The sequence below is a fragment of the Pseudomonas sp. GL-R-19 genome, from assembly GCF_019956375.1.
Taxonomy (GTDB): domain Bacteria; phylum Pseudomonadota; class Gammaproteobacteria; order Pseudomonadales; family Pseudomonadaceae; genus Aquipseudomonas.
In genome coordinates this window covers 1-56179 of record NZ_JAHBDJ010000034.1, presented here as the reverse complement: position 1 = coordinate 56179, position 56179 = coordinate 1, and the positions used below count along the sequence as shown (strand labels likewise).

The following is a 56179-nucleotide window of genomic DNA, read 5'->3' as shown; positions in this document are numbered from 1 at the left end:
CCGGTGACCTGGTGCGCCGTCGAGAGGATGGCGTGTTCGACTACGTCGGGCGCATCGACCATCAGGTCAAGGTGCGGGGCTTCCGCATCGAACTGGGCGAAATTGAAGCCCGCTTGCGCGAGCAGGCTCGCTCCTACAGGTACATCGGTGTTCTGGAGATTGTGATCAGGGCGGATCAAGCCGATCCAGCGCCCGATTCACCGCCAGCTCCCCCAGCATGATCACCTGCGCAATCCCCAACAGCGCATTACGGCTCGTCCCCTGCAGATGATCCACCAGATCGTTGGCCATGACATTGGCCGACGCCAGCGATTCACAGGCGTGCACCAGCAGGGTTTCGGTACTGAGTTCGGGGTTGACGATGAACATGGTGCTGGGTGCGCGCGGGGTAGCCATGATGTGGGCGCCCGAGTTGAGGTCGAGGGCGCGCTCGGCGGCTTCGTGGAATTGTTTGGAGTCGGTGCTTTCGTACGGCGAGGCCGGGTCGGAGTCCGGCGGATTTGGAGTAACTTTGAACATGATTTGGGTCCTGTAAGTATGAGCTACCACCGCTTCTCTACTAATAAGAAGGGTGGTAACTGTGCGCAGGTTAGTAGACCGGGGACCCAAGGAGCCGGCGCGCCCTAGGGCGCCCTGCACACAGCCACCATAAAGTGCAGGGATGGGATACCTGACTGTTTGATGGGCTATGCGCCTTGAGTAACCACGGGCTACTAAACCCGATCACTGACAATCAGTGACCCGAATCAAGTTACCGACACCCCCCAAGGCGCACAAGCCGGCGGATTCTGGCGTACCTGTAGGCAACGGCGCAAGGCGTTGTGGCTTTCACGAAGTAACCTACAGACGGCTTAAACAGGCGCCATCATTTTCTGTTTGATAGAAAAGCTATGCATCATCTGCGCGATGGAGGTACTGAAAAGTCGAGGAAATTTCCTACTGACTTTTAGGGTTGGTAGTCAGACGCCCAAGGTATAGCGTGGGAGAGTTGCTTCCATTTTTTTCCGCTAATTGCTTCCTTCCGACGGAGCTTTTGGAGGTTTTGTAAATGGACTGAACTGCTAGCGCACTGGGTGACTCGACGGATTTCCGGTAATGTGCCTGATCAAGACTTGATGGGGCCCCATCTTGCGAAAATGGGACTAATAGAATGCTTCGTAAATTAGGCGTTTACGGATTTAAATCGGTTCACGAGCAAAGCATAGAGCTAGGCCGTGTGAATTGTTTTATAGGTGCCAATGGCGTTGGAAAGAGCAATGTTCTGGAAGCGCTAGGCGTGCTTAGTGCTGCGGCGAATGGTGTTGTTGACGATGAGAGCCTGCTTCGTCGCGGCGTTCGCGCGGGGCTGCCTCGACTTTACAAGAGCTCGTTTGCTTCTGAACGAACACCTGCACATATTGGTGTAGGTATCGTTGGAGATGACAACGAGGCTTACCGCGTCTCTTTGCTGAATCCGCTCGATTCGCCTGAACCTGCTTGGACTTACAAAACCGAGGTCCTGTCAGACGGCCATTTCGAGATTCTTTCCGATGGGGTTCGTAACAAGAAGAATCTGAATCCACAGTCGGGTCTGGCTGCACTGAAATTGGTTGAGTTAGAACCAGAAAATCCTGCTGCCAGGTTGATGCAGAGCCTGCAAGAGTATGCGATCTACTGTCCCAATACACCTTCCCTGCGCGGGATCATTCCTGATGTGCAAGCCAGACGACCTGTAGGACTGAGTGGTGGACAGCTAGCCGAAAGTTTTGAAGCCTTGCGCAAGCATCTGGAAAGTCAGGGTGAAGACGGTGAAGAGGTACTGGACCAGATTTTGGAGCTGATCGACTGGGTTGCCGATGTCCAAGCCACTAGTCATGGCGGGTCATTGATTTCAAGCAAAGTGCCCAGAACCAAACTTATGCTGAAGTTCACAGACCGATTCATGAATAAGTCACGCAATGAACTGACCGCCTATGATGCCAGCGAAGGGGCATTGTATGTTTTGTTTTGCGCGGCACTCTGTCTATCTCCATTGGCACCAAGAATTCTGGCGATAGACAACCTGGATCAGGCACTGAATCCACGACTACTGTCAAAGCTGACAGCCTGTCTCAGCCATTGGCTCAGACATAACGACCCTGATCGCCAATTGCTGTTCACTGCTCACAACCCCGCGGTACTGGATGGATTGGACTTATCTGATCCCGACACCCGTTTGTTTGCGGTGGAGCGAAATAGCAACGGTCTGACGGTAGTTCGGCGAGTTGTATTGACGGCGGAGCAGGAGAAACAGCATGAGCAATATCCATTGTCCAGACTGTGGATGATGGGGAGTTTGGGGGCGGTACCAAATGTCTGAATTGCGTATTGCCTTGGTTGTAGAGGGTGACACCGACCTTGTAATTATTGAAGCTGCATTAAAAGCCATTATTGAAAGACCTTTCATCCTGACCAAGCTTCAACCTGAAGCGACTGCACCCAAGATGGGGACCGGCTGGAGTGGTGTATTGAAATGGTGCGATGCCTCAAGTCAAAGACATTCAGCATCTTTGGATACCGACCCCACGCTGGAGCAGTTTGATCTGTTAATCATCCATTTAGATGTGGATGTTTCGACTGAGTTTTATGCAAATGCAGGCCCAACGGTTCATGACATGGCAGTACAAAAGGGCTGGGGGATTTTACCTTGCGCACGACCTTGCCCTCCGGTCGCTCATAGCATTGCACCATTGACGGCTACTTTAGATAGCTGGCTTCATCCATCTAGCCGCGGAACCAAGACTGTATTGTGTCTTCCTGCACAAGCATCAGGAACCTGGCTCGCGGCTGCATCGCTTTCTGCTGACCACGCGCTTTTGCGCGGAGCAGAGTGCAATGTCAATTTGGAGTCTCGTCTTTCTCTGTTACCACTGGATCAGAGGATCCGAAAGAAAGTTCGCGAGTATCGTCAACATGCAAACAAGGTGACAGACAATTGGCCGGCTATCAAAGCCGTTTGTTCGCAAGCAGAAGCTTTTGAGACAGCGGTTCTCGCTGCCGTTTAATTTTCTAGACCCTCCAATGAGTAAAGTTCTAAAGGGGGAATGTTGTAAACCCAGTTTTGCTCCTGCGTCCGCGAGTGAATACTCCAGCCATCCAGTGTTTTCACCAGAGTGTCGCGGTACCTCAGCCCAATAAACAGAACATCATTTGTGCCGTCGTCATTGCCGGAAATCATCATTGCCGGGGCGACTGTTTGAGCCGTCGCAGTGTGGCCATCAATTTCCAGCAAAAAGGTGGAAATTATGTGCTGGGTACCGCGCATTTCCGAGACCGCGTCGTTGAGATAAGACGACATGGTACGGACACCACAACAAGAGCGCCATTCTGAAAAACCAAGGACGATTCAATGATGGATCTCAAGAAAAGCCTCATCAGTTGCCTGATATTCCCTATCGCCCCGGTGGCAGTCATTTATCTGACCTTCGCCCTGTGCAGCGAAATCTGGAAAGAAAGCTTCTACACGCCCGGCGAGGACGGCGGAGAGGTCGAACCCACGCTGGCTCTCTTTATCATTCCGATCCTGCTGGTGATTGCTGCGCCATTGCTGGCGGGGCTGACAGGGTTGAGTCGATGGGTTACGCGGCGCTTTGAACCCGGTGTCTGGTGGCGGTGGGTAATGGCGATTCCACGCGTCATTCTGGCGGCCATTTCATTGTTTATGTTTCTGCTTTCGACCGGTTTCCTGATGGGGGATGTTCTCGGTCTATTCAGACATTGGCAGGTGGCTTGCGCATGGGCAGCCTGCGCGGTCACCGTCGGGGCATTTGTGGTCCAGCAATTTTCACGCCTGAAGGAATAGTCCTCAAGCCACGGACAGGGGGTTGCCGAGCCATCTTCCGCATCCCGTATCGGCTATGTAATATCGACAGCGGCCCGATGCTGCCCGCCGCTCGCTCCCGCTGGGAAAGGTGAAAGCATCTCCTCCTCATACGAACCCTGTCGCCTCTCTTGATGGTCGAGGTTTGGCAATGCGAGCACCAAGGCATCTCGGCTACAGGAGCAGCCATGTTTTCAATCGAGCAAGCCAAGCAAATGGCCAAACAGTTGCGCGCCTCGCTGGAGGAACGCAATCAAGTGGTGACCCATTCCACCGCGCTGGAACTGGTCGCGCAGCAACTGGGCTACAAGGACTGGAACACCGCGTCGGCGATGCTTACCCAGGCCAATACCCCGCCAGCGCCAAGCATTACCTTTGATAGACCCATCCCGATTTTGCGCAGTTTCGACGAAGCCAAGGCGCGCGAGTTCTATCTGGATTTCATGGGGTTCAGCGTCGAGTTCGAACATCGCTTCGAGGCTGATCTGCCGCTGTACCTGGGCATCAGTCGCGACGGGTTGCAACTGCATCTTTCCGAACATCACGGCGATGCCAGCCCTGGCTCGACGGTATTCGTGCCCATGCAAAACATCGAGCTGCTCAGGGATGAGTTGCAGGGCAAGCGCTACGGCTACGGACGCCCTGATATTGTTCAGCAAGGCTGGGGCAAGGAGCTGCAAGTCTACGACCCGTTCGGTAATCGTATTCGCTTCTGCCAATATTGATCAGGCGGTGCGAACCGGGGTGACCCGGTTCGCTTTCAACCACGACGATTAAGGATCAACACGGCATGACCACGCAGGACACTTCGCTTCAAGACATCGCCGCGCCTGAAGGCGTTTGTTATGGCTGCGGCAGCCAGAACCCGCATGGGCTGCACATCAAGAGTTTCTGGCATGAAGACGGGGTGCATGTCATGGCGCAGCATTTGCCCGATGACAAGTATTGCGGCTGGCCGGATCTGGTTTACGGCGGTTTGATCGCGATGCTGGTCGATTGTCATTCCAACTGGGCGGCGATGGCTTATCACTACCGGGCAGAACAGCGCGAAGCGGGCAGCTTGCCCCACATCACCTGCGTCACCGGTAACCTGGGCATCAAGTTCATCAAGCCCACCCCGATGGGCGTACCCCTGACACTGCGTGCCAAAGTCGAGGGCGATGTCGGGCGCAAAAGCCGGGTCATTTGCGAGGTCTTCGCCGGGGATGTCCTGACCGCTGTCGGGGATTCCGTTTTTGTGCGCGTCGATACAGGGCAACTCAGGGCCGAAGCGCACAGCCATACGTCGCAAGCAGAAAACGGAACCGGGCCGCTGTAGGAGCGAGCTTGCTCGCGATGGTCGTTAACGATAACGCGTGTTTACTGACTAAACGCAGCGCTCTTGAATCCATCGCGAGCAAGCTCGCTCCTACAGCAGTGGCCCGGTTTTTTGTTGCGGATGATGCTTTCAGCCATCAGTACTGCGCGCGCAGGCTCAGGGTCAGGGTGCGCGGGTCGCCGTAGAAGTTGGTGCCCCAGGAGGCATCGACGCGGTCGTAGTACTTGCGGTCGAACAGGTTGTTGGCAGTCAGCGTCGACGACAGGTGTTGGTTGAACTTGTAGCCGACCTGCGCCGTGGCGACGGCAAAGCCGCCTTGCTGGAACTTCACGTCACGCTGGAAGTAAGTGTCGCTGACCACACGCACGCCACCGCCGACGCTGAAGTCCTTGAGCGCACCGTCGGTGAACTCGTACTTGGTCCACAGGTTGTAGTTGTGCTTGGGCGTAATGGTGCTGAAGGTCTTGCCTTTGTTGGCCGCATCGCCGTCCAGGAACTTGGTGGAAGTGAAGGCGTAACCGGTGACGATGCTCCAGTTCTCGGTCAGGTTGCCGCTCAACTCGGTTTCCCAACCCTGGCTGCGGGCCTTGCCTTCGGTCATGTAGGCGCCGGAGGTGTTGTCGTATTCGGCGCGGTTTTCATCATAGATGCGAAAGGCGGCGAGGCTGGCGTTCAGGCGTCCGTCGTAGAATTCGCGCTTGAGGCCGATCTCGTACTGCTTGCCTTCGCGCGGGCCGACCGGCTGGCCGTCCGTGCCGATTTCGCTCTGCGGCTTGAACACGCCGGTGTAGCTGAAGTAGGTCGACAGTTGCGGAGTGATCTTGCCGATGATGGCGCCGTACGGCACGACCTTGCGGTTGATGCTGGTGTGGGCTTCGCCGAAGTTGTCGAAGAAGGCGTTGGCGTTCTTCGCGTCGCTTTCGAACCAGGTCACACGGCTGCCACCGATGACATCGAGCCAGTCGGTGACGTTGAACTTGGCGCGGGTGTAGACGCCGTACTGGTCAGACTTGGACCAGTTGCCGTTGACGTGCGCATAGTCGTTGCGGGGAATGTCGATGCTGCCCGGATCGAACACGTTGATCGGGAAGTACTCGCCGCCGCCGTAGGTGAAGTCCCTGTCCAGGTGCTGGTACTCGGCGCCCAGAGTGAACTCGTGCCGGCGATTGGCGAACTCGAACGGCGTGGTGACGAAACTGTCGACGCCGATGGTCTTGATGTGGGTGTAGTAGTCGTACGCCACGGCCCAGCTGTCACCGGTGGCCGGGTCGACCGCGCCGTCGGCCCAGGTGAAGTTACGCTGCGGGGTTTCGGCGTCGCGGTAGGTCAGGGTGGTCTTGAACTGACCGCCGTTGTCCAGTTCGTGGTCGAGTTCGGCGAAGGTTTCCCAGACTTTTTCGTCGAGGGTGTTCCATTTGGCATCGATGAAGGTCGAGCGCGGTACGTCGAGCAATCTGCCGTCGGCGTAGGCCGGCAGGCCGAAGGCCGGGGTGGAGTGGTTCTGCTGGTAGGCACCACCGACCGACAGGGTGGTGGCCGGGTCGAGGTCGAATTCCAGGCGACCGTAGACCATCGGGCGTTCGTTCTGCGCGTAGTTGACGAAAGACTTGTTGTTCTCGTAGGCGGTGATGAAGCGACCGCGCACGGTGCCCTGGTCGTTCAACGGGCCAGTGACGTCCACCGAAGAACGGTAGCGATCGTAGGAGCCGGCGGCCAGTTCGCCACCGAGGGCGAATTGGCTCAGGGCACGCTTGCGCACCACGTTGATCGTACCGCCGGGTTCACCCGCACCCTGGTACAGGCCGGACGGGCCGCGCAACACTTCGATGCGGTCGTACATCGCCAGGTCGAAACTGGTGGCCATGTCGCCCTGGCCGGTGGGTTGCGAGACGCCGTCGACCTGCACCTGATCGACGAGGAAGCCGCGCATGAAGATGTCATTGAGGCTGGAGCCGGAGTTGTAGGTCTTGACGGTCACGCCGGTGACCTGACGCAGGGCGTCCTGCAGGCTGTTCAGGTTCTGGTCGTCCATGCGCTGGCGCGTGACGACGGACACTGACTGCGGGATGTCCTTGACCTTGATGTTGCCTTTACCGATGGTCACTTCATCGCTGGTGTAGGAGTGCGTGCCTTCAGTGGTCGGCCCCAGCGCCACGCCGGTGATGGACGTCGCACCCAGCTGCAACGCACTGGAATCACCGGCCGTTGGCACCAGCGACACGGTGTTGCCATTCAACTGAAAATTGATGCCGCTCCCCAGCAGCAAGGTTTTCAGTGCCTGTTCCGGTTCCATGTTGCCGGACACCGCCGTGGACTTGATGCCGTCGACCATGTCCTGGCTATAGAGAATCTGCAGGTTGGTCTGCTGGCCCAGTTGGCGCAATGCACTGGCCAGCGATTGAGCCGGCACATTGACGCTGACCGGGGCTGCCTCGACCTGGGACGTGCCCAGCAGCAACAGGGTCAGCAGCGCGCCCGGCACGACCGTTCGGTATTTCTTTTGCCGTTCGATGGCTAATGCCAGCGGTGCGCGGGACAGAGTAAGGCTTTGCATTGCTCGAATCGCTCCAGAATGGTGTGTGCAGTGTTTTAGTTAATGATAATTATTATTAGACGTACCACTGTGGCTAAACCGGAAAACAGACTCCAAAAAACAATGATCTGCACGCGGCAACCACCGTCAGGCGGTCGCGCGCTCGGTGACGACCCGGCCCGATTCCATGCGCACCAGTTGATCGGCCATGTCGAAATAGCGGTCGTCGTGGGAGATGACGATGATGGTCTTGCCCAGGCGTTTGAGGTCCGGCAGCAGCTCGGTGTAGAAGATGCGGCGGAAGGTCGGGTCCTGGTCGGCGGCCCATTCGTCGAACACCAGCACCGGGCGTTCTTCCAGCCAGGCATTGACCAGCGCCAGGCGCTTGCGCTGGCCGGTGGACAGCTCGGTGGTGGTGAAACTGCCGTCCCGAACGCTGACCTTGTGCGCGATCTCCAGCCGTTGCAGGTATTTGTTGGCATCTTCGGGGATGTGCTGGTCGCCCTGGACCACGTCATCGAACAGGTAGTAGTCGGCAAAAATCGTGGTGAACAATTGGCGGTAGTCGTCGCGATTGTGCGCATCGATGCCCTGGCCGTTGAGCAGGATCGAACCCTGTTGCGGCGCGTAGAGGCCCAGCAGCAACTTGATCAGGGTGGTCTTGCCGCAGCCGTTTTCGCCGACGATGAACATGATGTCGCCTTGCTCGATGGTCAGGTTCACCGGGCCCAGGCGAAACGCGTCGCTGCCCGGTACGGCGGGAAAGGCGTAGCTGACGTTGTCCAGTTGCAGGCGGTTGACCACTGTCGGCTGGATGCCTTTGTCGTTGAGCAACAGGTGCGGTTCGGGGGAGGAAAACTGGCTGGACAGTTCGGCGATGCGGCGAAAGGCAATGCGCGCGCGACTGACGATCGGCAAGGTGCTGACCAGATGCTCGATCGGGCCTTTCATGTACAGCAGCACCAGCACGAAACCGCTCATCACTGCCTTGTCGGCACTGGGCCAGAACGATTGCAGGGTCAGTGCCAGGCCGATGACCACGAAGAACAGCATCGAGCCCAGCGTCTTGGCGATCACGAAGGTGTTGATCGAACGCACCTGGGTTTTACAGATGAAATCGGCGGTGCCCTGAATGCCCGATTCGAACATGCGTTGGCGACGCGGGCGGTGGATGCGCAATTCCTTGGCGCCGCCGGCAATGGCGTTGTAGTGCTTTTGCAAATCGTCCTCGGCGTCGCGGGCAGCCATGAAACCCTGGATGCCCTTGCCCTGGGCGTAGAACTGAATGCCGGTGCCGATGGCAATCGCCAGCACCATCATCAGGAACATCGGCCACGACAACATCGCCAGGTAACCCATGCAGCCGAGGGTCACGGTCAGGGAAATCGCCAGCGGCGCGAAAGCGAAAGCGAAGTCGCTGATGGTGTCGACGTCGTGGGTCAGCACCGGGATCAAGCGGTGGCTGCGATAGCGCTCGATCTGCTCGATGGGCGCCGAAAGCACTTTCTCCCCCAGCGTTTTGCGCAGCCTGGCAATGATGTGCTGGCCGACGTAGTTGGTGCCGATGTCCGAGCAGATCGAACTGCCCAGGGCCAGCAGGCACAGGCCGCCGAACAGCGCGACCACGCCTTGGGTCAGGCCTTGCGGCGAATGCAGCACGTTGTTGATGGTGGCCAGCAGCACCGTCACGCTCAGGCCACCCACCATGCCCAGGAGGATCGACAGACTGACGACGAGCCGGAACGGTTTCAGGAGGCTGAACAATTCATGAATTGCACCGCGCGTTGGCTGGGTCATGAGCAGAGGGTTCCTTGGGTCTTGAGGCAGATACCCAGTAGAACGTCTGATGGAGGGCTTAATTTAAAAGGTGGACGATGCAAAACCTGTGGGAGCGACGGTGCGGCGATCCGACTTGCTCGCGATAGCGGTGGATCAGAAAACTTGATGTTGACTGACACGACGCCTTCGCGAGCAGGCTCGCTCCCACAAGGGTTGGGGAGGGATTAAAGAGTGCGCACGACACGGAAACCGATCCAGTCGCCACGGGTTTGCGGGTCGATGTCATTGCGGTTGCCCGAGCGGGAAAACACCGGCGCTTCGCCCCAGTCGTTGCCACGGATGCGCAAGGTGTCGCAGTTCGGTTCGGTCCAGGCGCTGCCGTCGGTGGGCGCGCCGACGTAGTCCGGGTGGTAGCAGTCGGCGATCCATTCGTAGACATTGCCGTGCATGTCGTACATGCCGAAGGCGTTGGGCGGGTAACTGCCGACCGGCGAGCTGTAGCTGTAGCCATCGGTGGGCCCGTAGGTGTTGGCGTGGGTGGCGATGCTGTATTCGGTGCCGGGGTCGAACGGGAAGGGGAACGCTCCCGTTGACCCGGCGCGGGCCGCGTACTCGCGCTGGGCCTCGCTGACGATGTGGTAGTGCTGGCCGGTTTTCAGCGACAGCCAGGCAACGTAGGCGCTGACTTCGGCGAAGTTCATGCACACCGCCGGCTGACGCGGGCCCTGTGGATAACGCGGCTTGCTGTTGATGCACTCGCGGCCGGGGCGGCTGTCGCCATTGGGCAGGGTGGTCCCGGTTTCCTTGAGGTACTGGTCCCATTGCGCGGCGGTGATCTGGTAACGGCTCATGGCGAATGGTTTGTCGAACGTCACCTCATGCATCGGGCCCTCATCAGGCTCGCGGCCGACTTCGCCTTCCGGGGTGCCCATGGTGAAGGTACCGGCGGGCAGTACGACCATTTCCGGGCAATGACGGCAATCCTTGAAGACCTTGCCCGGCAATGGCGCGGTGTAGGCCTGGGCGAGGCCGGGCAAGGCGCTGCCGAGCACGGCCAACAGCGTCAGGGCGCCGAGTTTTTTCAGGGTGCTTTTCATATTGGCTCTCGCTCAGTCAGACCTGGGTGGCCAGCAGTTCCATCAGGCGGTCGATGTGCGCTTCGGTATTGAGCAGCCCCGGCGACACACGAATGACCGGCCCGACATCACGGTCCACGGCGTCACACACCACGCGCTGATCCATCAGGTAATTGGCGACTGCTTCGCAGTCCCGGTGCTTGATACGGAAGAAGGTGAAACCCGCGGAATACTCCGGCGACAGCGGCGTGACCAGCTCCACCGACGGGTGTGCCTGCAAGCGTTTTTTCAGGTAGCTGTTGATGGCGTGAATGCGCGTCGCGACCTCGGCCTTGCCCAGTTCCAGGTGCAATTTGAAGGCTTCGGTCAGCGCCCAGCGGTGTTCGAACGAGTGGTAGCCGCCGTAGGTCATCACCGTAGAGAACCGTGTGGCTTCGGAGAAGGTCGGGATGGTCGGCGTCACGTCCTTGAGCTCGTCAGAGCGGGCGCAGATGATCCCGGTGCCCCGTGGGCCGAACATCCATTTGTGGGTGCCGGCGATGAAGAAGTCGCAGTGCATGTCGGGAAAATCGACGTTCTCCACGCCGAAGCCGTGGACGCCATCGATCACGTAGAGGATGCGGTCCTTGTCGGCGCGACCACGGTTTTTCTCCTCCACCAGTTTGCCGATCTCGCCGATGGGCAGCTTCACGCCGCTGCCGGAATGCACCCAGGTCATGCCCAGTACGCGGGTTTCGGGGCGGATGTTGCGCTCAATCGCGGCCAGCACTTCAGCGGTCGAGACCTTGTACGGGTCTTCGAACAATTTGATCTTGCGAACCTGGGTGCCGTCCTTCTGGGTGCGGTACTCGAACACGCTGTTGGCGGCGTAGTGCTCGTGTTCGCTGGTGAGGATTTCCTGATCCGGGCGCACGTGGATACCGGCGTAGATCATCGCCAGGCCTTCGGTGGTGCTGCCGGTCAGGGCGATCTGCGACGGGTTGGCCTTCAGGTAACGGCCGGCCCATACGCGCACCTCTTCTTCGCGGCGTTCGGTTTCGCCGCGATGCCAGTCCATGGCCAGGCCCGGGTTGCGATCGAGGTTGGCGCGGTGCATCTCGATGGCTTCACGCACCGGACGCGGGTGCGAGGTGACGAGGAAGTTGGCGAAGTGCAGGTAGTTTGGGTCCTGCGTGAACAACTGGCGCAATTGGTCCCATTTGTCCTTGGGCAACGGCGCGGGGCTGGCGGCCAGTGCCGGCAGGTTCACGGCCGAGACCAAGGGGATACCGGCTGCCAGAATGCCGGCCTGCTTGAGGAATGAACGACGGTTGGTCATGGGTTCGGTTCGCTTTGGCAAAAGGAAAAATCAGTTCTGGACCACAGGCCGGGAGGACTTCTGCACCTGGTCCCAGACCCGCAGGAAGTTGCCGCCCCAAAGCTTGGCGATGTCGGCTTCACTGTAGCCGCGGCTGATCAGTTCGGCGGTCACGTTGCGGGCCTCGCTGACGTCTTTCCAGCCGTCCACGCCGCCACCGTCATTGAAGTCGGAACTGATGCCGACGTGATCGATACCGATTTTCTTCACGGCGTAATCGATCGCATCGCCGTAGTCCTTGAGGGTGGCCTTGGGTTCTTCGTCGAGGATCGAATAGAGCTGGCTGGCGTACTCGCCGAAACGTTGCTCGGGCCAGACGGTGATCACCGGGTCGCCCGGCATCAACGCCATTTCCAGGCCTTGCAGCGGTTGCAGGTCGAAGCGCGCGCGCAGGGCGTTGAGTCTGTCCTGGGTGGCTTGGCTCAGTGGACGGATGTAAGTTGGGAAACCGACAATCTGCACCACGCCGCCGCTGTTCTTGATCAGCTGCATTTCCGTGTCGCTGAGGTTGCGCGGGATATCCACCAGGGCGCGTGGTGCCGAGTGGGAGGCAACCATAGGCGTGCGGCTCAGTTGCGCCACTTGCTCTAGGGCCTTGGTCGACATCTGTGACACATCGATGATCACGCCCAGGTCATTGAGGCGCTGCACCGCTTGCTTGCCGATGTCCGACAGCCCGCCAAGGGCGTCCCGCGAATCGTTGAAAAACGGCAGCGGCCGCGACGAATCGGCCCAGGCGTTGTTGCCGACGTAGCTGAAGCCGAACATGCGCATGCCGCGCGCGGCCCACTTGTCCAGGGCGTTGAGGTCATTGCCCAGCGGGTAGGCGTTGAGCATGCTGATGAACACCGCGAACTTGCCTTCGCCGTGCAGGCGGCGGAAGTCGTCGGGGGTGTAGGCAATGGCCACCTGGTTGGGGAAGTCGCGGACCATGGTGCTGATGATCTTGTAGCGGGTTTCCTGCTCAAGGCGGGCCTCGTCGACGAAGCCGGCGGTAGGGCGATGGGGCGCGTTGGGGCCGTTCCAGATTTCCGGCCAGCCGAAGATCGTCAGGGCTGCACCGGACAGGCGCCCGCGCCCGGTCTTGACCAGGTCGAACTGGCCTTCGCCGTCCTTGTCGACTTCGTTGCCGGCGGTGCCGAAGCCCATGGGCACGGTGATGTGGCTGTCGAACGAGAGGATGCGCTCCTGCAATTGCTCGGCCTGTTTCATCACCTTGACCGGGTAGTCGGGGTTGTCCCTGAACCCGTAGTCCCAGGCCGCGAAGCCCACTCCCGCGCTGATCGCCAGGGCCAGCGGCAGGCCGATGAAAAGAGCCTTTTTCGAACGTGGTTTTGTCATTGCCGTCTCAGTCAGGTTCGCCGTCGAGGTGCAGGCGCGGGGGTCTTTGCTATCTGGGGGAACGAGTGGCTGGGCGAAAAAATTAGCGCGGCTAATGGCCTCATCGCGAGCAGGCTCGCTCCTACATGGGAATGCGGTCTCCTGTAGGAGTGAGCCCTGCTCGCGATGCTTTTTAAATTTATGAGGGCAACGAACGTTCTAGCTTGGATAAAGCCTGCTCCATGGCTGACACAGGTAGGGCAATGACGATTTCTCGACGATGGTTCCTCGCGGGGCTGGCGCTGACCGGTGCCGCTGGGCCGGCGGTGTATTACGGGCATCACGAATTGAACAGGCCGGACCCGACCATCACCCCCGGCGAAGCCTCGTTCGAGGTGGCGGATATTGCCGGCCAACGCTTGGCGGATACCTTGCGCGGGGTCTGGCAGATTCGTTTCGAAGGTCGTGACGCCGGTATCGAAGGTTTGCCGCTCGAAGGCCTGGAAGTGTTTCTCGACATTGGCCACAAGGGGCGTGGCGTCGTGGGTTTTCTCGACACCGGCGAGCGATTGCGCTCTGCCGAAGAGCCCCGCTACCGGGTGCTCGGCGATCTGTCCGGGGCCAACCCGAAGCAGTTGGGTTGGCGACTGCTGGGTGCCAGCGGCTGTTGCGATTACGAATTCGACATGACCCTGGACGAGGTCTGGGCCGGTTTCGGTAACGCCGGCAGCGGCAGTCTCAGTGGGCGGGTGCTGGACCTGAATCGACCAATGATGCTCACGGCGCAGGACAATCGATTCATTGCAGTCAAACGGGTATTCCCTGAAGCCCGCGAGCGCACCGGCCTGAATCCGACCTTGCTGGCCTGGCTGGTGTCGCCGCAGCACCGATTGTTCCACCAGCTCTGGCATGCCTCCCGGGACAAGTGGCACAAGCTGTCCGAAGACCAGCGCGGTGCCTTGCGCGGGCTCGGCTGGCAGCCCGGCCCGCGGGACCAGGAGCGCGATGCCCGTGGCGAGCACAAGGATCGCAATGGTTCGGGCGTGGATTTTTTCTTCATGCACCGGCACATGCTCGGCACGGCGCGCTCGATGCAGGACCTGCCGTCCTGGACGCATTTCCCGTTACCGCAACCGGAACTGGCGCGGGACCGGCTCGGCTTTGCGCGTTACTTCGACAACCACGACGGCACTGCGCTGCCGCCGACCTGGCTGGCCGAGGACGATGACGAGTACACGCAATGGGTCAGCGACATCAAGACCGGCGAGACGTACCACAGCAATTTCCAGGTTTGGGAGTCGCGCTACCGTGATCCGCGTTACCTGTCGACGCTGACCCTCGGCCAGTTCGGCTCGGAGGTCGAGCTGGGCCTGCACGACTGGCTGCACATGCGCTGGGCCTCGGTGCCGCGTGATCCGGCCAACGGTCAGCCGGTGCCATTCGCCCGGGATCCGGCGGACTTTTCCGCACGCTGGTTCGCACCGGAAAACGATTTTCTCGGCGACCCGTTTTCTTCCCATGTGAGCCCGGTGTTCTGGCATTTCCACGGATGGATCGACGATCGCCTGGAAGACTGGTTCCGCGCCCACGAGCGTTTTCATCCGGGGCAGGTCAGTCGGCTGCAGGTCAACGGCGTGCAATGGTTCGCGCCGGGACGCTGGGTCGAGATCGATGATCCGTGGCTTGGCCCGAGCACCCATGGCTGCAGCACCACGCCGGGGTTGCAGGTGGGCAAGTCGGTGGAAATGGACCCGGAAACCATGAAGCTGGCGCTGCGTATTACCTTTGGCGAGGACGAGAAGATGCTGGCCGGACTGTTGCGCAAGGTGCCGCAGCGGCCGTGGTATGCGCGCAATCTGAAGGCTAAGCAGAGCCAGGCTTGATACCGAGTTATCGTTCAATCGCGAGCAGGCTCACTCCTACATAGGATCGCCAGTGAGCACAAAATTTGTGTACGACCAATATCAAATGTAGGAGCGAGCCTGCTCGCGATGGCGTCCTGACAGGCGCCACAGCTAAAGAACCTGCCACCCCCCACCCAACGCCTTGTACAGGGCAATACTCGCCTGCATCCGCGACAACCGCAGTTGCACGTTCAAATCCTGCGCCGCATACAACGTGCGCTGGGTTTCGAGCACCGTCAGCAAATCCTCGGCCCCGGCCTGATAACGGCTTTGCGCGATGTTGAACGCGGTTTGCGCCTGGCTCAGTTCTTCACTCTGCCACCCGCGTTGTTCATCCAGCCCGCGAATGCTGTTGAGGGCTTTTTCGACGTCGGCGAAGCCATTGATGATCGCGCCGCGATAAGTTTCCAGAAGTTCTTGCTGGCGCGCCGTGGCCTTGTCGCGCTGGGCGCCGAGGCGGCCGTTGTTGAACACCGGCGCGAGCAGCCCGGCGGTGAGATTGTAGAAGGGGCTGCGCAGCATATCGTCGGCCCGGTCGGCGCCGGAGTCGAGTTCGGTGGTGAGGGTCACGGTCGGTAGCATCGCGGCCCGGGCGACGGTGACGTCGGCCTGGGCGGCAGCCAGTTGCGCCTCGGCCCGGGCAATGTCCGGGCGGCGGCTGAGCAACTGGCTGGGCACTCCGGCGTCGATCGCAGGCCAGGTCAGTTGATCGAAGCGTTCCTGGCCCAACGACAGCGCCTGAAGCGGACGGCCGAGCAGGGCGGCGAGGCTGATTCGCGCATCCTCGGCCTGTTGCTGCACCAGCGGCAGCTGGCGTTGCTGCGCCGCCACCAGGCTTTTTTGCTGCGCCAGTTCAAGGGCCGTGGCCGAGCCCGAATCGAAACGGGTCTGCACCAGTTTCAACACGCTCTGGGCATTGGCCAGATTCAATTCGGCGATGCGGCTCTGCTCCTGCAACGACAAGGCTTGCGCGTAGCCGTTGGCCACGCCGCTGAGCAAGGTCAGCTCCACGGTGGCCTGATCGAACTCGCTGGCTTTCAGACTGAATTGCGCACTGTCGCGGCCAGCCCGTTGGCCACCCCAGAAATCGATTTCGTAGCTGGCAGTCAGGTTCGCCGTGAAATAGTCGACGGCGTCGTTATCGCTGTCGGCGTCGAGCTGACTGTAGCCGCTGCCGCGCAGCAATTTCTGGCGATTGGCATTGGCCGCGGCCTTGACCTCGGGCAATTGCGAGCCGCCGGCAATCACCGTATCGGCCTGGGCCTGGCGTACTCTGGCGATGGCCGCGGCCAGGTCGTAACTGCCGAGCCGCGCCTGTTCGATCAGGCGACCCAGTTGCGGGCTGCCGAAGCGGTTCCACCATTGCTGGTTGTCATAAGTGATGCCGGCGGTGTGCGGCGATTGCCAGGCGGCGGGCGGCTGGATGCCGCTGTCGGGGCGCTGTGTCGGGCTGCCGCAGGCGCTGAGCAACAGGCATAGGGTCAACACACTGAGTGGCGGCTTCATCAATCGATCATTCACTGGTAAGGGCTGTGACCGGGTCGAGTCGGGCAGCCTTGCGGGCCGGCATGTAGCCGAAAACGACACCGGTGACCAGGGCGCAGCCGAAGGCACCCAGCACCGCTATCAGGGAAAAGGCGACAGCGACTTCGCTGAAAATCAGCACGCCGCCGACGATCAGCGCCAGGGCGATCCCGGTGAGGCCGCCCACCACCGAGAGCATCACCGCTTCGGTGAGGAACTGGCGCAGGATGTCGCGCTGGCGGGCACCGGTGGCCATGCGGATGCCGATCTCGCGAGTGCGTTCGCGCACGGTCATGAGCATGATGTTCATCACGCCGATCCCGCCCACCAGCAGCGAAATCGCCGCAATCGAGCCGAGCATCAGCGACAGGGTGTTTTGCGTGCGCGCCTCGGCCTGGATCATCGCCGCGTTGTTGGTCAGCTCGAAATCATGCTTGCCGTCGTGCAGGCGCAGCATCAGTTGCTCGATGGCTTTTTCGGTTTCCTTGACCTTGCGCGCGTCGGCGGCGGCGATGGCGATGTACTCGGGATTGTGGGTACCGAACAGCCGAACGCTGGCGGCGGAGTAGGGGATGGCGATGCGGTCGTCGCTGTCGGAGTCGCCGGAGCTGGCGCCTTTTTCCGCGAGCACGCCGACCACCTGGAAGGGTACGTTTTCGATCAGGATGTACTGGCCGATCGGGTTGGCCACGTCCTTGAGCAGCTTGGTCCGCACCTTGTGCCCGATCACCGCGACCGCCGCGGCGTTCTGCTCATCGGCGTGGGTGAAGTAGCTGCCTTCGACCACCGGCCAGTTGAAAATCGCCGGGAAGTTGGTGTCGTTGCCGCCGACGTAGCTCATGTGATCGAGGTTGCCAAAGCGCACTCCGGCCTCCTGGCCGTTGACCGGCATGATCCGCATCACTTGGGGCAAACTGGCAATCGCCGCGACCTCATCGAGGGTGACGATGCCCATGGGCGTGCGCGGGTTGGGCGCCGAGCCGCTGAGGTAGATGATGTTGGAACCGAACGCGCCCATCTGCGCCATCACCTGGCGCTTGCTGCCTTCGCCGACGGCGAGCATCACCACCACCGAGGCGACGCCGATGATGATCCCGAGCAGGGTCAGCGCGGTGCGGAACTTGTTGATCCACATCACTCGCCACGCCGCGTGCACGGCATCGACCAGCTCGCCTTTCCAGGCGCCGGTGGCTTCGGCGCCTTCGCTCAGGCGCCTGCGCAAATCGACGGCTTGCAGGGCGCCGGGGTTGGCCGAGTTCTGCGCGGCGGGATTGTCCCGGGCGCTGTCACTGATGATCAGGCCGTCGCGGATCTCGATGACGCGTTTGGCCCGGGCCGCCACTTCGCGGTCGTGGGTGATAAGGATTACCACGTGGCCCTGGCTCGCCAATTCGTCGAGCAGGGCCATGACCTCGGCGCCGCTGTGGCTGTCGAGGGCGCCGGTGGGTTCGTCGGCCAGGATGATGTGGCCGCCGTTCATCAGTGCGCGGGCAATCGACACCCGCTGCTGCTGCCCGCCGGAGAGTTGATGGGGGCGGTTGCCGGTGCGCGAGGCCAGACCGAGACGCTCGAGCAGGGCGGTGGCGCGGGCGTGGCGTTCGACGGCCGGGGTGCCGGCATAGATGGCCGGCATTTCGACGTTTTCCTGGGCCGAACCGGATGGAATCAGGTGGTAGCCCTGGAACACAAAGCCAAAGGCTTCACGCCGCAGCCAGGCCAGTTCGTCGCTGTCCAGGGTGGCGACATTTTCCCCGGCGAAGCGGTATTCGCCCGAAGTCGGGCGGTCGAGGCAGCCGAGGATGTTCATCAGCGTCGACTTGCCGGAGCCGGAAGCGCCGACAATCGCCACGAACTCGCCGGCATGGATCGACAGGTCGATGCCACGCAGCACGTGGACTTCAGGCGCGTCGCCACCGCCGTAGGCTTTGCGGATGTGCGAAAGGTCGATCAGGGGCGTGTGCATTCAGCCGCCACTCCCGTCGACCGGGCCGATCAACAGGTGATCGCCTTCTTGCAGGCCTTCGAGGATCTGTACCCGCAGGCGGTCGCTGATGCCGGTCCGCACGTTGCGTTGTTCGATGCTGCCATTGCTGGCGACCACTTGCGCGGTCTGCAGGTCTGTCTGCGGGCCGGCCTGCAGGGCGGCGATGGGCGCGGTGAGCACGTTCTGCGCCTGATTGGCGACGAAAAATACCTGGGTGGTCATTTCCGCCATCAGCGCGTTGTCGGCGTTGTCGACGTCCAGCAGCACGGTGTACAGCACCACGCGGGCACTCCCGCTTTTGCTGGTGCTGGCGGGGCTGCCGCCGCCCTGGCTGGTCTGGTCCAGCGGCTTGGGCGGTACGGGGAGGATTTGCCGCACGGTGCTGGTCCAGCGCCGGGTGCCGCCACTCAGGGTGGTGAACCAGGCGTGCATGCCGGGTTTGACGTGGCCGATGTCGGCCTCCGAGACCTCGGCCCACACGGTCATCGGCGACAGCTTGGCGATGCGCAGGATCAGCGGAGTCTGCTGCTGGGCGTTGAGGGTCTGGCCGACCCGGGCATCCAGCGCCACCACGGTGCCGGCCATCGGTGCATAAATCCGCGTGTAACCGAGCTCCGCCTGATCGCTGCGCAGGCTGGCTTCGGCCTGGCGGATCTGCGCCTGGAACATGTCGACCCGTGCCTGGGTGGCGCGCAGTTCGGCCTGGGCGGTCTGCACGTCTTCTTCACGGGTGGCGCCACCGGCGGCGAGGTTCTGTTGGCGCTGGTATTTCTGCCGGGCCAGGTCGTGCTGCGCCCGCTGTTCCTGCAGCTGTGCCTTGAGGTTTTCGATGGAAAAGCGCCCGGCGTCGAGTTTGGCCTGTTGCGTGGACGGGTCGATTTCCACCAGCAGCTGGCCTTCCTTGACCAGGTCGCCGACTTCCACGTGGATCTTGTGGATCTGCCCGGAGGCCTGGGCGCCGACGTCGACATAGCGCCGCGGTTGCAGGGTGCCCAATGCCGTGACGCTGCTTTCAATGTCGGCGCGGCTGACCTGGACGGTGACGAGCCCGTCGCGTCCCGGCGCAATGAACTGCCAGGCGGCGACGGCCACCACGGGGATCAGACAAAGTGCTGCAAGCAGGGCGCGTCGGGTCTGTCGGGGACGTTTCATGCAGGGTTCCGGCCTGGGAAAATCGGCCCGTCGTTCAGCGACGGGGAGACCGGGACGCAGACGGGGAGCTGTCCTGTAAACGATGGACCGGGCACAGAATTTAGGCGACGACACAAACCACTACTGTAGGAGCGAGCTTGCTCGCGATGGTCGTGAACGATGATGCGTACTTTCTGATTTAACGCGTCGTCCTTGCGACCATCGCGAGCGAGCTCGCTCCTACAGGGGGCGAGACAAATTGCCGGGCAAGTTGAAGCAGCACTTTAAATCTATATGAGAATTACTATAAATTACGCGACTTAAATTGCCACTATCTTGCTACTGCGTAATTCAGCGGTCGCCGGAACGGCTCAAGGACAGAAACCGCACCCCCGTGCGGACGGGAGTCATGTTGGAAAACTACTATCGCGAGCTGGTGTGTTTCCTCAACGCCAGGCTGGGCAACCGTCAGGTGGCCGAAGATGTGGTGCATGACGCTTATCTGCGCGTGCTGGAACGGACCAGCGATGCGCCGATCGAGCAGCCCCGGGCATTCCTCTATCGCACCGCCCTCAACCTGGTCATCGATGACCACCGCCGCAACGCCTTGCGTCGAGCCGAACCGCTGGACGTGCTCGATAGCGAGGAACGCTACTTCACGCCGTCGCCGCACAAGGTCCTCGATCACGGTCAGCGCCTGGACATGCTTCAGCGGGCCCTGGCGGAGTTGCCACGGCTGTGCCGCGAGAGTTTCCTGCTGCGCAAGATCGAAGGCCTGTCCCATCCGCAGATTGCCGAGCAACTGGGCATTTCCCGGGCAATGGTCGAGAAGCACATTGTCAACGCCATGAAGCATTGCCGTGCGCGGATGCGACAGTGGGACGCCCAGTGATCCTGCGCGGTTAAATTTTTTTTCACGGTCCTCGTTCCTACTCAACAGACGACCTGTTGTGCGGCCCAAGGCCTGTCAGGTCACTTAGGTTCAATGCCCCGCGGTTGAGGGGAACATCCAGAGGACACTGGACATGACACAGGCAATTGCAGCGCCCCTCGTTCACGACCTGATCGGCGTCGGTTTCGGCCCGTCGAACCTGGCACTGGCCATCGCGCTGCAAGAGCGCGGGGCGAGCCAGGGCAACCTGGATGTGCTGTTTCTCGACAAGCAGGCCGACTACCGCTGGCACGGCAACACCCTGGTGACCCAGAGCGAGTTGCAGATTTCCTTCCTCAAGGATCTGGTGACCCTGCGCAATCCGACCAGCCCTTACTCGTTCGTCAACTACCTCAAGGCCCACGGACGCCTGGTGGACTTCATCAACCTGGGCACCTTCTATCCGTGCCGTATGGAGTACAACGACTACCTGCGCTGGGTCGCTGGGCAATTCACCGCGCAAAGCCGCTACGGCGAAGAAGTGCTGACCATCGAGCCGGTGCTGCACAACCATCAGGTCGAGGCGTTGCGGGTGATTTCCCGCGATGGTAGCGGGCATCAGCAGGTGCGCACCACCCGTTCGGTGGTGGTCAGCGCCGGTGGCACGCCGCGCATTCCCGAAGTGTTCAAGGCGCTCAAGGATGACGGCCGGGTGTTCCACCATTCCCAGTACCTGGCGCAGATGGCCAAACAGCCGTGCGTGGACAACCGGCCGATGAGCATTGCGATCATCGGTGGCGGGCAGAGCGCGGCGGAGGCCTTCATCGACTTGAACGACAGCTTCCCGTCGGTGCAGGTGGACATGATCCTGCGCGGCTCGGCACTCAAGCCGGCCGACGATAGCCCTTTCGTCAACGAGGTGTTCTCGCCGGAGTTCACCGACCTGGTGTTCCAGCAGCCCGACAGCGAGCGCGAGCGACTGGTGAACGAGTACCACAACACCAACTATTCAGTGGTGGACATCGATTTGATCGAGCGCATCTATGGCATCTTCTACCGGCAGAAAGTCTCGGGCATCGCTCGTCATGCGTTCCGCACCCTGACCACCCTCTCAAAGGCCACCGCCAACGAACGCGGTATCGAACTGGTGTTGCGCAACAACGCCACCGGCGAAGTCTCGGTGCGTCACTACGACGCCGTGGTGCTGGCCACCGGTTATGAGCGGCAGATGCACCGCAAGTTGCTGGCACCGCTTGAAGAGTACCTGGGTGATTTCGAGGTCGATCGCAACTACAAACTGATCACCGATGAACGCTGCAAGGCCGGCCTCTACATGCAGGGCTTCTGCCAGGCCAGCCATGGGCTGAGCGACACCTTGCTGTCGATCCTGCCGATTCGTGCCGATGAGATTGCCGGCTCGCTGTATGAGCATGGCAAGCATCGCGGGCATGGGCGGTCGGTGGTGGATTTGTTGTTGGCGACCGCCAGCTGAGTTTGCTGCGTCTGTAAGGCCGCCATCGCGAGCAGGCTCGCTCCTACAATGGACCGGTGTTCACAGGACCAATGTAGGAGTGAGCCTGCTCGCGATGAGGCCATTGAAATCACCCAAGACCCTCAATCCTGAACCCTTCCTGAAGATCCCCACGATTCCCCCCGGGCAAGCTTTTGTATCGGGTTTACTCGCCAAACATCGGGGCGTAAGCTTCGCGCGTTTTCATCCATTACGGAGACCCACAGTGGGTACTTGTTCGAGTGACAGTTGTCGGCCGGTCCCGGTAACCGGCATTTTCTCGGCAAGATAACGCGCAGTTTCCTGTGCCGTTGTCTCGCCGAAAAGCGAGCAGCGGCATCCTGATCATGGCCAGTCCGGGCCATGTCCCGACGTCCCTCTCATCGACGCTGAACAGTGCGTGGTTTCGACTTTTTGTCGTGGCCGCCGCTCTATCGACACGCCTGTCATTCGTGACCGGCGCGCCAGGCCTTGCTTTGCCGATCGTTCCGGCGGCAGCGGCGTGGACCTGCCTGCTCGACGGTTTCTCGGCTGACCAAAGGGGCACCAGCCATGAAACTTACCCTCAAGGAACTCTTCGCAGGTTTCCTGCGTAACCGCCACATCGCCCGGCACTTCCGTCGCCTGGCGTTGCTGGAAACCTTCACCGACACTACGGTCAGCCGTGAAGTCCCGCCCACCCTGGCGCAAACCCTGGTGGCCGCTGCCGGCAGCGACACCGGTCAGTTGCTCAACACCCTGGGCAGTCACACCGACGGCTTGAGCGAACTCGAAGCCGATGCCCTGCGCGAGCAATACGGCCTCAACGAAGTCGAGCACGAACAGCCGCTGCCCTGGTGGACGCACCTTTGGCACTGCTACAAGAATCCGTTCAACCTGCTGCTGACGTTGCTGGCGGTCATCTCCTGGCTGACCGAAGACATGAAAGCCGCCATCGTGATTTTCTCCATGGTGGTGCTCTCGACCTTGCTGCGTTTCTGGCAGGAAACCAAATCCAACCAGGCCGCCGATGCCCTCAAGGCCATGGTCAGCAACACCGCCACGGTGATGCGCCGGGACCTTGAGGACCGCGGCGCGCAGCGCATCGAACTGCCGATCAGGCAACTGGTGCCGGGCGACCTGATCGTGCTGTCGGCCGGTGACATGATTCCCGCCGATTGCCGGGTGCTCAGCGCCAAGGACCTGTTCGTCAGCCAAGCGGCCATGACCGGCGAATCGATGCCGGTGGAAAAATTTCCCCGCCAGCAGGACCGCGACACGCTCAACCCGCTGGACCTGGACAACATCCTGTTCATGGGCACCAACGTGGTGTCCGGCACGGCCATGGCGGTGATCCTCACCACCGGCAACAGCACCTATTTCGGTGCCCTGGCCCAGCGCGTGGGTGCAACCGACCGGGCGCCGACTTCGTTCCAGACCGGGGTCAACAAAGTCAGCTGGTTGCTGATCCGCTTCATGTTCGTGATGGCGCCACTGGTGTTGTTCATCAACGGTTTCACCAAGGGCGACTGGACCGAAGCGCTGCTGTTCGCGCTGTCGATTGCCGTGGGCCTCACCCCGGAAATGCTGCCGATGATCGTCACCTCGACCCTGGCCAAGGGCGCGGTGTTCCTGTCGCGCAAGAAAGTCATCGTCAAACGCCTCGACGCCATTCAGAACTTCGGCGCCATGGATGTGCTGTGCACCGACAAGACCGGCACCCTGACCCAGGACAAGATCTTCCTGGCGCGCAACGTCGATGTCTGGGGCAACGACTCGGATGACGTGCTGGAAATGGCCTACCTCAACAGCTACTACCAGACCGGCCTGAAAAACCTGCTGGATGTGGCGGTGCTCGAACACGTCGAGATCCACCGTGAGCTGAAAGTCGGCACGGCGTTTCGCAAGGTCGACGAGATCCCGTTCGACTTCACCCGCCGGCGCATGTCGGTGGTGGTCGCCGAGCGCGATCAACCGCACCTGCTGATCTGCAAGGGCGCGGTGGAAGAAGTGCTGGCGGTCTGCTCGCGGGTGCGTCACGGCGAAGTCGATGAAGCCTTGACCGAAGAGTTGCTGGCGCGCATCCGTCAGGTCACGGCTACGTTCAACGCCGAAGGCCTGCGTGTGGTGGCGGTTGCTGCGCGGCCGATGACCGAAGGGCGCGACACCTACAGCCTGGCCGATGAGCAGGCACTGACGCTGATCGGCTACGTGGCGTTCCTCGATCCACCGAAAGAAAGCACGGCGCCCGCCCTCAAGGCGTTGGCAGCCCACGGCGTGGCGGTGAAAGTGCTGACCGGCGACAACGAGCTGGTGACGGCGAAGATCTGCCGCGAAGTCGGCCTGGAACAGCAAGGCCTGCTGATGGGCAACGACATCGAGCGCATGAGCGATACCGAACTGGCGAAAGCCGTGGAGACCACCAACGTCTTCGCCAGGCTGACCCCGTCGCACAAGGAACGCATCGTCCGTCTGCTCAAGGGCAACGGCCATGTGGTCGGTTTCATGGGTGACGGCATCAACGATGCCCCGGCCCTGCGCACCGCCGACATCGGTATTTCCGTGGACAGCGCCGTGGACATCGCCAAGGAAGCGGCCGACATCATCCTGCTGGAAAAGAGCCTGATGGTGCTGGAGGAGGGCGTGCTGGAAGGCCGCCGGACCTTCGCCAATATGCTCAAGTACATCAAGATGACCGCCAGTTCGAACTTCGGCAACGTGTTCTCGGTGCTGGTGGCCAGTGCGTTCATCCCGTTCCTGCCGATGCTGCCGATGCACCTGCTGGTGCAGAACCTGCTCTATGACATTTCGCAGATCGCCATTCCGTTCGATAACGTCGATGACGAAATGCTCAAGCAACCACAGCGCTGGCAACCGGCGGATGTCGGGCGCTTCATGTTGTTTTTCGGGCCCATCAGTTCGATCTTCGACATCAGCACGTTCGCCTTGATGTGGTACGTGTTCGATGCCAACACCCCGGATCACCAGACCCTGTTCCAGTCCGGCTGGTTCGTGGTCGGGCTGCTGACCCAGACCCTGATCGTGCACATGATCCGCACGCCGAAGATCCCGTTCCTGCAAAGCCGCGCGGCCATGCCCTTGCTGGTGATGACCGGCCTGATCATGGCCGTGGGGATTTTCCTGCCGATGGGACCGCTGGCGCATTACTTCAAATTGCAGGCGTTGCCCTCGCTGTACTTCGTGTTCCTGCCGGTGATCCTGCTGGCGTACATGGCGCTGACCCAGGCGGTGAAGGGGTTCTACATTCGCCGGTTTGGCATGTAGGAGCGAGCTTGCTCGCGATGGTCGTTAACGATAACGCGTGTTGACTGGCTAAACGCGGCGCTCTTGAGTCCATCGTCGGAACGCCGCCCGGAGCAAGCTCGCTCCTACAGGAGGGCGTGTGTTTTTCAAGGATTTTCATATGCAAGCCATCAACAACCTCAACCTGACCTCCCAGCTCGACACCCTGGTCAGCCTCAGCGCGGCCTTCATCCTCGGTGGCCTGATCGGTTTCGAGCGCCAGTACCGGCAGCGCACCGCCGGCCTGCGCACCAACGTGCTGGTGGCGGTGGGCGCGGCGATTTTCGTCGACATGGCAAACCGTCTCGCCGGTGCCGAAGGCGCCGTGCGGGTCGTAGCCTACGTGGTTTCCGGCATCGGCTTTCTCGGCGCCGGGGTGATCATGCGCGAAGAGGGCAATGTGCGCGGCCTCAATACCGCCGCCACGCTCTGGACCTCGGCGGCAGTCGGTGCCTGCGCCGGTGCCGACCTGCTGGCCGAAGCCTTGCTTGGCACCTTGTTCGTGCTCGCGGCCAACACCTTGCTGCGGCCGATCGTCAACAACATCAACCGTCAGCCGCTGGATGTGATTTCGGCGGAGGTCACCAACATCGTCTATGTCATTGCCCGGCGTACGCAGCAGAAAACCGTGCTGGCCTTGCTCGAGGCCGAGCTGGAACGCAGCAACTATCCGGCCAGCGATGTCGATGTGCATGCCTTCGGCACGGATGAAATTGAAATCGAAGCCACCCTGGCGACCACCTCGGTCGATGGTGATGAACTGGATGCGCTGGTGGCACGGATTTCGACGTCGAGCCAGGTGGTGCAGGCGTTCTGGAGTCCGAGTACCACGGAGTAACGGCCAAGGTTTCCCGGGCAAGAGTCAGATTAACCGGCATTTATTTAGGAATATTCCTACATAAACCCAGGAAGGTCTTCCGTAGTCTTTGCGACCTCTTGAAACCGACATCCTTTTGGAGGTCACCTTGCCGAACAAATCCTTGCGCATCCTGATCGCCGATGCGCAGCACTTCAACCGCCTGCGGATCGAGCGACTGTTCAACCAGCTCGGCTATTTTCGGGTGGCTCCGGTGCAGAGCCTCGACGAGCTCCTTGCACTGGTGGAGTACGGTTGCGAGCCTCTGGACCTGGTGCTGGTCAATGGGGCGATGGCCATTGGAGCGCTGGACCTGTTCAGTTTCCTTGACGACAACCCGCAGGTTCATCACGGGTTTATCTTCAATGAACGGCAGGCGCCGTTGTCGCCAGTCGCGGGTAAAGTCCGATTGAGCCAGGCCGCTCTGCCGGACCTGGCGTCCATTACGCAGCTGATGAGCGCTGTCGATCGTCGGCTACCGCTCGTCGGAACTGTCATTTCTGTCAGGTAGTACTTTCCAGCCTTCCATGCAAGAGTCTATGCGCAGCGTTGTGCCCAATCGCTGCGGTGCCTGGAGGGCATTTTTTGCCCGATCGTGTTGTTTTGCACGGGAGTTGTCATGAAGTCAGCACTGATTGTGGAAGATCATCCGGTGGTTCGCTCCATGATCAAACTCGTACTCAAGGGCGAAGGATTCAAGCAGATTTACGAGGCCTCCCGTGGCGATGAGGTCCTGGCATTGATCCGCGAGCATCAACCGGATGTCGTGCTGCTTGATCTGGGCCTCCCGGGTGTGGCGGGGCTTGAGGTGATGGACCGTATCAAGGCCGAAAACACCCGATGCCGCGTGGTGGTGTTCACCTCGCTGGAGGCCCAGTTCTATCAGGACCGCTGCATGCGGGCCGGGGCTGTTGCCTATGTTTCCAAGAGCAAGGACCTGGATGATTTGAAGGCGGCGGTGAATTGCGTGATGGCCGGCTATACCTATTTCGCCCAGCTCCCCTCGAGTTCCGTGTCGATGGGGGAGTTGCAACACAGTGAAAAGCAGTTGATCGACAAGCTCTCCAATCGTGAGTTGACCATTCTGCAGTACCTGGCCCGGGGTTCGAAAAACCTGGAAATCGCCGAGATCATGCACCTGAGCTACAAGACCGTCAGTACCTACAAGACCCGCCTCACCCTCAAGCTCAACGTGAGCTCGTCGGTGCACTTGAGGGATTTCGCCCTGCGCAATCAATTGATCTGAATGAACGCTCTCCGACGACTGGCAGGTTGGGTGCTGATTGGCCTTCTTCTCTGGGCATCGACGGTCTGTGCACAACAGTCGTTGACCCTGTTGGGACGTTCGAGTGCCGAAGGCCTGAGCGTCAGGTGGTCGGAAGCCGAGTTGCGCTGGTTGCAGCAAAAGGGCCGATTGGTGCTGGCGGTCTCGGCTCCCGACTATCCCCCCTTCGAGTTCAACACGGCAGGCAAGGTGTTCGAAGGCGTGACAGCCGATTACGCCGGGTTGCTCGAACAATTGTTGAACGTCGTCATCGAGGTTCAACGTTATCCGTCGCGGGCCGACGCGGTGCAGGCCATCAAGGACGGGCAGGCCGACCTGCTGGGAACGGCCAACCGATTCGAAGCCGAAGATCCGCAGCTACAGCTGTCCAGCGCCTACGCGGTGGATCAACCGGTGCTGGTCACCCGCACCGATTTCCCTCCGGTGCTCGACCCGACACTGGCCGGCAAGCGACTGGTGATGCTGTATCACTACTTGCCCGAATACAGCGTGCAACAGTTCTATTCCAAAGCGCAGGTCCAGCTGTTTCCCTCGACACTGGCGGCGATAGGCGCTGTGGCGTTCGGCCAGGCCGATGTCTACCTCGGTGATGCGATCAATGCCCATTATCTGATCAGCAGGAATTACCTGAACAACGTGCACCTGACGGACTTCTCGCCCATGGAGTCCGGGCGTTTTGCCTTTGCGATGGCCCGCGACAACGTTTCGCTATTGCGCATCGTCAACAAGGCGCTGGCGGTCATCACTACCAATAAACAAATGAACATCCTGCGTCGTTGGGGGGCCAACGGGGTGTCTATCCCGGGCACTCAGTCTTTGCAATTGAGCGTGGCCGAACAGCACTGGCTCGAACGCCACCCGCGTGTGAAAGTCGCGATCAACGAAAATATCCCGCCGATTTCATTTGTCGACAGCGAAGGCCAGTTTCGTGGTATCGGCGTCGATGTGCTGGCGAAAATCACTTTGCGCACCGGGTTGCAATTTGACATCCAGGGTATGAAGTCGGTGGCCGAGATGATGGCCGGTATCAGGAGCGGGCAGATCGATGTGCTGGCCGGTATCGGCCTCAGTTCCCAGCGTGAAGATGAATTGCGGTTCACCCGGTCATTTCTGAGCAGCCCGTCGGTACTGGTGACCCGCGTGGACACGGACGGCCTCAGGACGCTGGATGACATGGCGGGAAGAACCCTGGCGCTGACCCAGGGCAACATTGCCGCCGAGTACCTTCGCAAGCATTACCCGCTGATCCAGCTGGCGGATGCGCCACTGTCTACGGATGCCATGGAGATGGTCGCCCAGGGCAAGGCCCATGGCGGCATCAACTCGTTGATCAGCGCCCGTTACCTGATTTCCCGGCAGTATCGCGATCACCTGCAAGTGACCAGCACCGTGGGCACCGACCCCGCCCGAAGCACCCTGGCAACCAGTCGCGAGGCCACCGAACTGCATTCGATTCTGGACAAGGCATTACTGAGTATTCCCCCCGAAGAAATTGACGAGCTGACTCAACCCTGGCGCTATGACTCGATGGTCGAGCAGAGTTACTGGCTGCGACACCGGCAAGCGATCGTGCAGGCGTTTGCGGCGGCGGGTGTCCTGCTGTTGCTCGCGTTGGCCGGGATCGTCTGGCAGCGGCGGCAGATTCGCCAGCGTCAGCAATTGCTCGGGCAATTGCAGGAAGCCAAGGACGCGGCGGATGACGCCAACCGGGCCAAGACCACGTTCCTGGCCACCATGAGCCATGAAATCCGCACGCCGATGAACGCCTTGATCGGCATGCTCGAACTGGCAGTCAAACGCGCCGATGAAGGGGTGACCGACCGCGCCGCCATCGAGGTGGCGTCCAACGCCGGGCAGCAGTTGCTGGATTTGATCGGCGACATCCTGGATGTCGCGCGGATCGAATCCGGGCATTTGTCGCTGGCGCCGGAGCGGGTCAATCTGCACGCGCTGGTGACGTCGGTCTGCCGGGTTTTCGAAGGGCTGGCGATGCAAAAGAATCTGCAGTGGCGGGTCGATCTCGACGCGCGCAGCGACTGTGACGTGATGCTCGATCCCACGCGCTTCAAACAGGTACTGTCCAATCTGCTGAGCAATGCGATCAAGTTCACCCGGGAAGGTGAGGTGAGCCTGATACTGCGGGTGCTGCCTCAAGGCCCGGCGCATCTGTCTGCCTGTCTGAGTATCGAGGACAGTGGCATCGGCATCAGCGCTTCCGACCAGCAACGCCTGTTCAGCCCGTTCGTGCAGGCGGGTAACACTCAGCAGACTGCCCGGCAGGGTTCCGGCCTGGGCCTGGTGATCAGTCGTACCCTGTGCGAAACGATGGGCGGCCAGTTGCAGCTCGACAGTGAGCCCGGGCGCGGCACGCGGGTGGACATCAGCCTGGTACTGCCCGTCCTGCAAACGTTGCCCGCCGAGGGGGTGTCCCGGGATCCGGCGCAACTCACGACCCGGGCGTTGTCGATTCTGGTGGTCGACGATTATCCGGCCAATCGCCTGTTGCTCTCGCGGCAGCTGAGCTATCTGGGTCACAGTGTGGTGCTGGCGGAGGATGGGGCGCAGGGGCTTGAACAGTGGCGTGGGCGCGGGCACGGTTTCGATCTGGTCATCACCGACTGCAACATGCCGGTGCTCAGCGGTTACGAGCTGGCCGGCGCGATACGTGAGCAAGAGCGGGTGCAGGGGCTGTCGCCGACGCTGATTCTGGGCTTTACCGCCAATGCGCAGGCCGAGGAGAAGGACCGGTGCAAGGCGGCGGGGATGGACGATTGCCTGTTCAAACCCATTCGCCTGGTGGACTTGCAGGCGTGGCTGGCCCGGAGGTTTTCCAGTGCACCCCAAGCGGCGATCGTCGCCCCTGGCTTCGCCGAGTTCGACTTGAGCGGGCTGGAACGCTATGCGGATTCGGATCGTGAGCTAATCGATCAACTGATGCACGATCTGGCGCTGACCAACCGCGAGGACCGTGTGCATTTGCTGGCCTTGCACGCCAACGGCAATCGCCCGGGCTTGCAGACGCTGGCACACCGGATCAAGGGCGGGGCGCTGATGGTGCGAGCGCTTGCCCTGGTCGAGTGTTGCGAACAACTGGAGCGGGCATGCAATGACGACCGCGCGGCACTGATCGACGATGCCGTCGACCAGTTGCAGCAAGCCATGGCCCGCCTGGACCAGAGTATCGAGCAGGATTGAGGCTCAATCCCAGTGCGGCGCGATACCCTTGGGGCTGGTCAGCCGGTGGCCGAGCGCCAGGGCGGTGCTTACCGAATCGATGACCACCTGGCCTTGCAGGCGAAACGTACCCAGACCGAAGGCGGGTTGAGGGCTTTTCCTCAACCATAGAATCTCCCACATTGGATCTATATGCGCCACAAATCCCCTGTGGGAGCGAGCCTGCTCGCGATAGCCATCACTCGGTCTAAACCCTTGCCCCGACCCTAGGCAATATCACTGCGGCTGAACTCTTCCCCGAGAAAGTCGATCAACGTGCGCACCGATGGCAGCAAGCCCCGACGCGAAGGGAAAATTGCATGAATCACGCCGCTCTTCGGCGCCCAGCCCGGCACCAGCTCCACGAGTTGCCCGGCCGCGATTTCATCGCGTACCACCACACTGGGCAGGTGCACGATGCCGATTCCGGCGACCGCCGCATGGCGCAACGCCAACAGGTCATCGGTGACCATCCGCGGTGCATGCCGGATCATCGCGGTGCTGCCGTCGGCCCCGAACAGTTCCCACTGATATTCGCGCTGCGCCGCGCCCCAGTGCAGGCTCGGCAAGCCGCTGAGGTCGGCCGGGGAGGCCGGTGTCGACAGGCGCGATAAATAGGCCGGGCTGCCGACCACGCTCTGGGTGCTGTTGCCCAGCACCTTCATCACCATGTCGGTGTTTTCCAGTGGTGGAAAGCGTACCCGCAGCGCAATGTCGAAGCCTTCGTGAATCAGGTCGACCCGGCGGTTGGTGCTCTCGATGAACAACTCCACCAACGGGTACTTGAGCATGTAGCGGGTCAGCATCGGCCCGACCCAGGAATTGAGCAGCGCCGTCGGGCAACTGACACGCACCAGGCCCTGGGGCTCGGAGCGGTTGCGCTCGATCAGTTCGGCGGCGCTTTCCGCCTCCACGCGCATGGCCAGGCAGCGCTGGTAGTAGGCCTGGCCGATTTCCGTCAACGAGCAATGCCGGCTGGTGCGGTGCAGCAGGCGCACGCCGAGGCGCTCTTCGAGTTCGGCAATGCGTCGGCTGAGCTTGGACTTGGGCATGTCCAGCGCCCGGCCCGCTGCGGCGAAACCGTGATGCTCCACTACCTGGGTGAAGTAGTAGAGGGTGTTGAGGTCTTCCACCATCGTTCTCCAAATAGAACGCTAAAGCTGATTTTTGCAGTCTAGCGCAGCAAAGGTCACGGTTTTAAGCTCTGTCCATGGCTTCACCCACCTCATCAGGAGACACCATGAAAAACATCATCGGTATCTACACCAGTCCACGGACCCATTGGGTTGGCGACGGTTTTCCGGTTCGCACACTGTTTTCCTACGACAACCTGGGCAAACACATCAGCCCGTTCCTGTTGCTGGATCATGCCGGCCCCGCTGAATTCACCCCGACCACCGAGCGACGTGGCGTTGGTCAGCATCCGCATCGTGGCTTCGAAACCGTGACTATCGTTTACGAGGGCGAACTGGAGCACCGGGACTCCACCGGCAGTGGCGGCAAGATCGGCCCTGGCGATGTGCAATGGATGACCGCAGCCTCGGGGATCCTGCATGAAGAGTTTCACTCCGAAGGTTTCGCCAAAAGCGGTGGCACCCTGGAGATGGTGCAGCTGTGGGTCAACCTGCCGGCCAGGGACAAGATGGCCGACCCCGGTTACCAGACGATCCTCGACGGCGACATCCCGAGCATCGCCTTGCAGGACAACGCCGGCAGCCTGCGCCTGATCGCCGGTGAGTTCGACGGTCACCAAGGCCCGGCGCGCACCTTTACCCCGATCGACGTGTGGGACATTCGTTTGAATGCCGGCAAATTGCTCACCCTCGATCTGCATGAAGGGCGCAACACCGCACTGGTGGTTTTGCGTGGCACGGTGCAGGTCAACGGCCTGGAATCTGTGCGCCAGGGGCAACTTGCCCTGTTTGACCGCAAAGGCGATCAGGTGACCCTCGAAGCCAGCGAAGATGCGATGGTGCTGTTGCTCAGCGGCGAACCGATCGATGAGCCGATCGTCGGCCACGGGCCGTTCGTGATGAACACCGAGCAGGAAATCCACCAGGCCTTCGCCGACTTCCAGTCCGGTCGCTTCGGCCGGATGCACGCTTAATTCGCAGCGCTTTTACACCCGACTCTACACAGGATGAGTAGGCCGGTTTTCAGGCCAGGGATGGCTGTTGCCCAAAAGAAAGAGGAAACGCTCATGAGCACTGTCTACGCGGCCAACTTCAACGGCCAGAAACCGACCATCGACCCCAATGACAGCGCGATGCTGTTGATCGATCACCAGAGCGGACTGTTCCAGATCGTCAAGGACATGGACGTGCCTCAACTGCGCGCCAACGCCATTGCCCTGGCCAAGGCCGCGACCTTGCTGAAGATGCCTGTGATCACCACCGCTTCCGTTCCCCAGGGGCCGAACGGGCCGTTGATCCCGGAAATCCACGAAGCCGCGCCCCATGCGCAGTACGTGGCGCGCAAAGGTGAAATCAACGCCTGGGACAATCCGGAGTTTCATGCGGCGGTCAAAGCCACCGGCAAGAAAACCCTGGTGATCGCCGGCACCTTGACCAGCGTGTGCCTGGCGTTCCCGTCCATCGCCGCCGTGCATGAAGGCTACAAGGTGTTTGCCGTGGTCGACGCCTCGGGCAACCACTCGAAACTGGCCACCGAGCTGACCGTTGCCCGTCTGGCCCAGGCCGGGGTGGTGCCGATCGACATCATGGCGACGCTATCCGAGCTGCAAGGCTCGTGGAACCGTCCGGATGCCGAACAGTGGGCCGCTGTCTACGCCCAGGCCATGCCCCATTATCAGTTGCTGATCGAGAGTTACCTCAAGGCCCGGCAAGTGGCGAATGAACACGAGGCGCTGGACTCCCAGCGCTGACCGGTTGCCCCTGTGGGGGCGTGCCTGCTCGCGATGACGGTAGAACAGACACTGATGTAGTGACTGTCAGGCCGCCATCGCGAGCAGGCTCGCTCCTACAATTGTTTTTGTGGTGATTGCAGAATCCAGCCAAATCAATTGCTCCTACACTATGGCCAATCTGTGCGATCTTCGCGTTATTAGCCTTGGCTGGAGTTGCTTGATGCTGTCTTTCCTCACCGAACACCCATTGATCTGCGCCATGGCGCTGATCCTGATTGACCTCGGGTTGTGGCGTTTAATCGGTGACAACCGCAACCCTTGGAAGCTTCTGTTGCGGGTCACGATTTTCGCGCTATACAGCCTTCTGCTGTTCAACGAAGGCCTGAACCCGATGGAGCCGCCGCCCTGGGCCGACAACGTACCGTTGCACCTGGCCGCCACCGGATTGCAGATCGGCTGGTGGTTGTTCGGCGCGCGGATGCTGACGGTGCTGATCGGCGCGGTGATGATGCAACGGGTCGGGCATACCGGGCGATTGCTTCAGGATCTGCTCGGTGCGGTGATTTTCCTGATCGCGATCATTGCCGCCCTGGCCTATGTACTCGATCTGCCGGTCAAGGGCGTGCTGGCGACGTCCGGTGCGTTGGCGATCATTGTCGGCCTGGCCTTGCAAAGTACCCTCAGTGACGTGTTTTCCGGGATCGTCCTGAACACCACCAAACCCTACCAACTGGATGACTACATCTCCATAGACGGCATGGAAGGCCGGGTCACCGACATCGACTGGCGTGCCACGCGCCTGCAGACCTCCCAGGGTTGCATGGCGGTCATACCCAACTCCCTGGCCGCCAAGGCCAAGATCATCAATTTCAGTCGGCCCAGCGACATGTTCGGCATTTCCGTCTCGCTGGAAGTGAGCCCCCACGCGCGACCGAACACGGTGATCGAAGCCCTGGAGCGGGCCATGCAGGGCTGCCGCTTTCTGCTGGAGACACCGTCGCCGAATGTCGGCATGAAATGCGCCAGCAACACCGGAGTGGTCTATGAAATCAACGGGTTTGTCGCGTCGATGGACGAGAAGCGTTCGGTGCGCAATCAACTGTTCGACCTGGCCTACCGGCACTTGCAGGCGTCCGGCGTCAACCTGCTGTCGAGCGTGGAACCCAATCCGCCGGGTAACCTGTCGCGGCCCCGGGCGTTGCTCGACAGCTCGCCGATTTTCTCCACCTTGCGCCAGGAAGAGAAAGACACCTTCAGCCAGAACATGATGTTGCAATCGTTCCGCGCCGGGGAAACGATCCTGGAGGCGGGGGAGGTCAGCGATCACCTGTTCATCATCGAGTCCGGGGTGGTCACGGTGACGCTGACCCGGCACGGCGCGCCTTTCGAGTCCGGGCGCATGGGGCCGGGGGAAGTGATCGGCGAGGCCGGCATTCTGACCGACAGTTCGGTGCCGGCGCGGTTTACCGCCAAGACCTTCTGTGCCCTGTACCGCATCGAAAAGGCATACCTCAAGCCGTGCCTGGATGCCCGTCACGACATCAACGATGCGATGCAGACCTTGCTCGATTACCGGCTGCTCAAAGCGAAAACCCTGACCCAGGAGCTGCCGGTAACGGTGGCGAAAAAGGGCTTTTTGCAGTGGTTGCGCAATCGGGTTTGATGTGGGAGCGGGCTTGCTCGCGAAGGCGGCAATGAATTCACCAAAAATGAAGAGCGAAACCCATCACACCCGCACCAATGGTCTCCTCGACTTCTGCAAGATTGGCTATTTGTGTAAACCGGCCGCGGAACTAACGTAGCGACACACCCACTTGCCCTGGAGCACACCATGCAATCGCGTATCGATTTCTACACCGCGTCCCCTGATGCCCTCAAAGCGATGATCGCCCTGGAAACGGCGGTTTCGAAGCTGCCGCTGGAAAAAAACCTGATTGAACTGGTCAAACTGCGGGCTTCGCAGATCAATGGCTGCGCATTCTGCATCGATATGCACACCGCCGATGCCATCAAGGGCGGCGAAACCCCGCGTCGCCTGTTCGCCGTAACGGCGTGGCGCGAGGCACCGTTCTTCAGCGATCGCGAACGTGCCGCGCTGCTCTGGACCGAATCCCTGACCCAACTGAGCCTGACCCACGCGCCAGATGAAGACTACGAAGTGGTCAGCGCTCAGTTCACGCCCAAGGAAATGGTCGATCTGACCGTGGCGATCAGCACCATCAACAGTTGGAACCGTCTGGCCGTCGGTTTCCGCAAAACCCCTCAGGCCTGATGTCAAAAGGGGAGCCGAGGCTCAATGCGCATCGGCGCTCGGCGCGGCCGGTGGTTGCACCTTGCGCATCAAGGGCACCATCGCCGTGGCGATGACGAAGCACACTCCGATCATCAGAAATGCGTCGCCATAGGTTTGCGTCTGGGCTTCGCGGTAGGTCAGCAGCCATAGTTGATGCAGGCTGGCGGTGACCCCGGCGTCACCGCTCTGGCCGAGGGCGGCGAAGTTGTTGCCGACCTGGGACAGCCATTGGTTGAGCGCCTCGTTGGTGCTGTTGAGGTGCTCCGCCAGCCGGGTGAAATGCAGGTTGGTGCGGTCATTGAGAATGGTCGCACACGCGGCGATGCCGATAGCCCCGCCCAGGTTGCGCATCAGGTTGAACAACCCCGACGCATGTTTGAGCCGCGCCGGCGCCAGGCCACCGAGGGTCAGCGTCACCGCGGGCGGTACCGCCAGTTGCTGGGCAATCCCGCGCAAGGCTTGCGGCAGCATCAGTTCCCTGGCCCCCCAGTCATGGGTGATCGGGCTGAAATCCCACATCGACAAGGCGAACAGCCCCAGGCCGGTCATCATGATCCAGCGCAGATCGACGCGGTTGGCCAGAAAGGCATACAACGGAATCGCCATGATCTGGAACACCCCGGTGGAGAAAACCGCCAGACCAATGTCCAGCGCACCGTAGCCCCGCACCCGGCCGAGGAACAGCGGCGTGAGGTAAATGGTGGCGAACAGGCCGATGCCGGTGACGAACGAGAAGAAGCAGCCAAGGGCAAAGTTGCGATCCTTCAAGGCACGCAGATCGACGATCGGATTGGCCACGTGCAAGGTTCGGCCGATGAACGCCAGGCCGGCCAGGCCGCTGATCCACGCGGTGGTCAGGATCGTACGGTCGCTGAACCAGTTCCAGCGCGGCCCTTCTTCCAGGGTGTATTCCAGGCAGCCGAGGAACAGCGCCAGAAACACCATGCTCAAGTAATCCGCGCCCTTGAGCAGCGACAGTTCCGGCTGGTCGATTTTCACCAGCATCGGCACGGCCACGGCGACAAAGATGCCGGGGACCAGGTTGATGTAGAACAGCCAGTGCCAGGACGATATGTCAGTGATCCAGCCACCGATCACCGGCCCCAGGGTCGGTGCCAATGAGGCCACCGCGCCGATGGTCGCGGCGGCGATCACCCGTTGCTTGCCGGTGAAGAACACGAACGCGGTGGTAAACACCATCGGGATCATCGAGCCGCCCAGAAACCCTTGCAGGGCGCGGAAGGCGATCATGCTCTGGATGTTCCAGGCCGCGCCGCACAGCAGGCTGGTCAGGGTGAAGCCCACCGCCGACGCGCAAAACAGCCAGCGCGTCGAGAACACCCGGGACAGCCAGCCCGACAGCGGGATCACGATGATTTCGGCGATCAGGTAACTGGTTTGCACCCACGCGGTTTCGTCGGTGCCGGCAGAGAGCCCGCCGCCGATGTCACGCAACGAAGCCGAGACAATCTGGATATCCAGCAGCGCAATGAACATGCCGATGCACATGCTGGCAAAGGCGAAGACCTTGGTCGCCGTCGCCATGTTCGCGGCATTGAACGGTTGCGCCGGGGCGGCGAGGGCTTGGCTCATGGCGCGCTGGCCACGGCTGGCGCCTCAGGCTCCTTGCGCGTGTCCACTTCAGCGGTCACCGACAACCCCGGACGCAGGTGGCCGAGTACGCTGTCGGCCGGATCGAGGTGAATACGCACCGGCACCCGCTGCACGATCTTGGTGAAGTTGCCGGTGGCGTTTTCCGGTGGCAACACACTGAATTGCGAACCGCTGGCGGGGGCGAGGCTGTCCAGGTGACCGTGGAACGCCTGACCCGACAGCACGTCGGCATGGATCACCACCCGCTGCCCCGGCACCATGTGCGCCAGTTGGTCTTCCTTGAAGTTGGCATCGACCCACAATCCGCTGGACGGCACCACCGAGAGCAATTGCGAGCCAGCCTGGGCATAGGCGCCAACCCGGGCCCGGCGATTGCCGATCACTCCATCGACCGGCGCCTTCAGTTCGGTGTAGCCGACATTCAATTGCGCCAGGTCGCGCTCGGCCCTGGCCTGGATCAAGGCGGCCCGGGCCTGTTGTTTCTGGGTGTCGATCACATTCAACTGGCGCTGCGCGGCCAGCAGTTCAGCCTGGGCGCGGTTGCTTTGGGCCTGGGCCGTCTTGAACGTGGCGTTGGCCCGCTGGGCGCTTTCCACCGAGACGGCGTTGGTGGTCACCAGTTTTTTGTAGCGGGCATCGTCATCCCGGGAGCGGGTGGCCTCGGCGCCGGCAGCATCGATGCCGGCGCGGGCCTGGCCGATGACGGCCTGTTGCAGTTGCTCGGTGGCGTCGAGGTTGGCGAGCAGGGCTTCTTCGGCGGCCACCGCGCCTTCGGCCTTGGCCAGGTTGGCCCGGTAGTCGCGGGAATCGAGACGGATCAGCACGTCGCCGGCCTTGACCTTCTGGTTGTCGGCCACCAGCACTTCGTCGATGTAGCCCGCCACTTTCGGCCCGATCACCGTTACGTCGCCACCGATGTAGGCGTCGTCGGTTTCCTCGATGAAGCGGCCGGCACTCCACCAATGCACGCCATACACACCGGCCAGTACCAGTGCTGCGATCCCCACGGCGGGCAAGAGCAGGCGTTTGAGCAGGGGAGGTTTGGCGGCAGTCACCGGGGCAGCCAGGTCGTGTTCAACGGTGGACATGCTGGTCATGGAGGATTACCTGTTGGAGCGGAGGTTAATTATGATGCTCGTAATATGATGCATGTAATATTTTGTGGCAAATGCTTTTTGCTGCCGATCGTCAGGTCGTTTGATAAGTGGAAATGAAAGAAGATTTTGTGTGCGCTGGAGGACCCTGTGGGAGCGAGCCTGCTCGCGATAGCAGTGTGTCAGGCAACATCTTTGCCGACTGAACGGCCGCAATCGCGAGCAGGCTCGCTCCCACATAGAATCGGGAATGAAAAAGGCCGGTGATCTGCGCGATCACCGGCCTTTTTTGCAGCTATGGCTTAAACGCGTTCAAAAATCGCCGCAATCCCCTGACCACCACCGATGCACATGGTCACCAGCGCGTAACGGCCGCCGGTGCGGTGCAGTTCGTGGATGGCCTTGGTGGCGATGATTGCGCCGGTCGCGCCCACCGGGTGGCCCAGGGCGATGCCCGAACCGTTCGGGTTGACCTTGGCCGGGTCGAGGTCCAGTTCCTGGCTGACGGCGCAGGCCTGGGCGGCGAAGGCGATGTTGGCTTCGATCACGTCCAGGTCGGCGACGGTCAGGCCGGCGCGCTTGAGCGCCAGGCGGGTGGCCGGGATCGGGCCCAGGCCCATGAATTCCGGTTCGACGCCAGCGTGGGCGTAGCTGACCAGGCGGGCGAGGGGTTTCAGGTTGTTGGCCTGGACCGCATTGCCACTGGCCATGACCAGTGCCGCTGCACCGTCGTTGAGGCCCGAGGCGTTGCCGGCGGTGACCGAGCCGTCCTTCTTGAACGCAGGCTTCATCGCCGCCAGTTGTTCCAGGGACGTGGCGCGTGGATGCTCGTCGACGCTGAACAGTTTGACGCCTTTGCGATCCTGGATTTCCACGGTCGCGATCTGCTCGCTGAAGTAGCCGTTGGCAATCGCGTGGGCCGCGCGTTGCTGGTCTTCGAAAGCCAGGGCGTCCTGCATTTCGCGTGTGATGCCGTTGCGCGTGGCGACGTTCTCGGCGGTGATGCCCATGTGGATGCCATGGAAGGGGTCATGCAGGATGCCGAGCATGTAGTCGATGACCTGGGCGTTGCCCATGCGCGAACCCCAACGGGCGGCCGGCATCAGGTACGGACCGCGGCTCATGGATTCGGCACCGGCGCCGACGACGATGTCGGCATCGCCGAGCATCAGGGTCTGGGCGGCGTTGATGATCGCTTGCAGGCCTGAACCGCACAGGCGGTTGACGTTGTAGGCCGGGGTTTCCTTCGGGATGCCGGCGTTCATCGCCGCGACGCGGGAGATGTAGGCGTCGCGGGTTTCGGTCGGGATCACGTTGCCCATCACCAGATGGCCAACGAGCGCCGGGTCCACGGCGGCTCGCTCGAGGGCGGCTTTCACGGCAGTGGTCGCGAGGTCGGCCAGTGGCACGTCCTTGAGCGAACCGCCGAACGTACCGATGGCGGTACGGGCGGCGCTGACGACGTAGATTTCCGGAGTGTTCATGGCTGGTTTCCTTTCGGTGGATTCTTGTCTGTACTGCGATTGAGCAGGGCGTTCAAGGCGGCTTTCGCCTCGTCGGTGTTCAGGCGCTGAATGAACAGCGTGTTTTCTTCGCGCAGGGTCGCTTCCAGTTCGGCCAGGCAAGCCTGCTTCATCAATTGCCGGGACTGGCGCAAGGCTTGCTGGGGCATGGCCAGAAAGCGCTGGGCGATTTTTGTCGCCGCCGCCAGGCATTGCTCGCCGTCATCGAAGGCTTCGTTGGCCAGGCCCCAGGCCACCGCTTCGTTGCCGTCCAGGCCGTTGCCCAACAGCAGCAGGCTCGCGGCACGGGCATGGCCGAGCCGGCGGGGCAGCAACAGGCTGGCGCCGAACTCGGGGCACAGGCCGATATTGACGAACGGCATACGCAGCTTGGCGTTGCGGGTGACCAGCACCTGATCGCAATGCAGCAGCAAGGTGGTGCCGATGCCGATGGCCGCCCCGCAGACTGCCGCGACCAGCGGTTTTTGCAGGCGCGTGACGACCTTCATCAGGTGGAACGCCGGGGCGTCCAGATGCGTCGGCGGGTGTTGGAGGAAATCCACCAGGTCATTGCCGCTGGTAAAGCAGGTCGGGCCGCCAGTGATGATGACCACGCCGGTCTGCTCGTCTTCGTCGGCGGCCAGCAACATCTCGGCCAGTTGCGTGTACATGGCGTTGTTCAGTGCATTGAGCTTGTCCGGACGGTCGATGGTCAGCGTCAACACGCCATCGCGTTGCTCGTGTTTGATCAGGTCGGTCATCGCAGGCTCTGCAGGGTCGGTTCAGGGCTGCCACTTTAAGCGCCGGACAAACCCCGGATCTATGGCAAAACGGGTCAACTGCACTGCCGCTTTTTGCCATGCCGGCGAATCCACCGAATGCCCACGCCGCTCAGGTGGACGACAGCAATACGCTCCGGCTGTACAACCGGGCGGATTACATCGGTGAAAAATCCACGGCCAGCCAGATGAACATCTCGTCGGAAACCGTGCGCAAGAACCTGTACCTGAAGCTGTAGGTGGGGGTGCAGTCGGAGTTGTTTGCGCTGTTTATCGAGTGGTTGCGCAGGCATTGAAAGTCAAAAGATCGTCCGAACGCGGCCCGAGCCTTCGGCAGCTCCTACGGGTTTTGCGTACACCCGCAAAATGACGGTTGTACCGGACCCCTGTAGGAGCTGGCTTGCCAGCGAAGCTTTTCAGACCTTCAACACCTTCCCGCCAATCGCCACCGCCACCAGCAGCACCGCCATCAAGGCAAAGGCAAAACTCAGGCTGCTGCCATGGGCGATGAAGCCGATCACGGCCGGTCCCGCCAGAATGCCCGCATAACCCAGGGTGGTAATGGCCGGTACGGCGATGCTTTCGGGCATGACCGTCTGCTTGCCGACCGCGGTGTACAGGATCGGCACGATGTTCGAACAACCGGCCCCCAGCAGCGCATAACCCACCAGCGCCGCCTCCCAGCTCGGTGCGAACGTCGCCAGGAACAAGCCTGCGGCAGCCGTCAGCCCGCCGAACACCATCACCCGTGTCGCGCCCAACCGCCGTACGATTTTGTCACCGGTCAAACGCCCGGCAGTCATGGTCAAGGCAAACGCCGCATACCCGAGCCCCGCATACGCCGTGTCTATACCGCGTTCCTGCGCCAGGAACACTGCGCTCCAGTCCAGCGCCGCGCCTTCGGCGAGAAATACAATGAAGCACATGCCCCCGATGAACAGGACGATGCCATGGGGTACCGCAAACGCCGGCCCCGAACTCTCGCTGCCGTAGGGCAACAGGTGCGGCACGGCCTTGGCCAGCGCGATCAGCAACATCACGATCACCACCAGCGTGGCCCCCAGCGGGGAAATCCCCAGGCCAAGCAATCCGCTGACACCCGCCGCACCGACAATCCCACCCAGGCTGAACAGGCCATGGAAACCCGACATCATGTTTTTGCCGCTGGCGCGCTCGACGATCACGGCTTGCAGGTTGACCGTCGAATCCACCGTGCCCAGGCCCGCGCCGAACATGAACAGCGCCGCGATCAAGGCCGGAATCGATGACACCGTCGCCAGCAGCGGCAGGGCGGCACAGATCAGCAGGGTGCCGCCGGTCGTCACCCGCCGGCAGCCGAAACGCGTGGCCAGGATCCCGGCCAATGGCATCGCCAGGATCGAACCCACCCCCAGGCACAGCAGCAACAATCCCAGGGTGCCTTCATCCAGCCCGGCCCGGGCCTTGGCATAGGGCACCAGCGGCGCCCACGCGGCGATGCCGAACCCGGCGATGAAAAAGGCGATGCGCGTGGACATTTGTTCCAGGCGGCCTGGAACGAAGGTGGTTTGACTGTTGAGGCTGGTCATATCAATCCCTGGCAAAAAAACGTCACGTCCTCAACGGACAGTGATCGACCGGTGAGGGTTCGATCAGTGCCTGGAAAGTTTTACGGTCAAACAGGGCGACATCCTTGCACAGTGCCGCTGTTTTTCGCGATATGTTGAGCCATTCCAATGACACGCGGAGGGCGCCATGGCGCAGCGGTACGATGCACGGGGCAATATTTACATCGTGGTAGCGCCCGAAGAACTGCGCCGCCAGGGTATCGACCTGCCCGATCAGGCCAGCCAGGCAACGAAAACCCTCGAAGCCTGGGCGGTGGCCGCAATCGAGGCTTGCTGCAGCTGGGCCCCAGGCACTCGACCGTCCGGCAGCAAGGATCATCGCAGCGACGGTTTGCTGGTCGGACCGTTTCAGTCGTCGCCACCCTTTGATCTGTTGATCGTCAACACCGACGGTACCCTGGCCGAGCGCAGTGGCAACGGACTGACGATTTTTTCCCAGGCCCTCAGCGATCAAGGGCTGTTGCCGCAGAACGAAGCCTGTCTGCTCAGGGTTCATCACGACAAGGCTGATACGCCTTCGCCGGGGCAGACTTCAGTGAAAGCCGCAGAGGTAGATGGTGTGAAGGGTTTCTGGCTCGATCTGGGTCAGCCGGGATTCGGGCCGGCGGCGGTCAGTGCTCACGGGGTTGCAACGGCGATGTTCAACGGCCGCGAACTCAGCCACGTTAAACAGTTGTCGGCGCTCAATGGCGCCTGGTCGCGTAGCCAGTTCGCGCGGGTCGGTAATCCGCATTGCGTGACGCTGGTGGAAAACGCCGACGACTTGCCCGGCAATGAGCAGATGCGAGAACCGGGATTGTCTGAGGGGCTGACGCGAATCGCCTACGCGATGCCCACCGGGGCAGGGCAGCCCTGTGCGGCGGGGATCAATCTGCAATGGGCCACGCGCTTGTCCGAAGGGCACATCGCCGCGCGGGTATTCGAGCGCGGCGAGGGGCCGACGGCGTCTTCGGGGACCAGCGCCAGCGCGGTGGCCTGTGCGGCGTGGCGGGTAGGTTGGGTGACTGCCGGGGAAGTGAAGGTGACGATGCCGGGTGGCACGGCGCCGATCTTGCTGGAAGAGGAGATGGGGGAATTGAGTCGGGTCAGTCTGTTTGGTACGGCTCGAATGGTGGATTGACTTCGAAATAGCCATCGCGAGCAGGCTCGCTCCTACAGGTTTTATGTCGTTCACAAAACCTGTAGGAGCGAGCCTGCTCGCGATGGGGCCAGTCCGGTCAACGCAAATTTCAGCTCAGACCAGCAAACTCCACCACCGGCATCGTCCGCTTCATCAACACCTTGCCATTGCGTATCGAGTACAGCGGCAACCCCTGGCTGCGGATCACCTCGTAATCACTCTCTGCCGACAGAATCAGCAGATTCGCCGGCCGCCCACGTTCCAGGCCATAGCGATCGCCGAGGTTCATGGCTTTGGCGCTATTGTCCGTCACCAGGTCCAGCGCACTTTGCAGGTTGCGATAACCGAGCATGTGGCAGATGTGCAGCCCGGCTTCCAGCACCCGCAGAATATTGCCATTGCCCAGCGGATACCACGGATCGACGATCGAGTCCTGGCCGAAGCATACGTTCATGCCCGCTTCCAGCAACTCGTTGACCCGGGTCACGCCCCGGCGTTTCGGGAAACTGTCGAAGCGCCCTTGCAGGTGGATGCTCTCAGTGGGGCAGGAGACAAAGCTGATCCCCGAATGCCCGAGCAGGCGAAACAGCTTGGCGCAGTAGGCGTTGTCGTAGGAGCCCATGGCCGTGGTGTGACTGGCCGTCACCCGTGAACCCATGTCGCGGCAGCGGGCCTCTTCGGCGAGCACTTCGAGAAAGCGCGAATGCGGGTCGTCGGTTTCGTCGCAATGCACGTCCACCAGGCAGCCGCTGCGTTCGGCCAGGTCCATCAGGAACTTCACCGAGCTGACGCCCTGGTCGCGGGTGTATTCGAAATGCGGAATGCCGCCCACCACGTCCGCCCCCATGCGGATGGCTTCCTCCATCAGCTCACGACCATTGCGGTAGGACTCGATGCCTTCCTGGGGGAACGCGACGATTTGCATATCGACCAGATGCCGGCTTTCCTCGCGCACCTCGAGCATCGCCTTGAGCGCGGTCAGTTGCGGGTCGGTGACGTCTACGTGGGTGCGCACATGCTGGATGCCATGGGCGGCGAGGGCCTGAATGGTTTTCCTGGCCCGGACCTTGGTGTCCTCCAGGGTGATGGTCGCCTTGCGCTCGCCCCAGCACTCGATGCCTTCGAACAGCGTGCCGCTCATGTTCCAGCGCGGATCACCGGCGGTCAGGGTCGCGTCGAGGTGGATGTGCGGCTCGACGAAGGGCGGCACCACCAGATTGCCGCCAGCATCCAGATCGTCGGGGCCCAGGGTCGGGGCTTCGATCTGGCGGGTGATGCTGCTGATCAGGCCGTTTTTCAGGTACAACTCATGCAGGCCTTCCTGGTTGCGCAGACGGGCGTTGATGATGTGCATCGGGCGAGTCCTTTTGGCGAATCGTGTAGGCAATACCTCTACGTTAGCTCGGTGTCGGCAACTCTTGCCAGTGACATTGATCAGCGCAGTCCAAATGTGGGGATGGGGTTTGTTCAGGAATATTACTGCCGAGGCAAAAACCGCAGCAGCGCCGCGACTATGGCTTCGGGCGCGTCTTCCTGAACCAGATGACCGGCGTTGGGTATCGGATAAAACTGCGACCCTGGAATCATCCGGTGCAGCGCGCGCCCGCGTTCGATGGAAATCCACTGATCGTCTTCACCCCAGAGAATCTGCACCGGGCAGCGTATCGTCGGGTACAGCCCCTCAGCTTCACGGGTATAACGCTCGTCCATCTGCGCGATCTGCCGATAGAACGCCGCTTGCCCCGGCTCTCCCAGCCATGGCTGCACATAGGGGGCGAGTTCGGCATCGGGGATTTCGCGCTGGATGGCCCCGCGAATATAGGTCGGCACGATGGCGCGCTGGATGTAATCGGGCAGTCCGCTGAAGGCCGCTTCATGCTGACGCACATGCTGCACGAACGGCGAACCCCAGGGCGTCAGCGCCACCGGGTCGATCAGCGTCAGGCTGCGGTAATCCTTGCCGTTGAGCAGATGCGTGCGCAGGGCGGTGGCGCCACCGAAGTCGTGGGCCACCACGTCGGGGCGATCCAGGCCCCAATGTTCCAGCAACTGTGCCAGCAACTGGTTTTGCACGCCGAGCGAGACATCAGCGTCGGGTTGTGCCGACTGCCCATAGCCCAGCAGATCGAAGTAGTAGACGCGGTGAGTGGCCGTGAAATACGGTGCGATCCGGTGCCACACGCAAGAAGAAAAGGGCGTGCCATGCACCAACACCAGCGGCGGGCCGTCGCCGCGCACGGCGTAGCGCACCTGATGTCCGTTGAAGGCAAAGACCTGATCCAGCGGCCAGTCAGTCATGGGTTTGTCCTCTTGGCGGGGGAAGAGGCAAAAGCATAGGCATAAAAAAACAGCCGATGAAGGCTGTTCTTTATTTCCCTGACAAAACGCAGGTCCCTTGTAGGAGCGAGCCTGCTCGCGAAGAACGTCAACGATAACGCGTGGTATCTGGCAGTCCGCGGTGCTCTGGCGTCCATCGCGAGCAGGCTCGCTCCTACAGGGGGGGGCTTTATTCGCCGCGATAGATGCAACCGCTGGTGCAGGTCTCGTGGATACGGATCGCGCTCAGCTCTGGCAGCAGAGGCTTCAATTCCTGCCAGATAAACTTGGCCAAGACTTCACTGGTCGGGTTTTCCAGGCCAGGAATGTCGTTCAGGTAGTTGTGGTCCAGGCGCTCGTACAGCGGCTTGAAGATCTCCTTGATTTCCGAGAAGTCGCGGATCCAGCCGGTGTGCGGGTCGAGGTCGCCGCTCAGGTGGATCGCCACTTTGAACGAGTGACCGTGCAGGCGGCCGCATTTGTGGCCGTCCGGTACGTGGGGCAGGCGGTGGGCGGATTCGAAGGTAAATTCTTTGAAGATTTCCACAGTTTTTCAGCTCTGTTCAGGTGGCGTTCGCCGCAGCGATTCGGGCAGGTGGCGAGTTTACCAGTTTGTCCTGACTAAAGGGTCAGCAAGCGCTCGCCGAGGCGACCGTTGGCGGCCAGTTCGAGGAATTCGTCCCCCATGCGGCGGCTTTCATCCATGGTCGTGCGCCAGTATTTCTGCCGGCTCGGGGCGTCGCCCATGAAGCGCTTGAAGTCGTTGCGGTCCGGCAGTTTGCCGTAGGGCAGGCGCGCCAGGTAGTCCTTCGACGGCGCCAGCAGCAGCACGTTTTGCAAGCGTGCCGGGCAGGCGCGGCGCCATGGCAGGGTCTTGTCGAACCAGCCGGGAATCACCCGGTCGGTGAAGTGCGGGTAGAGCACAATGTCGTTGCCGCTGTAGGGCAGGTCCAGGTGGTAATCCAGCAGGCCGCCGTCGCGGAAGGTCCCGGTGCCGGCGCCCGGCAGGTCGCGCACCCCTTCCATCACCATCGGAATCGAGCCCGAGGCGAGCAAGGCCTGGCGCAAATTGCCGGCGTTGAGGGCGACGAAGCGCGACGGGAAGTCATTCAAGGCATTGACCGGCGGCGCCAGGCGCGGGTCGTGGATGATCAGGCGTTCGAAGTGCCGGGCCAGCCGCGCCCGGCCGCGCAGGTTGTCGGCGATGACCGAGGACAGACCCAGCCCGAGGCGGCCGCGATGATCGTCGGCCAGCAGGCCGTGGCTTTTGACCACCATGATGTTCAGGCGGTAATCACTGTTGCCGAGGATCGAGGCGTCGCGACCGTCGAGCAGCTCATTGAGCATGCGCCGGGAGCTCTGGCTGATCTGCGCCATGGTCACGCCCTTGGCGAAATTCTGCTCGGTGTACAGCTGCCCGAGACGCCGGATGCCCTCGGCGGCGTCCGGCAGACAGGCGCTGGCGAAGCGCCAGGAACCCACTGATGCACCAATCAGCGAGCGTTCCCGCGGTGCCGCCGGCAGCCACTCGCCGAACAGCGCCAGGTCCAGTCCCTGAATCCCCAGCGCCTTCGGACCGCCGGCCGCACCGGGCAAGGTGCCGACCTCGGCGGCGTTAAGGCCGTTGGCGCGAATGTGCGCACAGGCGCGCGGACCGGCCTTGAGGGTCAGGGAAGGGAACTTGATGTGGATGGCGGTCATACCGGTCTCGATGTGTGTAGGAGCTGCGGTGTCAGTGATGATGGCAATTCAGATTCAATTAAGTTCAGCGGGTTAAGGTGGCTCGCCTGGACCCCGACGCAACGCTGAGGTAGCGCGACGCTGATACCATAGTGGCTTTCGAGAAGCTCACACCACTGGCACCGACCGGGATCTGGAATCAGACGCTGTCAGCGGGCAGGTTCTCAAGAATCATCAGGATTGGTAATGAAGGTGTTTCTATTCAAGCGATGCACCGGCAGCTGGATAGCGCTGGTGCTTCTGGCTTTTTGCTCGGCAGTGATGGCCCGCGACCTGGATCAGGATGAAGCCCTGCGCCTGCGTCAACAGGGCGTGATCCTGCCGCTGGAGCAACTGTTGCAGCAGGCAATGGATCGCTACCCCGGCGCGAAACTGCTGGAAGCCGAGCTCGAAGAAAAACACGACGTCTACATTTATGAAGTCGAACTGCTGACCCCTGAAGGTGTGGTCCGCGAACTGGGCATCGACGCCACCACCGGCCGTTTACTCAAAGACAAGGAAGACTGATCCATGCGTTTGCTGCTGGTGGAAGACCATGTGCCCCTGGCCGACGAACTGCTGGCCGGCCTTGACCGCCAGGGTTATGCGGTGGACTGGCTGGCCGATGGTCGCGACGCGGTGCTTCAGGGCAGTACCGAACCTTATGACCTGATCGTCCTCGACCTCGGTTTGCCGGGCGTGCCGGGGCTGGAGGTGCTGGCGCAATGGCGCGCCACAGGGCTGGCCACGCCGGTGCTGATCCTGACCGCCCGTGGTTCCTGGGCCGAGCGCATCGAAGGCCTGAAGACCGGCGCCGATGATTACCTGACCAAACCCTTTCATCCCGAAGAGCTGTTTTTGCGCATCCAGGCGTTGCTGCGCCGCTCCCATGGCCAGGTCAACCAGCCAACGCTCCAGGCCGCCGGGCTGCACCTGGACGAAGGTCGGCAGTGCGTTGTCCGCGACGGTGCGGACATTCAGCTGACCGCCGCGGAGTTTCGCCTGTTGCGTTATTTCATGCTGCACCCCGAGCGGATCCTCTCCAAAAGCCACCTCGCCGAGCACCTCTACGACGGTGAAACCGAGCGCGATTCCAATGTGCTGGAAGTCCACGTCAACCATTTGCGCCGCAAGCTCGGCAAAAGTGTGATTGAAACCCGTCGCGGCCAGGGTTACCTGTTCGGCGGGCAAGCCCGGTGAGATCGATCCAGCGCCGCTTGAGCCTGGGCCTGATCAGCGTGATGGTGGTCGTTGGCCTGGTACTGGCGCAAACCAGCCTGTGGTTGTTCGAAATGAGTTTGCAGCGCTACCTCGAAGCCGGGTTGCGCAACGACAGCGAGAACCTGCTGGCGGCACTGGTGCGCGGGCCGCAGGGCTTGCAACTGGATGAACGACGCCTGTCACCGGCCTATCAGCGGCCGTTTTCCGGGCATTATTTCCGCATCGATCTCGCCGACGGCCATTGGCGTTCCCGTTCTTTATGGGATCAGGAATTGCCGGTGCTCGATCACACCGGCCTGCATGGCAACCTGCAACTGGGGCCGGAAGGGCAGCAGTTGCTGGTCCTGCGTTCGGACTATCGACGTTCGGGGGTGCCGATCTCCATCAGCGTCGCCGAGGATTACACGCCAATACGCGAAAGTTTCCGGCTTATGCAACAGCTCGGGTTGGGCCTCGGTTTGACCGGGTTGCTGCTGATCCTGCTGCTGCAACGGATCACCGTGCGCCGCGCCTTGCGCCCGCTGGAACAGGCGCGCGAACAAATCGCGCAGTTGCAACAGGGCCAGCGCTCGCAACTCGACGATCGGGTGCCGGTGGAACTGGAGCCGCTGGTGGCGCAGATCAACCACTTGCTGGCCCACACCGAAGACAGCCTCAAGCGCTCGCGCAATGCCCTGGGCAATCTCGGCCACGCGTTGAAAACGCCGCTGGCGGTGCTGTTGAGCCTGGCCTCGAGCGAACAGCTTGAGGCGCACCCGCAACTGCGCAAGACCCTCAAGGAACAACTGCAACAGGTCGAGCAACGACTCAATCGCGAACTCAATCGTGCGCGGTTGTCCGGCGATGCGCTGCCGGGCGCGCTGTTTGATTGCGATGCTGAACTCCCCGGACTGCTGGCAACCCTGAACATGATCCATGGCGAACACCTGGCGCTGAGCTACCGCGCACCGACCGGCCTGCAATTGCCCTGGGATCGTGAAGACCTGCTGGAACTGCTGGGCAACCTGCTGGACAACGCCTGCAAATGGGCGGATGCCGAGGTGCGGCTGAGTGTGGTCGAACGGGCGGAGGGGTTTGAACTGAGTGTGGAAGATGATGGGCCGGGCATTCCCGAAGAGCGTCGTGATCAGGTGTTCAGTCGGGGGACACGGCTGGACGAGCAAACCCAGGGGCATGGTTTGGGGCTGGGGATTGTGCGCGATATCGTCAATAGCTGGTGCGGGACGTTAGTGCTGCAGGAAAGCGAGTGGGGCGGGTTGAAAGTGCTGATCGAGTTGCCCAGGCGTATCTGAATCTACACCGCAAAACCTGTAGGAGTGAGCCTGCTCGCGATGGCGGAGTGTCAGTCGATGAAAATGTTGGCTGACACTCCGCCATCGCGAGCAGGCTCGCTCCTACAGGGACCGCGCCGGCTATGTGTGATGAATCTCCCGATCCTTGGTTTCCGGCATGAAGAAAATACCCAGCACAGCCGTCATCACCGCGATGATGATCGGATACCACAGCCCGTAGTAGATATCCCCAGTGGCCGCCACCATGGCGAACGCCACTGTCGGCAGGAAGCCACCGAACCAGCCATTGCCGATGTGATAGGGCAGCGACATCGAGGTGTAGCGGATGCGCGCCGGGAACAGTTCCACCAGCCAGGCGGCAATCGGCCCGTAGACCATGGTCACGTAGATCACCAGGATGGTCAGGAGCAGTAGCACCATCGGGTAGTTGGTCTTGGCCGGGTCGGCCTTCTCGGGGTAGCCGGCGTCCTTGAGGGCAGTGACGAGGTTGGCGGTAAAGGCGTCGTTCCTGGCCTTGAAGTCGGCGGCCGGCATGCCGGTGCCCTCGAAGCTCTCGATCACTTTCTCGCCAATGCGCACCTGCGCAACAGCGCCCGGCTCGGCGTTCATGTTCTTGTAGGGGATGGCCTTTTTAGCCAGCACGGTCTTGGCCAGGTCACAGGAACTGGTGAATTTGGCCTTGCCCACCGGGTCGAACTGGAACGAACACTGGCCGGGATTGGCGATGACCGTGACCGGATTCTTCTCCTGCGCAATGAACACGTCCGGGCTACCGTACTGGGTCAACGCATGGAAGATCGGGAAATAGGTCACGGCCGCCAGGATACAGCCGGCCATGATGATGCCTTTGCGTCCGATGCGGTCGGACAGGCTGCCGAAAATGACGAAGAACGGCGTACCGATCAGCAGCGAGCCGGCGATCAGAAAATTGGCGGTCTGCGGGTCGATCTTCAGCGTCTGCAGCAGGAAAAACAGCGCATAGAATTGCCCGGTGTACCAGACCACTGCTTGACCGGCGGTACCACCGAGCAGGGCCATGATCACGATCTTGAGGTTGTCCCAACGGGCGAAGGACTCGGTCAACGGTGCCTTGGAGGACTTGCCTTCAGCCTTCATTTTCATGAACACCGGTGATTCGCTCAGTTGCAGGCGGATGTACACCGAGATGATCAACAGCAGGATCGACAGCAGGAATGGAATCCGCCAGCCCCAGGCTTCGAAGGCTTCGGTGCCCAGAGCGGTGCGGCAGGCGAGGATCACCAGCAGTGAAAGAAACAGACCGAGGGTGGCGGTCGTCTGAATCCACGAGGTGAAGTAGCCTCGTTTGCCCTTGGGTGCGTGTTCGGCCACGTAGGTCGCTGCGCCGCCGTACTCACCGCCCAGCGCCAGGCCTTGCAGCAGGCGCAGGCTGATCAGAATGACCGGCGCGGCTACGCCGATGGTCGCGTAGCCGGGCAGCAAACCCACCACAGCCGTGGAAATACCCATGATCACGATGGTGATGAGGAAGGTGTGTTTGCGCCCGATCATGTCGCCCAACCGGCCGAACACGATGGCGCCGAAGGGCCGGACGGCGAAGCCGGCGGCGAAGGCGAGCAGGGCGAAGATGAAGGAAGTCGTTTCGTTGACGCCGGCAAAGAAGTGCTTGGCGATGATCGCCGCGAGGGAGCCGTACAGGTAGAAGTCATACCATTCGAACACGGTGCCCAGGGACGAGGCGAAGATGACCTTGCGCTCCTCCCGGGTGAGCCCGCGGTTGGGCGTGCTGCCCGTGGCTGTAGTGTCGATTGTTGCCATGAGTGTTCTCCGTCTTGCTCTTGTTGAAGGCCGGAGTTCCCACCAACAGTTACCCTACCCAGGCCCTGGGGCTGATGTCATCGGATTACGGGTCTTGCATAGAGGTTGACGCCACAAAATGCTGCAAGGTTCCTTGAAGCATAATCCGCTTGCGGCAGATATCCACTCGCCATCATTTTGTTGGGCTGCGCGCAGAAACAAATGTAGGAGCGAGCCTGCTCGCGATGACGGAGTGTCAGACACATTGATGTTGAATGTGTCACCGCCATCGCGAGCAGGCTCGCTCCTACAGGGGACTTGCCGGGTTCAGACGCGGAACTGATCCATCAAACTCTGCTGCTGGTTCGCCAGGCTGTTGAGCGACTGGCTGACCCGCGCCGATTCATTGGCCTGGCCCGACAGCGACTCGGTCACGTCGCGAATGGTCGCCACGTTGTTGTTGATCTCCTCGGCCACCGCGCTTTGCTCTTCGGCGGCACTGGCGATCTGCATGTTCATGTCGTTGATCACGGTCACCGCGTCGCCGATCTGGCGCAGTGCCGTCACGGCCTGGCCAACCTGCTCGACACTGCCCTGGGCCTGACGATGGCTGTTGTTCATCGAACCCACCACCTGCTGGGTGCCGTTTTGCAGTTGTTCGATCACCAGACGGGTTTCTTCCACGGACTCCTGGGTTCGCCGCGCCAGGTTGCGCACTTCATCGGCCACCACGGCAAAACCGCGTCCGGCCTCACCGGCACGGGCCGCTTCGATCGCGGCGTTGAGGGCCAGCAGGTTGGTTTGCTCGGCTATCGCACGGATCACTTCCAGTACCGTGCCGATCTTCTCGCTGTTGGCGGCCAGGCCTTCGACCTGGATCATGGCCGCGCTCATGTCGGCGGCGAGGTTGTCGATGCTGGCGGTGGTGCGGTCGATCACGGTCAGGCCCTGGCGGGTCGCCTGATCGGCATCCCGCGCGGCATGGGCCGCTTGCGCGGCGCTGCGGGCGACGTCCTGGGCGGTGGCGCTCATCTCGTGGGAGGCGGTCGCCACCTGATCCACCTGACGGTATTGCTGCTCCATGCCGGCGCTGGTCTGGGCGGCGATGGCGGACGACTGGTCAGCGGTGCTGCGGGCGTCCTGCACCGAGCGTTTCACTTCGGCAATGATCGGTTGCAGCTTGTCGAGGAAACGATTGAACCAGCCGGCCAGTTGGCCCAGCTCATCCTGCTTGTCGTAAGCCAGTCGGCGGGTCAGGTCACCTTCGCCGCTGGCGATGTCTTCGAGCATGTGTGCCACGCCGAGGATCGGTCGGGTGACGCTGCGGGCCATCAGCCACACCAGCACCAGGCCCAGCAGCGCGGCGAGTACCCCCAGACCGAGCTCGACCAGCGTACCGGTGGTATTGCTGTCATCGAGTTGCTTTTTCAGGGCTTCGGCGGGGCCGACCAGGACTTTCTCCGGCACGTCGAGCAACACGCCCCAGGATTTACCGCCGGGAATCGGCTGGAACGGTGCGAGCACTTTCAGTTGCTGCTGGCTGTGCAGGCTGGCGATTTTGCTGCTGGCGGCGAGCATGCGTAGCAGTTCGGCGCCGCTGGCCTTGTCCACGGCATCCAGGCGCTGGCTGAGTTTGCTGGCGTCCGGGCTGTAGCCGGCGAGCAGGCCGGCCGGGCTGATGATGCTGACGCTGGTCTGGCCGTCGTAGAGTTTCTTGCTCGCCCCCAGGCTGACTGCTTGCAGGCTGTTGAGGTTGATGTCGACCGACAGCGAGGCCATGACCTTGCCGTTGACCATCAGCGGGAAAACGATGCTGGTCATCAGCACGTTCTGACCGTCGATCTCATAGAAGTAGGGTTCGATCACGCACGGCTTGAGCGTGGTGCGCGGGCAGGTGAACCAGGCGTTGGCCGCTTCACCGCTGGGGCCGGCGCTGGTATCGGCCATGTCCTTTTCCGGCAGTGCCATCGACGTCACTTTGCCCGGCGTCGGCTGCGACCAGTAGAGGGCAAAACGGCCCTTGTCGTTGCTGCCAAGTTCCGCTTGCCCTGCGAACAGTTCGTCCTTGCCGTCCAGCCCGTTGGGTTCGAACACCAGGGACAGGCCGAGCAGTTCCGGGTTGGCTTGCAGGGCCGACTTGACCTGGCGGGTCAGGTCTTCGCGCAGGTCGAAGGCATCGAGAAAACGCTTCTCGGCCTGGTCGCGCAGGAACAGCACCTGCCGCGAGAAGCCGTGGCCGTACTGATAGGCGTCCATGAACTGCTGGCGAATCCCCAGCGCCTGGTTTTCGCCCTGGGACTCGATCCGCGCCTGGGCCGCTTCGGTCAGCATCTCCATGCTAGAGGCTTTCACCAGCCCGGAGCTGTGCTCCATGCGGTACAGCGAAAGACCCACCAGCAGGGTCACGATGCCCGCCAGGCACAACCCGGCCAGCAGGGTGATTTTCCATTGAATGGAAAGTTGTCTGAGTGGCATGGAGACGTCCTTATTCGATAAATATCTGAGACTTTGCCCTGTAGCGGCCGCGATCCGGCTTTCTTTATGCCGAGCCAATGAATATCGCCCCCCCCCCACACACGTAGGAGCTGCCGCAGGCTGCGATCTTTTGATCTTCAGCGCCATCAAGGGAATGAAAAGCAAAAGATCGCAGCCTGCGGCAGCTCCTACCGGGAATTGTGTTGGCTTTGACAAGGCGGCAGCGGTCCGGCAAAGTGCGCGCCCTCTAATAAGACCCATTCCTTTTATCCGCTGGCAGCTCACGCAGACTGCCGGCCGGACTCTTTTCGCTTGCCCAGAGGTATGACAATGAATGCAGTAATTGCCGCGGTCGGCATCATGCTGGTGCTCAGCCTGTCCCGCGTGCATGTGGTGATCGCGCTGATCGTCGGTGCGCTGGTCGGTGGTTTGACCGGCGGCCTGGGGATCGAAGCGACGCTCAAGGCTTTCAACAGTGGCCTCGGTGGCGGGGCGACGGTGGCGTTGTCCTACGCCTTGCTCGGGGCTTTCGCGGTGGCCATTGCCAAGTCCGGCATGGCCCATGCGCTGGCCGACAAGGCCCTGGCGATGGTCGATCGCCAGCACGCCAACGGCGGTGGCCAGGTCAAATGGCTGCTGATCGGCCTGCTCTGGGTCGTGGCCATTGCCTCGCAGAACATCCTGCCGATCCATATTGCGTTCATTCCGTTGCTGGTGCCGCCGCTTCTATATGTGCTGACCAGGCTGCAACTGGACCGTCGCCTGATCGCCTGTGTCATGACCTTCGGTTTGATCACACCCTACATGTTCCTGCCGGTGGGCTTCGGCAACATCTTCCTCAATGAGATCCTGCTGGCCAACGTCGCCCGCAGCGGTGTGGACATCAGCGGCATCAATGTGACCCACGCCATGGGCATTCCAGCCCTGGGCATGGTGGCAGGCCTGCTGATCGCGTTTGTCAGCTACCGCAAGAAGCGTGTCTACGACCTGGAAAAGATCGAACAGGTCGAGCAAGTGGCGGTGCAATACAACCCGCTGAGCCTGATGGTGGCCGGCGTGGCCATCGCGGTGGCATTCATCATTCAGTTGTTGCTGGATTCGATGATTATCGGTGCATTGGCCGGTTTCCTGATTTTCTCGGTGTCGGGCATCGTCAAATGGCGCGACACCGATGACCTGTTCACCGAAGGCATGAAAATGATGGCGATGATCGGCTTCATCATGATCGCAGCCTCAGGCTTTGCCGAAGTGATGAAGGCCACCGGTGAGGCGCAGACGCTGGTCGAGTCGTCGGCGGCGTACATCGATCACAGCAAGGGCATCGGCGCCTTGCTGATGCTGCTGGTGGGGTTGCTGGTGACCATGGGCATCGGCTCGTCGTTCTCCACCGTGCCGATTCTGGCGGCGATCTTCGTGCCGTTGTGCGTGCAACTGGGCTTCAGCCCGATTGCCATCGTGTGCATCGTCGGCACCGCCGGTGCCCTGGGCGACGCCGGTTCACCGGCTTCGGACTCGACCCTCGGCCCGACCTCCGGCCTGAACATCGACGGTCAGCACCATCACATCTGGGACACCGTGGTCCCGACCTTCCTGCACTACAACCTGCCGCTGCTGGCGTTTGGCTGGGTGGCGGCGATGGTGCTGTAACCCGAAACCCCTGTAGGAGCGAGCCTGCTCGCGATGGTGTGTCAGCCGACACCAAGGTAGCTGACACACCTTCGCGA

General features: G+C 61.5%; 43 protein-coding genes and 5 pseudogenes. 24 read left to right on the top strand and 24 right to left on the bottom strand.

Going from position 1 to position 56179, the window contains the following annotated elements; all coding sequences use genetic code 11:
- Nucleotides 1-122 (top strand): annotated as a pseudogene (locus KGA83_RS30125) (hypothetical protein); the annotation flags it as partial.
- A gap of 43 nt (nt 123-165) precedes the next feature.
- Here KGA83_RS30125 and KGA83_RS18820 read toward each other — a convergent pair.
- Complete coding sequence (locus tag KGA83_RS18820; protein WP_223530499.1) at nt 166-519, bottom strand: DUF6124 family protein; 354 nt, start codon at nt 517-519, stop codon at nt 166-168.
- A gap of 631 nt (nt 520-1150) precedes the next feature.
- Between KGA83_RS18820 and KGA83_RS18815 the strand changes: the two genes are divergently transcribed.
- Nucleotides 1151-2338 carry an AAA family ATPase gene (locus tag KGA83_RS18815; protein WP_108219443.1) on the top strand — a complete coding sequence of 396 codons (1188 nt, stop codon included), beginning with the start codon at nt 1151-1153 and terminating at the stop codon, nt 2336-2338.
- Entirely contained in the window at nt 2331-3023 is a 693-nt protein-coding gene (locus KGA83_RS18810) for a hypothetical protein (protein ID WP_108219444.1), read from the top strand. The genes KGA83_RS18815 and KGA83_RS18810 overlap by 8 nt, the downstream gene beginning before the upstream one ends.
- Here KGA83_RS18810 and KGA83_RS18805 read toward each other — a convergent pair.
- The gene (locus KGA83_RS18805; RefSeq protein ID WP_256595022.1) at nt 3020-3364 is read right to left on the bottom strand and encodes a nuclear transport factor 2 family protein; all 345 of its coding nucleotides are present in this window, start codon (nt 3362-3364) and stop codon (nt 3020-3022) included. The two genes, KGA83_RS18810 and KGA83_RS18805, sit on opposite strands and share 4 nt — an antisense overlap.
- Nucleotides 3365-3367: 3 nt before the next feature.
- Here KGA83_RS18805 and KGA83_RS18800 point away from each other — a divergent pair, with 3 nt between their 5' ends.
- The 3 genes from KGA83_RS18800 to KGA83_RS18790 all read left to right on the top strand — a co-directional run bounded on the left by KGA83_RS18800 (nt 3368) and on the right by KGA83_RS18790 (nt 5156).
- The gene (locus KGA83_RS18800; protein ID WP_108219446.1) at nt 3368-3820 is read left to right on the top strand and encodes a hypothetical protein; all 453 of its coding nucleotides are present in this window, start codon (nt 3368-3370) and stop codon (nt 3818-3820) included.
- A 206-nt stretch (nt 3821-4026) separates the two neighbouring features.
- On the top strand, nt 4027-4563 hold the full coding sequence (locus KGA83_RS18795; RefSeq protein ID WP_108219447.1) for a glyoxalase superfamily protein: 537 nt from the start codon (nt 4027-4029) through the stop codon (nt 4561-4563).
- A gap of 65 nt (nt 4564-4628) precedes the next feature.
- The gene (locus KGA83_RS18790) at nt 4629-5156 is read left to right on the top strand and encodes a PaaI family thioesterase (RefSeq protein WP_108219448.1); all 528 of its coding nucleotides are present in this window, start codon (nt 4629-4631) and stop codon (nt 5154-5156) included.
- Nucleotides 5157-5292: 136 nt separating this feature from the next.
- Here KGA83_RS18790 and KGA83_RS18785 read toward each other — a convergent pair whose 3' ends face one another.
- The 5 genes from KGA83_RS18785 to pvdM all read right to left on the bottom strand — a co-directional run bounded on the left by KGA83_RS18785 (nt 5293) and on the right by pvdM (nt 13242).
- Nucleotides 5293-7710 (bottom strand): TonB-dependent siderophore receptor, encoded by a 2418-nt coding sequence (locus KGA83_RS18785; RefSeq protein ID WP_223530498.1) that lies wholly within the window; start codon nt 7708-7710, stop codon nt 5293-5295.
- Between the two features lie 126 nt (nt 7711-7836).
- Nucleotides 7837-9486, bottom strand: a complete 1650-nt coding sequence (locus KGA83_RS18780) for a cyclic peptide export ABC transporter (protein ID WP_108219450.1) — start codon at nt 9484-9486, stop codon at nt 7837-7839.
- A 206-nt stretch (nt 9487-9692) separates the two neighbouring features.
- The gene (locus KGA83_RS18775; protein WP_108219451.1) at nt 9693-10565 is read right to left on the bottom strand and encodes a formylglycine-generating enzyme family protein; all 873 of its coding nucleotides are present in this window, start codon (nt 10563-10565) and stop codon (nt 9693-9695) included.
- Nucleotides 10566-10581: 16 nt separating this feature from the next.
- A complete protein-coding gene (locus KGA83_RS18770) occupies nt 10582-11862 on the bottom strand; it encodes an aminotransferase class V-fold PLP-dependent enzyme (RefSeq protein ID WP_108219452.1) in 1281 nt (426 codons plus the stop codon).
- 30 nt (nt 11863-11892) lie between these two features.
- Complete coding sequence (gene pvdM / locus KGA83_RS18765; protein ID WP_115947528.1) at nt 11893-13242, bottom strand: pyoverdine-tailoring dipeptidase-like protein PvdM; 1350 nt, start codon at nt 13240-13242, stop codon at nt 11893-11895.
- Between the two features lie 242 nt (nt 13243-13484).
- Here pvdM and KGA83_RS18760 point away from each other — a divergent pair, with 242 nt between their 5' ends.
- Nucleotides 13485-15104, top strand: coding sequence for a PvdJ/PvdD/PvdP-like protein (locus KGA83_RS18760; RefSeq protein WP_223530496.1), 1620 nt, complete (start codon nt 13485-13487; stop codon nt 15102-15104).
- 132 nt (nt 15105-15236) lie between these two features.
- Here the strand turns inward: KGA83_RS18760 and KGA83_RS18755 are convergent, their stop codons facing one another.
- From KGA83_RS18755 to KGA83_RS18745, 3 genes are read right to left on the bottom strand one after another with little or no spacing between them, the layout of a single operon-like run.
- On the bottom strand, nt 15237-16631 hold the full coding sequence (locus tag KGA83_RS18755; protein WP_223530494.1) for an efflux transporter outer membrane subunit: 1395 nt from the start codon (nt 16629-16631) through the stop codon (nt 15237-15239).
- A 7-nt stretch (nt 16632-16638) separates the two neighbouring features.
- A complete protein-coding gene (locus tag KGA83_RS18750; protein WP_223530492.1) occupies nt 16639-18612 on the bottom strand; it encodes a MacB family efflux pump subunit in 1974 nt (657 codons plus the stop codon).
- Complete coding sequence (locus KGA83_RS18745; RefSeq protein WP_223530490.1) at nt 18613-19785, bottom strand: efflux RND transporter periplasmic adaptor subunit; 1173 nt, start codon at nt 19783-19785, stop codon at nt 18613-18615. It abuts the gene before it with no gap.
- Between the two features lie 388 nt (nt 19786-20173).
- Here KGA83_RS18745 and KGA83_RS18740 point away from each other — a divergent pair, with 388 nt between their 5' ends.
- The 7 genes from KGA83_RS18740 to KGA83_RS18710 all read left to right on the top strand — a co-directional run bounded on the left by KGA83_RS18740 (nt 20174) and on the right by KGA83_RS18710 (nt 30763).
- On the top strand, nt 20174-20656 hold the full coding sequence (locus tag KGA83_RS18740; RefSeq protein ID WP_108219458.1) for a sigma-70 family RNA polymerase sigma factor: 483 nt from the start codon (nt 20174-20176) through the stop codon (nt 20654-20656).
- Between the two features lie 133 nt (nt 20657-20789).
- Nucleotides 20790-22127, top strand: coding sequence for a lysine N(6)-hydroxylase/L-ornithine N(5)-oxygenase family protein (locus KGA83_RS18735; protein ID WP_223530489.1), 1338 nt, complete (start codon nt 20790-20792; stop codon nt 22125-22127).
- A gap of 570 nt (nt 22128-22697) precedes the next feature.
- Entirely contained in the window at nt 22698-25409 is a 2712-nt protein-coding gene (gene mgtA, locus KGA83_RS18730; RefSeq protein WP_108219460.1) for a magnesium-translocating P-type ATPase, read from the top strand.
- Between the two features lie 139 nt (nt 25410-25548).
- Complete coding sequence (locus KGA83_RS18725; protein WP_223530488.1) at nt 25549-26265, top strand: MgtC/SapB family protein; 717 nt, start codon at nt 25549-25551, stop codon at nt 26263-26265.
- Between the two features lie 127 nt (nt 26266-26392).
- Nucleotides 26393-26794: a chemotaxis protein CheY gene (locus KGA83_RS18720; RefSeq protein WP_108219475.1), complete on the top strand. Its 402-nt coding sequence runs from the start codon at nt 26393-26395 to the stop codon at nt 26792-26794.
- A gap of 108 nt (nt 26795-26902) precedes the next feature.
- The gene (locus KGA83_RS18715) at nt 26903-27529 is read left to right on the top strand and encodes a response regulator transcription factor (RefSeq protein WP_108219462.1); all 627 of its coding nucleotides are present in this window, start codon (nt 26903-26905) and stop codon (nt 27527-27529) included.
- Nucleotides 27530-30763 carry a transporter substrate-binding domain-containing protein gene (locus tag KGA83_RS18710; RefSeq protein WP_223530487.1) on the top strand — a complete coding sequence of 1078 codons (3234 nt, stop codon included), beginning with the start codon at nt 27530-27532 and terminating at the stop codon, nt 30761-30763.
- Between the two features lie 39 nt (nt 30764-30802).
- Here KGA83_RS18710 and KGA83_RS18705 read toward each other — a convergent pair.
- A pseudogene (locus KGA83_RS18705) lies at nt 30803-30925 on the bottom strand (hypothetical protein); the annotation flags it as partial.
- Between the two features lie 83 nt (nt 30926-31008).
- Entirely contained in the window at nt 31009-31917 is a 909-nt protein-coding gene (locus KGA83_RS18700; RefSeq protein WP_095942547.1) for a LysR family transcriptional regulator, read from the bottom strand.
- Between the two features lie 104 nt (nt 31918-32021).
- Between KGA83_RS18700 and KGA83_RS18695 the strand changes: the two genes are divergently transcribed.
- The 4 genes from KGA83_RS18695 to KGA83_RS18680 all read left to right on the top strand — a co-directional run bounded on the left by KGA83_RS18695 (nt 32022) and on the right by KGA83_RS18680 (nt 35919).
- Nucleotides 32022-32888 carry a pirin family protein gene (locus tag KGA83_RS18695; RefSeq protein WP_223530486.1) on the top strand — a complete coding sequence of 289 codons (867 nt, stop codon included), beginning with the start codon at nt 32022-32024 and terminating at the stop codon, nt 32886-32888.
- Between the two features lie 93 nt (nt 32889-32981).
- On the top strand, nt 32982-33665 hold the full coding sequence (locus KGA83_RS18690) for an isochorismatase family protein (protein ID WP_223530485.1): 684 nt from the start codon (nt 32982-32984) through the stop codon (nt 33663-33665).
- A 202-nt stretch (nt 33666-33867) separates the two neighbouring features.
- Nucleotides 33868-35310 carry a cyclic nucleotide-binding domain-containing protein gene (locus KGA83_RS18685; protein ID WP_223530484.1) on the top strand — a complete coding sequence of 481 codons (1443 nt, stop codon included), beginning with the start codon at nt 33868-33870 and terminating at the stop codon, nt 35308-35310.
- 168 nt (nt 35311-35478) lie between these two features.
- Nucleotides 35479-35919 carry a carboxymuconolactone decarboxylase family protein gene (locus tag KGA83_RS18680; RefSeq protein WP_115947540.1) on the top strand — a complete coding sequence of 147 codons (441 nt, stop codon included), beginning with the start codon at nt 35479-35481 and terminating at the stop codon, nt 35917-35919.
- A 21-nt stretch (nt 35920-35940) separates the two neighbouring features.
- On the opposite strand, the gene KGA83_RS18675 is transcribed toward KGA83_RS18680, so the two are convergent.
- From KGA83_RS18675 to KGA83_RS18660, 4 genes are all read right to left on the bottom strand, one after another.
- Entirely contained in the window at nt 35941-37533 is a 1593-nt protein-coding gene (locus tag KGA83_RS18675) for a DHA2 family efflux MFS transporter permease subunit (RefSeq protein ID WP_223530482.1), read from the bottom strand.
- Nucleotides 37530-38651: an HlyD family secretion protein gene (locus tag KGA83_RS18670; protein WP_108219469.1), complete on the bottom strand. Its 1122-nt coding sequence runs from the start codon at nt 38649-38651 to the stop codon at nt 37530-37532. Before KGA83_RS18670 ends, KGA83_RS18675 begins: the two co-directional genes overlap by 4 nt.
- A gap of 299 nt (nt 38652-38950) precedes the next feature.
- Nucleotides 38951-40132 carry an acetyl-CoA C-acyltransferase family protein gene (locus KGA83_RS18665; RefSeq protein ID WP_108219471.1) on the bottom strand — a complete coding sequence of 394 codons (1182 nt, stop codon included), beginning with the start codon at nt 40130-40132 and terminating at the stop codon, nt 38951-38953.
- Nucleotides 40129-40911: an enoyl-CoA hydratase-related protein gene (locus KGA83_RS18660; protein WP_223530481.1), complete on the bottom strand. Its 783-nt coding sequence runs from the start codon at nt 40909-40911 to the stop codon at nt 40129-40131. Before KGA83_RS18660 ends, KGA83_RS18665 begins: the two co-directional genes overlap by 4 nt.
- Nucleotides 40912-41099: 188 nt before the next feature.
- Between KGA83_RS18660 and KGA83_RS30120 the strand changes: the two are divergent.
- A pseudogene (locus tag KGA83_RS30120) lies at nt 41100-41168 on the top strand (hypothetical protein); the annotation flags it as partial.
- Between the two features lie 177 nt (nt 41169-41345).
- Here KGA83_RS30120 and KGA83_RS18650 read toward each other — a convergent pair.
- Complete coding sequence (locus KGA83_RS18650) at nt 41346-42497, bottom strand: MFS transporter (RefSeq protein WP_115947543.1); 1152 nt, start codon at nt 42495-42497, stop codon at nt 41346-41348.
- A gap of 166 nt (nt 42498-42663) precedes the next feature.
- Here KGA83_RS18650 and KGA83_RS18645 point away from each other — a divergent pair, with 166 nt between their 5' ends.
- Nucleotides 42664-43656 carry a diaminopimelate epimerase gene (locus KGA83_RS18645; protein WP_108219183.1) on the top strand — a complete coding sequence of 331 codons (993 nt, stop codon included), beginning with the start codon at nt 42664-42666 and terminating at the stop codon, nt 43654-43656.
- 109 nt (nt 43657-43765) lie between these two features.
- On the opposite strand, the gene codA is transcribed toward KGA83_RS18645, so the two are convergent.
- From codA to KGA83_RS18625, 4 genes are all read right to left on the bottom strand, one after another.
- Nucleotides 43766-45010, bottom strand: a complete 1245-nt coding sequence (codA, locus tag KGA83_RS18640; RefSeq protein ID WP_108219184.1) for a cytosine deaminase — start codon at nt 45008-45010, stop codon at nt 43766-43768.
- A gap of 122 nt (nt 45011-45132) precedes the next feature.
- Complete coding sequence (locus tag KGA83_RS18635) at nt 45133-45954, bottom strand: alpha/beta fold hydrolase (RefSeq protein ID WP_108219185.1); 822 nt, start codon at nt 45952-45954, stop codon at nt 45133-45135.
- A 208-nt stretch (nt 45955-46162) separates the two neighbouring features.
- The gene (queD, locus tag KGA83_RS18630; RefSeq protein ID WP_008021670.1) at nt 46163-46519 is read right to left on the bottom strand and encodes a 6-carboxytetrahydropterin synthase QueD; all 357 of its coding nucleotides are present in this window, start codon (nt 46517-46519) and stop codon (nt 46163-46165) included.
- A 74-nt stretch (nt 46520-46593) separates the two neighbouring features.
- A complete protein-coding gene (locus tag KGA83_RS18625) occupies nt 46594-47673 on the bottom strand; it encodes a hypothetical protein (RefSeq protein ID WP_108219188.1) in 1080 nt (359 codons plus the stop codon).
- Between the two features lie 225 nt (nt 47674-47898).
- Here KGA83_RS18625 and KGA83_RS18620 point away from each other — a divergent pair, with 225 nt between their 5' ends.
- The 3 genes from KGA83_RS18620 to KGA83_RS18610 are packed head-to-tail and all read left to right on the top strand — an operon-like array spanning nt 47899 to nt 50204.
- A complete protein-coding gene (locus tag KGA83_RS18620) occupies nt 47899-48219 on the top strand; it encodes a PepSY domain-containing protein (RefSeq protein WP_108219189.1) in 321 nt (106 codons plus the stop codon).
- 3 nt (nt 48220-48222) lie between these two features.
- Nucleotides 48223-48891 carry a response regulator transcription factor gene (locus tag KGA83_RS18615; RefSeq protein WP_108219190.1) on the top strand — a complete coding sequence of 223 codons (669 nt, stop codon included), beginning with the start codon at nt 48223-48225 and terminating at the stop codon, nt 48889-48891.
- A complete protein-coding gene (locus tag KGA83_RS18610) occupies nt 48888-50204 on the top strand; it encodes a sensor histidine kinase (protein ID WP_223530479.1) in 1317 nt (438 codons plus the stop codon). The genes KGA83_RS18615 and KGA83_RS18610 overlap by 4 nt, the downstream gene beginning before the upstream one ends.
- A gap of 120 nt (nt 50205-50324) precedes the next feature.
- On the opposite strand, the gene KGA83_RS18605 is transcribed toward KGA83_RS18610, so the two are convergent.
- The 3 genes and pseudogenes from KGA83_RS18605 to KGA83_RS30110 all read right to left on the bottom strand — a co-directional run.
- Entirely contained in the window at nt 50325-52001 is a 1677-nt protein-coding gene (locus tag KGA83_RS18605; RefSeq protein WP_115947548.1) for an MFS transporter, read from the bottom strand.
- A 306-nt stretch (nt 52002-52307) separates the two neighbouring features.
- Nucleotides 52308-52901, bottom strand: a pseudogene (locus KGA83_RS30115) (methyl-accepting chemotaxis protein); the annotation flags it as partial.
- Between the two features lie 264 nt (nt 52902-53165).
- Nucleotides 53166-54236, bottom strand: a pseudogene (locus KGA83_RS30110) (HAMP domain-containing protein); the annotation flags it as partial.
- A 549-nt stretch (nt 54237-54785) separates the two neighbouring features.
- Between KGA83_RS30110 and KGA83_RS18595 the strand changes: the two are divergent.
- Nucleotides 54786-56102 (top strand): Na+/H+ antiporter family protein, encoded by a 1317-nt coding sequence (locus KGA83_RS18595; RefSeq protein WP_223530477.1) that lies wholly within the window; start codon nt 54786-54788, stop codon nt 56100-56102.
- Nucleotides 56103-56179 lie beyond the last annotated feature (77 nt).

Coding starts and splice junctions, on each gene's coding strand:
- KGA83_RS18820 (WP_223530499.1), bottom strand. CDS start 519: ATGTTCAAAGTTACTCCAAATCCGCCGGACTCCGACCCGGCCTCGCCG.
- KGA83_RS18815 (WP_108219443.1), top strand. CDS start 1,151: ATGCTTCGTAAATTAGGCGTTTACGGATTTAAATCGGTTCACGAGCAA.
- KGA83_RS18810 (WP_108219444.1), top strand. CDS start 2,331: ATGTCTGAATTGCGTATTGCCTTGGTTGTAGAGGGTGACACCGACCTT.
- KGA83_RS18800 (WP_108219446.1), top strand. CDS start 3,368: ATGATGGATCTCAAGAAAAGCCTCATCAGTTGCCTGATATTCCCTATC.
- KGA83_RS18795 (WP_108219447.1), top strand. CDS start 4,027: ATGTTTTCAATCGAGCAAGCCAAGCAAATGGCCAAACAGTTGCGCGCC.
- KGA83_RS18790 (WP_108219448.1), top strand. CDS start 4,629: ATGACCACGCAGGACACTTCGCTTCAAGACATCGCCGCGCCTGAAGGC.
- KGA83_RS18785 (WP_223530498.1), bottom strand. CDS start 7,710: ATGCAAAGCCTTACTCTGTCCCGCGCACCGCTGGCATTAGCCATCGAA.
- KGA83_RS18780 (WP_108219450.1), bottom strand. CDS start 9,486: ATGACCCAGCCAACGCGCGGTGCAATTCATGAATTGTTCAGCCTCCTG.
- KGA83_RS18775 (WP_108219451.1), bottom strand. CDS start 10,565: ATGAAAAGCACCCTGAAAAAACTCGGCGCCCTGACGCTGTTGGCCGTG.
- KGA83_RS18770 (WP_108219452.1), bottom strand. CDS start 11,862: ATGACCAACCGTCGTTCATTCCTCAAGCAGGCCGGCATTCTGGCAGCC.
- pvdM (WP_115947528.1), bottom strand. CDS start 13,242: ATGACAAAACCACGTTCGAAAAAGGCTCTTTTCATCGGCCTGCCGCTG.
- KGA83_RS18760 (WP_223530496.1), top strand. CDS start 13,485: ATGACGATTTCTCGACGATGGTTCCTCGCGGGGCTGGCGCTGACCGGT.
- KGA83_RS18755 (WP_223530494.1), bottom strand. CDS start 16,631: ATGAAGCCGCCACTCAGTGTGTTGACCCTATGCCTGTTGCTCAGCGCC.
- KGA83_RS18750 (WP_223530492.1), bottom strand. CDS start 18,612: ATGCACACGCCCCTGATCGACCTTTCGCACATCCGCAAAGCCTACGGC.
- KGA83_RS18745 (WP_223530490.1), bottom strand. CDS start 19,785: ATGAAACGTCCCCGACAGACCCGACGCGCCCTGCTTGCAGCACTTTGT.
- KGA83_RS18740 (WP_108219458.1), top strand. CDS start 20,174: ATGTTGGAAAACTACTATCGCGAGCTGGTGTGTTTCCTCAACGCCAGG.
- KGA83_RS18735 (WP_223530489.1), top strand. CDS start 20,790: ATGACACAGGCAATTGCAGCGCCCCTCGTTCACGACCTGATCGGCGTC.
- mgtA (WP_108219460.1), top strand. CDS start 22,698: ATGAAACTTACCCTCAAGGAACTCTTCGCAGGTTTCCTGCGTAACCGC.
- KGA83_RS18725 (WP_223530488.1), top strand. CDS start 25,549: ATGCAAGCCATCAACAACCTCAACCTGACCTCCCAGCTCGACACCCTG.
- KGA83_RS18715 (WP_108219462.1), top strand. CDS start 26,903: ATGAAGTCAGCACTGATTGTGGAAGATCATCCGGTGGTTCGCTCCATG.
- KGA83_RS18710 (WP_223530487.1), top strand. CDS start 27,530: ATGAACGCTCTCCGACGACTGGCAGGTTGGGTGCTGATTGGCCTTCTT.
- KGA83_RS18700 (WP_095942547.1), bottom strand. CDS start 31,917: ATGGTGGAAGACCTCAACACCCTCTACTACTTCACCCAGGTAGTGGAG.
- KGA83_RS18695 (WP_223530486.1), top strand. CDS start 32,022: ATGAAAAACATCATCGGTATCTACACCAGTCCACGGACCCATTGGGTT.
- KGA83_RS18690 (WP_223530485.1), top strand. CDS start 32,982: ATGAGCACTGTCTACGCGGCCAACTTCAACGGCCAGAAACCGACCATC.
- KGA83_RS18685 (WP_223530484.1), top strand. CDS start 33,868: ATGCTGTCTTTCCTCACCGAACACCCATTGATCTGCGCCATGGCGCTG.
- KGA83_RS18680 (WP_115947540.1), top strand. CDS start 35,479: ATGCAATCGCGTATCGATTTCTACACCGCGTCCCCTGATGCCCTCAAA.
- KGA83_RS18675 (WP_223530482.1), bottom strand. CDS start 37,533: ATGAGCCAAGCCCTCGCCGCCCCGGCGCAACCGTTCAATGCCGCGAAC.
- KGA83_RS18670 (WP_108219469.1), bottom strand. CDS start 38,651: ATGACCAGCATGTCCACCGTTGAACACGACCTGGCTGCCCCGGTGACT.
- KGA83_RS18665 (WP_108219471.1), bottom strand. CDS start 40,132: ATGAACACTCCGGAAATCTACGTCGTCAGCGCCGCCCGTACCGCCATC.
- KGA83_RS18660 (WP_223530481.1), bottom strand. CDS start 40,911: ATGACCGACCTGATCAAACACGAGCAACGCGATGGCGTGTTGACGCTG.
- KGA83_RS18650 (WP_115947543.1), bottom strand. CDS start 42,497: ATGACCAGCCTCAACAGTCAAACCACCTTCGTTCCAGGCCGCCTGGAA.
- KGA83_RS18645 (WP_108219183.1), top strand. CDS start 42,664: ATGGCGCAGCGGTACGATGCACGGGGCAATATTTACATCGTGGTAGCG.
- codA (WP_108219184.1), bottom strand. CDS start 45,010: ATGCACATCATCAACGCCCGTCTGCGCAACCAGGAAGGCCTGCATGAG.
- KGA83_RS18635 (WP_108219185.1), bottom strand. CDS start 45,954: ATGACTGACTGGCCGCTGGATCAGGTCTTTGCCTTCAACGGACATCAG.
- KGA83_RS18625 (WP_108219188.1), bottom strand. CDS start 47,673: ATGACCGCCATCCACATCAAGTTCCCTTCCCTGACCCTCAAGGCCGGT.
- KGA83_RS18620 (WP_108219189.1), top strand. CDS start 47,899: ATGAAGGTGTTTCTATTCAAGCGATGCACCGGCAGCTGGATAGCGCTG.
- KGA83_RS18615 (WP_108219190.1), top strand. CDS start 48,223: ATGCGTTTGCTGCTGGTGGAAGACCATGTGCCCCTGGCCGACGAACTG.
- KGA83_RS18605 (WP_115947548.1), bottom strand. CDS start 52,001: ATGGCAACAATCGACACTACAGCCACGGGCAGCACGCCCAACCGCGGG.
- KGA83_RS18595 (WP_223530477.1), top strand. CDS start 54,786: ATGAATGCAGTAATTGCCGCGGTCGGCATCATGCTGGTGCTCAGCCTG.